At 64.7% G+C, this 56779-nt stretch carries 57 protein-coding genes, 2 tRNA genes and 1 pseudogene (1 of these 60 running past the window's edge); 35 read left to right on the top strand and 25 right to left on the bottom strand.

Annotated elements, in window-relative coordinates:
* Positions 1-338 precede the first annotated feature (338 nt).
* Both KY084_RS09610 and KY084_RS09605 read left to right on the top strand, forming a co-directional pair.
* Complete coding sequence (locus KY084_RS09610; protein ID WP_219238232.1) at positions 339-881, top strand: TetR/AcrR family transcriptional regulator; 543 nt, start codon at positions 339-341, stop codon at positions 879-881.
* Positions 878-2023 carry an MFS transporter gene (locus tag KY084_RS09605; RefSeq protein WP_219238231.1) on the top strand — a complete coding sequence of 382 codons (1146 nt, stop codon included), beginning with the start codon at positions 878-880 and terminating at the stop codon, positions 2021-2023. Before KY084_RS09610 ends, KY084_RS09605 begins: the two co-directional genes overlap by 4 nt.
* A 77-nt stretch (positions 2024-2100) precedes the next feature.
* Here KY084_RS09605 and KY084_RS09600 read toward each other — a convergent pair whose 3' ends face one another.
* Complete coding sequence (locus KY084_RS09600; protein ID WP_219238230.1) at positions 2101-2757, bottom strand: HAD family hydrolase; 657 nt, start codon at positions 2755-2757, stop codon at positions 2101-2103.
* A gap of 925 nt (positions 2758-3682) precedes the next feature.
* Between KY084_RS09600 and KY084_RS09595 the strand changes: the two genes are divergently transcribed.
* The 12 genes from KY084_RS09595 (at position 3683) to KY084_RS09540 (ending at position 15428) form a co-directional block, all read left to right on the top strand.
* Entirely contained in the window at positions 3683-5713 is a 2031-nt protein-coding gene (locus KY084_RS09595) for a conjugal transfer protein TraG (RefSeq protein WP_219238229.1), read from the top strand.
* Positions 5714-5721: 8 nt separating this feature from the next.
* Positions 5722-6120, top strand: a complete 399-nt coding sequence (locus tag KY084_RS09590) for a ribbon-helix-helix domain-containing protein (protein ID WP_219238228.1) — start codon at positions 5722-5724, stop codon at positions 6118-6120.
* Positions 6117-7082 carry a P-type conjugative transfer ATPase TrbB gene (gene trbB, locus KY084_RS09585; protein ID WP_219238227.1) on the top strand — a complete coding sequence of 322 codons (966 nt, stop codon included), beginning with the start codon at positions 6117-6119 and terminating at the stop codon, positions 7080-7082. Before KY084_RS09590 ends, trbB begins: the two co-directional genes overlap by 4 nt.
* A 14-nt stretch (positions 7083-7096) precedes the next feature.
* A complete protein-coding gene (locus KY084_RS09580) occupies positions 7097-7432 on the top strand; it encodes a TrbC/VirB2 family type IV secretion system protein (protein WP_219238226.1) in 336 nt (111 codons plus the stop codon).
* A complete protein-coding gene (locus KY084_RS09575; protein WP_219238225.1) occupies positions 7429-7698 on the top strand; it encodes a VirB3 family type IV secretion system protein in 270 nt (89 codons plus the stop codon). Before KY084_RS09580 ends, KY084_RS09575 begins: the two co-directional genes overlap by 4 nt.
* The gene (gene trbE, locus KY084_RS09570) at positions 7692-10124 is read left to right on the top strand and encodes a conjugal transfer protein TrbE (protein WP_219238224.1); all 2433 of its coding nucleotides are present in this window, start codon (positions 7692-7694) and stop codon (positions 10122-10124) included. The genes KY084_RS09575 and trbE overlap by 7 nt, the downstream gene beginning before the upstream one ends.
* A 7-nt stretch (positions 10125-10131) precedes the next feature.
* The gene (gene trbJ / locus KY084_RS09565) at positions 10132-10845 is read left to right on the top strand and encodes a P-type conjugative transfer protein TrbJ (protein WP_219238223.1); all 714 of its coding nucleotides are present in this window, start codon (positions 10132-10134) and stop codon (positions 10843-10845) included.
* 108 nt (positions 10846-10953) lie between these two features.
* Positions 10954-12249 carry a P-type conjugative transfer protein TrbL gene (gene trbL, locus KY084_RS09560; protein WP_219238222.1) on the top strand — a complete coding sequence of 432 codons (1296 nt, stop codon included), beginning with the start codon at positions 10954-10956 and terminating at the stop codon, positions 12247-12249.
* Positions 12246-13022 carry a conjugal transfer protein TrbF gene (trbF, locus tag KY084_RS09555; RefSeq protein WP_219238221.1) on the top strand — a complete coding sequence of 259 codons (777 nt, stop codon included), beginning with the start codon at positions 12246-12248 and terminating at the stop codon, positions 13020-13022. The genes trbL and trbF overlap by 4 nt, the downstream gene beginning before the upstream one ends.
* Entirely contained in the window at positions 13019-13945 is a 927-nt protein-coding gene (gene trbG / locus KY084_RS09550; RefSeq protein ID WP_425516729.1) for a P-type conjugative transfer protein TrbG, read from the top strand. Before trbF ends, trbG begins: the two co-directional genes overlap by 4 nt.
* Entirely contained in the window at positions 13942-15213 is a 1272-nt protein-coding gene (locus KY084_RS09545) for a TraB/TrbI/VirB10 family type IV secretion system protein (RefSeq protein ID WP_219238220.1), read from the top strand. The genes trbG and KY084_RS09545 overlap by 4 nt, the downstream gene beginning before the upstream one ends.
* A 2-nt stretch (positions 15214-15215) precedes the next feature.
* Positions 15216-15428, top strand: a complete 213-nt coding sequence (locus KY084_RS09540) for a DUF2274 domain-containing protein (protein ID WP_246587033.1) — start codon at positions 15216-15218, stop codon at positions 15426-15428.
* 500 nt (positions 15429-15928) lie between these two features.
* Here KY084_RS09540 and KY084_RS09535 read toward each other — a convergent pair whose 3' ends face one another.
* The 4 genes and pseudogenes from KY084_RS09535 to KY084_RS09520 form a co-directional block, all read right to left on the bottom strand.
* Complete coding sequence (locus KY084_RS09535; protein WP_219238218.1) at positions 15929-16141, bottom strand: helix-turn-helix transcriptional regulator; 213 nt, start codon at positions 16139-16141, stop codon at positions 15929-15931.
* A gap of 525 nt (positions 16142-16666) precedes the next feature.
* Positions 16667-17016: pseudogene (locus KY084_RS09530) on the bottom strand (transposase); the annotation flags it as partial.
* Positions 17017-17135: 119 nt separating this feature from the next.
* Positions 17136-18344, bottom strand: a complete 1209-nt coding sequence (locus tag KY084_RS09525; protein WP_219238217.1) for a tyrosine-type recombinase/integrase — start codon at positions 18342-18344, stop codon at positions 17136-17138.
* A gap of 154 nt (positions 18345-18498) precedes the next feature.
* Positions 18499-18574: transfer RNA gene (locus tag KY084_RS09520), tRNA-Thr, on the bottom strand.
* A 178-nt stretch (positions 18575-18752) separates the two neighbouring features.
* On the opposite strand from KY084_RS09520, the gene KY084_RS09515 reads away from it, so the two are divergent.
* Both KY084_RS09515 and KY084_RS09510 read left to right on the top strand, forming a co-directional pair.
* Positions 18753-20036 carry a PAS domain-containing protein gene (locus tag KY084_RS09515; RefSeq protein ID WP_219238216.1) on the top strand — a complete coding sequence of 428 codons (1284 nt, stop codon included), beginning with the start codon at positions 18753-18755 and terminating at the stop codon, positions 20034-20036.
* Between the two features lie 66 nt (positions 20037-20102).
* Complete coding sequence (locus KY084_RS09510; protein ID WP_219238215.1) at positions 20103-24728, top strand: NAD-glutamate dehydrogenase; 4626 nt, start codon at positions 20103-20105, stop codon at positions 24726-24728.
* 218 nt (positions 24729-24946) lie between these two features.
* Here KY084_RS09510 and KY084_RS09505 read toward each other — a convergent pair whose 3' ends face one another.
* The 4 genes from KY084_RS09505 to KY084_RS09490 form a co-directional block, all read right to left on the bottom strand.
* Positions 24947-25213, bottom strand: coding sequence for a ribbon-helix-helix domain-containing protein (locus tag KY084_RS09505; protein ID WP_219238214.1), 267 nt, complete (start codon positions 25211-25213; stop codon positions 24947-24949).
* Entirely contained in the window at positions 25210-27048 is a 1839-nt protein-coding gene (gene cobT / locus KY084_RS09500) for a cobaltochelatase subunit CobT (RefSeq protein WP_219238213.1), read from the bottom strand. Before cobT ends, KY084_RS09505 begins: the two co-directional genes overlap by 4 nt.
* Positions 27049-27056: 8 nt before the next feature.
* Positions 27057-28061 carry a cobaltochelatase subunit CobS gene (gene cobS, locus KY084_RS09495; RefSeq protein ID WP_219238212.1) on the bottom strand — a complete coding sequence of 335 codons (1005 nt, stop codon included), beginning with the start codon at positions 28059-28061 and terminating at the stop codon, positions 27057-27059.
* Between the two features lie 138 nt (positions 28062-28199).
* A complete protein-coding gene (locus KY084_RS09490) occupies positions 28200-28808 on the bottom strand; it encodes a J domain-containing protein (protein WP_219238211.1) in 609 nt (202 codons plus the stop codon).
* Positions 28809-28843: 35 nt separating this feature from the next.
* Here KY084_RS09490 and KY084_RS09485 point away from each other — a divergent pair, with 35 nt between their 5' ends.
* The 6 genes from KY084_RS09485 (at position 28844) to KY084_RS09460 (ending at position 33827) form a co-directional block, all read left to right on the top strand.
* Positions 28844-29140: a BolA family protein gene (locus tag KY084_RS09485; protein ID WP_219238210.1), complete on the top strand. Its 297-nt coding sequence runs from the start codon at positions 28844-28846 to the stop codon at positions 29138-29140.
* Positions 29141-29845, top strand: a complete 705-nt coding sequence (locus KY084_RS09480) for a glutathione S-transferase (protein ID WP_219238209.1) — start codon at positions 29141-29143, stop codon at positions 29843-29845. It abuts the gene before it with no gap.
* Between the two features lie 15 nt (positions 29846-29860).
* Positions 29861-30733, top strand: a complete 873-nt coding sequence (locus KY084_RS09475; protein ID WP_219238208.1) for an alpha/beta fold hydrolase — start codon at positions 29861-29863, stop codon at positions 30731-30733.
* Positions 30734-30775: 42 nt separating this feature from the next.
* Entirely contained in the window at positions 30776-31438 is a 663-nt protein-coding gene (hisG, locus tag KY084_RS09470; RefSeq protein WP_219238207.1) for an ATP phosphoribosyltransferase, read from the top strand.
* A complete protein-coding gene (gene hisD, locus KY084_RS09465) occupies positions 31435-32721 on the top strand; it encodes a histidinol dehydrogenase (RefSeq protein WP_219238206.1) in 1287 nt (428 codons plus the stop codon). The genes hisG and hisD overlap by 4 nt, the downstream gene beginning before the upstream one ends.
* 110 nt (positions 32722-32831) lie before the next feature.
* The gene (locus KY084_RS09460) at positions 32832-33827 is read left to right on the top strand and encodes an alpha/beta hydrolase (protein ID WP_246587020.1); all 996 of its coding nucleotides are present in this window, start codon (positions 32832-32834) and stop codon (positions 33825-33827) included.
* A gap of 154 nt (positions 33828-33981) precedes the next feature.
* Here KY084_RS09460 and KY084_RS09455 read toward each other — a convergent pair whose 3' ends face one another.
* Entirely contained in the window at positions 33982-34278 is a 297-nt protein-coding gene (locus KY084_RS09455; RefSeq protein WP_219238205.1) for a PspC domain-containing protein, read from the bottom strand.
* A gap of 302 nt (positions 34279-34580) precedes the next feature.
* Between KY084_RS09455 and nusB the strand changes: the two genes are divergently transcribed.
* The 8 genes from nusB (at position 34581) to KY084_RS09415 (ending at position 40487) form a co-directional block, all read left to right on the top strand.
* Entirely contained in the window at positions 34581-35042 is a 462-nt protein-coding gene (nusB, locus tag KY084_RS09450) for a transcription antitermination factor NusB (protein ID WP_219238204.1), read from the top strand.
* Between the two features lie 32 nt (positions 35043-35074).
* A complete protein-coding gene (thiL, locus tag KY084_RS09445) occupies positions 35075-35980 on the top strand; it encodes a thiamine-phosphate kinase (protein ID WP_219238203.1) in 906 nt (301 codons plus the stop codon).
* A 111-nt stretch (positions 35981-36091) separates the two neighbouring features.
* Entirely contained in the window at positions 36092-38287 is a 2196-nt protein-coding gene (locus KY084_RS09440) for a sodium-translocating pyrophosphatase (RefSeq protein WP_219238202.1), read from the top strand.
* 133 nt (positions 38288-38420) lie between these two features.
* On the top strand, positions 38421-38639 hold the full coding sequence (gene infA, locus KY084_RS09435; protein ID WP_003049127.1) for a translation initiation factor IF-1: 219 nt from the start codon (positions 38421-38423) through the stop codon (positions 38637-38639).
* A gap of 15 nt (positions 38640-38654) precedes the next feature.
* Positions 38655-39224, top strand: a complete 570-nt coding sequence (locus tag KY084_RS09430; protein ID WP_219238201.1) for a Maf family protein — start codon at positions 38655-38657, stop codon at positions 39222-39224.
* A complete protein-coding gene (locus KY084_RS09425) occupies positions 39217-40197 on the top strand; it encodes a ribonuclease (protein ID WP_219238200.1) in 981 nt (326 codons plus the stop codon). The genes KY084_RS09430 and KY084_RS09425 overlap by 8 nt, the downstream gene beginning before the upstream one ends.
* Positions 40175-40381 (top strand): DNA gyrase inhibitor YacG, encoded by a 207-nt coding sequence (locus KY084_RS09420; RefSeq protein WP_219238199.1) that lies wholly within the window; start codon positions 40175-40177, stop codon positions 40379-40381. The genes KY084_RS09425 and KY084_RS09420 overlap by 23 nt, the downstream gene beginning before the upstream one ends.
* Positions 40382-40411: 30 nt before the next feature.
* Positions 40412-40487: transfer RNA gene (locus tag KY084_RS09415), tRNA-Phe, on the top strand.
* 252 nt (positions 40488-40739) lie between these two features.
* Here the strand turns inward: KY084_RS09415 and KY084_RS09410 are convergent.
* The 3 genes from KY084_RS09410 to KY084_RS09400 form a co-directional block, all read right to left on the bottom strand.
* Complete coding sequence (locus KY084_RS09410; protein ID WP_219238198.1) at positions 40740-41906, bottom strand: L,D-transpeptidase family protein; 1167 nt, start codon at positions 41904-41906, stop codon at positions 40740-40742.
* A gap of 83 nt (positions 41907-41989) precedes the next feature.
* Positions 41990-43528, bottom strand: coding sequence for an ABC transporter permease/substrate-binding protein (locus KY084_RS09405; RefSeq protein ID WP_219238197.1), 1539 nt, complete (start codon positions 43526-43528; stop codon positions 41990-41992).
* On the bottom strand, positions 43525-44310 hold the full coding sequence (locus KY084_RS09400) for an ATP-binding cassette domain-containing protein (RefSeq protein WP_219238196.1): 786 nt from the start codon (positions 44308-44310) through the stop codon (positions 43525-43527). The genes KY084_RS09405 and KY084_RS09400 overlap by 4 nt, the downstream gene beginning before the upstream one ends.
* A gap of 54 nt (positions 44311-44364) precedes the next feature.
* Between KY084_RS09400 and KY084_RS09395 the strand changes: the two genes are divergently transcribed.
* Both KY084_RS09395 and KY084_RS09390 read left to right on the top strand, forming a co-directional pair.
* Positions 44365-45150 carry an SDR family oxidoreductase gene (locus tag KY084_RS09395; RefSeq protein ID WP_219238195.1) on the top strand — a complete coding sequence of 262 codons (786 nt, stop codon included), beginning with the start codon at positions 44365-44367 and terminating at the stop codon, positions 45148-45150.
* 68 nt (positions 45151-45218) lie between these two features.
* Positions 45219-45971 carry an energy transducer TonB gene (locus KY084_RS09390; RefSeq protein WP_219238194.1) on the top strand — a complete coding sequence of 251 codons (753 nt, stop codon included), beginning with the start codon at positions 45219-45221 and terminating at the stop codon, positions 45969-45971.
* Between the two features lie 228 nt (positions 45972-46199).
* Here KY084_RS09390 and KY084_RS09385 read toward each other — a convergent pair whose 3' ends face one another.
* Positions 46200-46727, bottom strand: a complete 528-nt coding sequence (locus KY084_RS09385; protein WP_219238193.1) for a GNAT family N-acetyltransferase — start codon at positions 46725-46727, stop codon at positions 46200-46202.
* A gap of 9 nt (positions 46728-46736) precedes the next feature.
* Positions 46737-47027, bottom strand: a complete 291-nt coding sequence (locus KY084_RS09380) for a 4a-hydroxytetrahydrobiopterin dehydratase (RefSeq protein ID WP_219238192.1) — start codon at positions 47025-47027, stop codon at positions 46737-46739.
* 48 nt (positions 47028-47075) lie between these two features.
* Between KY084_RS09380 and KY084_RS09375 the strand changes: the two genes are divergently transcribed.
* The 3 genes from KY084_RS09375 (at position 47076) to KY084_RS09365 (ending at position 48794) form a co-directional block, all read left to right on the top strand.
* Positions 47076-47492, top strand: coding sequence for a metallopeptidase family protein (locus KY084_RS09375; RefSeq protein WP_219238191.1), 417 nt, complete (start codon positions 47076-47078; stop codon positions 47490-47492).
* A complete protein-coding gene (ccmA, locus tag KY084_RS09370; RefSeq protein ID WP_219238190.1) occupies positions 47489-48085 on the top strand; it encodes a heme ABC exporter ATP-binding protein CcmA in 597 nt (198 codons plus the stop codon). The genes KY084_RS09375 and ccmA overlap by 4 nt, the downstream gene beginning before the upstream one ends.
* 64 nt (positions 48086-48149) lie before the next feature.
* A complete protein-coding gene (locus tag KY084_RS09365; protein ID WP_219238189.1) occupies positions 48150-48794 on the top strand; it encodes a heme exporter protein CcmB in 645 nt (214 codons plus the stop codon).
* A 387-nt stretch (positions 48795-49181) separates the two neighbouring features.
* Here KY084_RS09365 and KY084_RS09360 read toward each other — a convergent pair whose 3' ends face one another.
* The 10 genes from KY084_RS09360 to coxB form a co-directional block, all read right to left on the bottom strand.
* Entirely contained in the window at positions 49182-50051 is an 870-nt protein-coding gene (locus tag KY084_RS09360; RefSeq protein WP_219238188.1) for a class I SAM-dependent methyltransferase, read from the bottom strand.
* Positions 50048-51451, bottom strand: coding sequence for a threonine synthase (thrC, locus tag KY084_RS09355; RefSeq protein ID WP_219238187.1), 1404 nt, complete (start codon positions 51449-51451; stop codon positions 50048-50050). Before thrC ends, KY084_RS09360 begins: the two co-directional genes overlap by 4 nt.
* A gap of 44 nt (positions 51452-51495) precedes the next feature.
* A complete protein-coding gene (locus KY084_RS09350) occupies positions 51496-52101 on the bottom strand; it encodes an SURF1 family protein (protein ID WP_219238186.1) in 606 nt (201 codons plus the stop codon).
* Complete coding sequence (locus tag KY084_RS09345; protein ID WP_425516730.1) at positions 52098-52505, bottom strand: DUF983 domain-containing protein; 408 nt, start codon at positions 52503-52505, stop codon at positions 52098-52100. The genes KY084_RS09350 and KY084_RS09345 overlap by 4 nt, the downstream gene beginning before the upstream one ends.
* Complete coding sequence (locus KY084_RS09340) at positions 52502-53356, bottom strand: cytochrome c oxidase subunit 3 (protein WP_219238185.1); 855 nt, start codon at positions 53354-53356, stop codon at positions 52502-52504. Before KY084_RS09340 ends, KY084_RS09345 begins: the two co-directional genes overlap by 4 nt.
* A gap of 33 nt (positions 53357-53389) precedes the next feature.
* Positions 53390-53923 (bottom strand): cytochrome c oxidase assembly protein, encoded by a 534-nt coding sequence (locus KY084_RS09335; RefSeq protein ID WP_219238184.1) that lies wholly within the window; start codon positions 53921-53923, stop codon positions 53390-53392.
* Complete coding sequence (locus tag KY084_RS16590; RefSeq protein WP_281421898.1) at positions 53924-54055, bottom strand: hypothetical protein; 132 nt, start codon at positions 54053-54055, stop codon at positions 53924-53926.
* Positions 54055-54963 carry a heme o synthase gene (locus KY084_RS09330; protein WP_219238183.1) on the bottom strand — a complete coding sequence of 303 codons (909 nt, stop codon included), beginning with the start codon at positions 54961-54963 and terminating at the stop codon, positions 54055-54057. The genes KY084_RS16590 and KY084_RS09330 overlap by 1 nt, the downstream gene beginning before the upstream one ends.
* A 127-nt stretch (positions 54964-55090) precedes the next feature.
* Complete coding sequence (ctaD, locus tag KY084_RS09325) at positions 55091-56740, bottom strand: cytochrome c oxidase subunit I (protein ID WP_219238182.1); 1650 nt, start codon at positions 56738-56740, stop codon at positions 55091-55093.
* 3 nt (positions 56741-56743) lie between these two features.
* A protein-coding gene (gene coxB, locus KY084_RS09320; RefSeq protein ID WP_219238250.1) for a cytochrome c oxidase subunit II crosses the window boundary here: on the bottom strand, positions 56744-56779 show its 3' portion. The gene runs 1101 nt beyond the window's last position; only the last 36 of its 1137 coding nucleotides appear in the window; its start codon lies beyond the right edge, outside the window; its stop codon occupies positions 56744-56746.

Here is a 56779-nt window from a genome sequence, read left to right as displayed (position 1 = left end):
CGCAAAACCGTTACAAGTCCATTCTCGATCATAGCAATATCGAGAACAGCGTTCGCTATCTCGGCGTAGATGTCGATGATGCGCTGACGCTCCGAAAGGACCGAAATCTGATCTTGCCTCCGGCTCCTTGCGTTCCGGGGAGCCGGAAGCATCTGTTGAATAAACGGTGGGTATCGATGGCTCAAGATGAGCCGGCGAACGTCGGCTTTGTTGGCGAGACAAAACCGAAGTGCCGGAGCGGCGATGCGTGCATCATTGCTACGCCTTCGAGATCGCATGCGAATTCAAGCCGTCTAAAAAGCACTTGAAATGTACAACGACCGTTTTACATCTGTGGCATGGTTAGCCGTGCTGATATCATCGCATCTTCCGAACCCGTCCTCGATAAATATGGTTTTTCCGGCACCGGTATGGACAGCCTCATCAAAGCCGCGGAGGTCTCAAGCCGAACGCTTTACAAACATGTTGGCGGACGTGCCTCCCTTATTGCCGGCGTACTGGATGCGCGCGGCGAGCGGTTCTTCTCTTCGCTGCCGAACGGCGGCGTGACCGAGTTGTTCGCCGCGCTCGCCGACTGGGTGGATACAGAAGGTGCACGGGGATGCTTCTTCCTGCGCGCACTTAGCGAAGCCGGCCACGACGACCCTGCGATTGCGCAGCGGGTTATGGCGCATAAAGACGAGTTGGCGGAGCACATCGCGCAGTGTGTCGAGCATGACCTCGGCAAACCGGACCGCTTGCTTGGTCTGCAGGTGCTCGTGCTTTTCGAGGGCGCGACGCATGCCGCAGTCTATCGTGGCAAGGATGCTCTCGAAGCGGCTGGCGTCGCCGCGGCGGTACTGCTCCAAACTGCATGTCGGGAAGCGGCCGACCTCAAATGAGTCGGTCAACGCTGTTCATCGCCAGCGGGTTCGGCCTTGTCGCCACCTGTTATGGACTTGCGCGCTTTGCCTTCGGTCTATTCCTTCCGGCTATTGCGAGCGACCTTGCACTCACCGCATCCTTTAGCGGGCTTGTCTCGGGTGGCTCCTTCTTGGGCTACTGCATCGCGATCATTGCCTCTGCCGTGCTGACCGAGCGGTTCGGCCCGCGTGCTGTTGCCGCATTGGCGGGAACGATCGGCACCGCCGGGCTGGCTGGCATGGCCGCAGCGCAAACCGGCACGGCCATGGGACTCGCCGTCCTCATCGCGGGGCTGAGCACCGGGCTTGCTTCGCCTCCTCTGGCAGCATCCGTCGCCGCCAATCTGAACCGTCACCGGCAAGACCGTGCCAATACGGTAATCAACGCGGGAGCCGCCGGAGGCGTAGCACTCTCTGCGCCCGCCGCCTGGATATTCGGCGATGACTGGCGTTTCGCTTTCATGCTCTTTGCTGGGACTGCCGCCATGGCGACGCTGGCGATTGCTCTGGCCATGCCGCGCGCCGCCAGACCAGATATTGGCGCGGAAGGCGGCTTTCCGTCCTTTAGCCTGGAACTGAAGCGTTTGACCGCCTCGGCGCTTGTAATGGGTGTGGCGAGCACAGCAGTCTGGTCGTTCGGAGGCGAACTCACCCGCAAGGGCCTTGGCTGGGCGAGCGGCGATGTCGGCTGTCTCTGGCTCGTCATCGGCATCTTTGGACTTACAGGAGGGCTGTGCGGCGCTGCTGTGCAGCGCTTCGGCCTTGATCGGGTGCATGTCGTCTTCCTGACCGCAATGGCAAGCGCCATTCTCTCTATCGCGGTGGCGGCCAACTCGATCATCGCAATGGCAGGTGGTGCGGTCTTCGGCGGCGCTTACATGATGCTGACGGGAGTGTATCTGGTGTGGGGGGTGCGTGCCGTACCGGAGCGGCCAGCTGCAGGTATCATGATCGGCTTCCTGGCAATCGCGATCGGACAAACGGCAGGGGCTCCTCTCTTCGGCTTTCTTCTGGAGCAATCGGGCCGAATGATGGCTGGCGTGGCTTTTGCGCTGCTCGCGGTGGCTGCCGCAGCTTTCCCCCTGCAAAGGGCCCACCCGTTCTCTGCGACACAGCCGTAGATCACGATGGTGTATTCGCGGCTCCCCGACGTCGCCATCGGTTCTGCCCAGCGAGCGAGACAAGAGCCAGAATTGAATCACCCCCGGCCAACACCAAGCATTGACCGGTCGTATTCGCGCAGGAGCGTGGCAAGGTCGTCATGGATAGCGTCTGCGCCCGCCTCACGGAGAGTGCCATCAGAAAATCCGCCCGACCGCACTGCGATCCGGGCAATACCGCACCGCTTGGCCGCGCGCATGTCATAGGGCGTGTCGCCGATCACGACCGCGTCCCCGGCTCCCAGGTCCGGCAGTTCGGCGAGCGCCGCGGCGAATATGTCGGGGGCGGGCTTCGTACGGTCGACATCGTCCGACGCGGTCGCCGCCGTCATCAACGGCTTCAGGTCCATCAGGTCGACATAATGGTCGAGCTCGTCGCCGGAAGCCGAGGATGCCAGCACCACCTGCATTCCGTCATCATGCACCCGGGCGACGAGGTCGCGGGCGTGGGGGAAGGGCTCGACCTGGGCGATATATTCGCGCTTAAACAGGGCGCCGTGTCGATCACACAGCGCGTCCACGGCCTGTTCGTCGAGATCCGGCAGGAGTGCGGGGACGAGTTGGTCGCCCCCTTTGCCGATCTGACCATGGATGCGGTCGCGAGTGATATCGTGCCCAGCGTCTGCAAACACACATTGCCACGCCTCGACATGGAAATCGTTGCTGTCAACCAGGGTGCCGTCGATATCGAACAATACGGCGCGGATCGGACGAGAGGGCATTGATCGGGACATCGCTTGCTCCGCAAGGCTATAGTGGAGGGGCGGCGACTGCACACCCGACGACGTGCAACGTACCGAACCGCGCAATCGGTCCGCGTCGTACCCACCCTTTGCCATGTCAATCCAATCAGTGTCGTATTGGGAATGTGCTGATAGCGCCGATTGGCCACCCGCGAGCCTGACTTGTGCTTTCGCGGTACAATTAGCGTCCACTGTCCAGGTCGCGCTGCTTATGAGCTGTCATGCAACCACCGGCCCAACTGCTGTCTGGCCCATACCTGAACGAGCGGCAGCTCTTGGGGAACAACGTAACGCTCTACGAGAGCTATGTTCGCGGCGGCCATTCCTTCCATGCGCAGCGCGTCGGCTTTTAGTGTATCGCCGGTGGGGGGAACGATCGGATTTTGGGTGCGAATCAGAGGATCGCTAATCCACTCCGCCGCAGCAGGACCGGAAGGGATCACCCAGAACAATCCGTGAAAATCTGCCGATTCCCGACCACAGCTTTGCATTAAATTTGTGGCAAGTTGCAAATTCGTACAGATTATCAGGTGCTAAGTCTTTGAAATCGCTGGCGACCCTACAGGACTCAAACCCATGTTTTCGCCGTGAGGGTCTTATCTTCGAGCAGACTTCCCCTGCCTAAACCATCGATCGTGCCTTGGGTCGGTGCTCGAGCGGCAGATCGGGCGAGAGGTCTTCGGACTCGTTAGCCACAGCGCATCAACTGGACGATCAATGGGACTGGAGCGGTGCCGAGATCGGCTGACGTGGCCCGGTCGCCGCGCCTGCGGCCTTATCGTAGACCTGCGTAGACCAGCGCTCTGCCGCTTTTCGTCCGATCGCGGCACCTTTCACTCGAGCCGCTCATCCATTCTTGGCGGCTCGGGAGCCGCCCATGACACCCACCAAGCTATTGATCGGTCAAATCCTCCTGACCCTCGCGATCGTGCTTGCCGGTGTCTGGGCGGCGACCCAATGGGCTGCCGCAATGCTCAGCTATCAGCCCGAGCTCGGACCCGCCTGGTTTTATCTGCGGGGGCTGCCGGTCTATCGGCCCTGGGCGCTCTTCCCCTGGTGGTATCATTTCGACGCCTATGCCCCGCATGTTTTCGACCGGGCGGGCGCGCTCGCCGGCGCCAGCGGCTTTCTCGGCTGCGCGGCGGCGATCATCGGCTCGCTCTGGCGCGCCCGCCAGTCGCGGCATGTCACCACCTATGGCTCGGCGCGCTGGGCGAGCCTCCGCGAGATCGCGCGCGCCGGCCTGCATGCCGAAGCCGGCGTGTTTCTCGGCCAGACGGCCAGGCGCTATCTGCGCCATGACGGGCCCGAACATATCATGGCCTTTGCCCCGACGCGCTCGGGCAAGGGCGTCGGTCTCGTCGTGCCGACCTTGCTCGGCTGGACCGGCTCGGTTGTCGTTCACGACATCAAGGGCGAAAACTGGTCGCTGACCGCCGGCTGGCGTGCGCGCTTCTCGCATTGCCTCTACTTCAACCCGACCGACGCGCGTTCGGCGCGCTACAATCCGCTGCTCGAAGTGCGGCGCGGCGTCGATGAAGTGCGCGACGTCCAGAATATCGCCGACATATTGGTCGATCCCGAAGGCGCGCTCGACCGCCGCAGCCATTGGGAAAAGACCAGCCACTCGCTGCTCGTCGGCGCGATCCTCCACATTCTCTACGCCGAAGAGGACAAGACGCTCGCGCGGGTCGCGACCTTCCTCTCGGATCCCCAGCGCAGCTTTGCCGACACGCTGCGCCGGATGATGACGGCCAACCATCTCGGCGACGAGCACGCTCCGCAGACGCATCCGGTCGTCGCTTCGGCTGCGCGCGAACTGCTCAACAAGAGCGAGAATGAACGCTCGGGCGTGCTCTCGACCGCCATGTCGTTTCTCGCGCTCTACCGCGATCCGACCATCGCGGCGGTGACATCGGCATGCGACTGGCGGATCGCCGATCTCGTCGAGGGCGCGCGGCCAGTCTCGCTGTTTCTCGTCGTGCCGCCCTCGGACATCTCGCGCACCAAGCCGCTTGTCCGGCTCGTGCTCAACCAGATCGGTCGCCGCCTGACCGAACGGCTCGACGGTACGCGGCGGCACCAATTGCTGCTCATGCTCGACGAATTTCCCGCGCTCGGCCGGCTCGACTTCTTCGAGACCGCGCTCGCCTTCCTCGCGGGCTACGGCGTGCGCGCCTTTCTGATCGCTCAATCGCTGAACCAAATCGACAAGGCCTATGGCGAGCACAACGCCATTCTCGACAATTGCCATGTCCGCGTCGCCTTCGCGAGCAATGACGAGCGCACCGCCAAGCGCATCTCCGACGCGCTTGGTACCGCGACCGAACAGCGCGCGATGCGCAACTATGCGGGGCACCGGCTCGCGCCCTGGCTCGCCCATGTCATGGTTAGCCGCCAGGAAACCGCCCGCCCGCTGCTGACGCCGGGCGAGGTGATGCAGTTGCCGCCGCATGAGGAACTGGTGCTCGTATCGGGCATGGCGCCGATCCGCGCGCAGAAGCTGCGCCACTATGCCGACGCCAATTTCACGGCACGGCTGCTCCACGAGCCGGTGCTGCACCAAGACCGCTATGCCGACGCGCCTGCCTCACGGCCACATGATTGGTCGGAACCGCGTCGTCCCGACATGCCCGCCTTGTCCGCCCCTGCCGAGGTGGAAGCGACCGCTGCATCGGCCACGGCGAAGGAGGGCGGTCCGCAACAGCAGCGCAGCCCCGAGCTGCCCGAACAGCCGGCACGCTCACCCGAACAGGTCCGGCAGCTCGAACTGCTCGGTTTCGATGCCGAAGAGAGCGACCCGGCCGCCGAGGCCCAGGCGATGTCGCGCGCACGCGCCGACACCGTGCTTCGCGCGCATGCCCTCAACGAAGGCACGGCGCGTCAGCCGCTGCTGCCGAATTTCTGAGGTCGCCGATGAAACCCCGCCATCACCTCTATTTCGACGAGGCGCTGAGCGCCGAGCTCGAAGCGCTGGCTACCAGTCCCGGCACGACCAAATCGGCGATCGTCGCCGATGCGCTCCGCGCCTATCTCGCCCGGCGCGGCGCGCGCGAGGTCGACACGCTGCTGAAGCCACGGCTCGACCATATGTCGGCCGATCTTTCCCGGCTGCGCCGCGACCTCGACATCCTGCTTGAGACGCTCGCGCTGTTCGTCCGCTGGCAGCTCACCGTGCAGGCGCCGCTTCCCGAAGCCGACGCAGCCGCACGCGCGGTCGGGCGCGAACGCTTCGAAGCCTTCGTCACCCAGGTCGGACGCCGGCTCGGAACCGGACGTCGGACGTTCGGCGAGAACCAGGAGCGCCGGCCATGACCGGCGCGCTGTCGGCAGAGCGCCGCCGCTCGATGCTGCGCACCGCCATGGGGCCTGCGATCGCTGCAGCGCTCGGCGATCCGCGCGTGCTCGAAATCATGGTCAATCCCGACGGCGCGCTGCGGCTCGACCTGCTGGGTGAGGGGCGGGTCGACACCGATATCCGGCTCGCGCCCGGCGAGGCAGAGCGCATCATCCGCCTCGTCGCGAGCCATGCTCGCACCGAGGTCCATGGGATGGCGCCGATCGTCTCGGCCGAACTGCCACCGCATGGGCAAGGTGCCGGCGAACGCTTCGAAGGCGTGCTCCCGCCGGTCAGCACCGCCCCCTGTTTCTCTATCCGGCGTCCCGCCTCGCGAATCTACGCGCTGGGCGACTATGTCCGCGACGGCCTGTGCGATCCGCGCGCGGCCGACCTGTTGCGCAATGCCGTGCGCGACCGCGCCAATATCCTCGTCGCCGGCGGCACGAGTTCGGGCAAGACGACGCTCGCCAATGCGCTGCTCGCCGAAATGGCCGCGCTCGACGAACGCGTTATCCTGATTGAGGACACACGCGAGCTGCAATGTCCCGCGCCCGACACCGTCGCGCTGCGTACCCGCCCGGGCGTCGCCACCATGGCCGATCTCGTTCGCTCGACGCTGCGGCTGCGTCCCGACCGGATCATCGTCGGCGAAGTGCGCGGCCCCGAAGCGCTCGACATGCTCAAGGCATGGAACACCGGCCATCCGGGCGGCATCGCGACTGTCCATGCCAACAGCGCCGCAGCGGCGCTCGGCCGGATCGAACAGCTCGTCCAGGAGGCGGTCGTCACCGTCCCGCAGCGGCTCATCGCCGATGCGCTCGATCTCATCGTCTTCATCGCCGGACGCGGCCAGGCGCGCCGCATCGCCACGATCGCCCGGCTCGTCGGGATCGATTCCGACGGCAATTACGCGCTGCAAACGCTCACCACCCCCTAGCAAGGAGATCCCTCATGATCTTTTCTCATTCCATTTTCGCGCGGCGCCTCCCGCTGCTCCCCGTGGCTTTCGCCGCTTCGCTCCTGATCGCCGGCGCCGCCCGGGCGGCCGGATCGGGCATGCCCTGGGAGGAGCCGCTCCAGCAGGTGCTCGAATCGGTTCAGGGTCCGGTCGCCAAGATCGTCGCGGTGATCATCATCATCGTCACCGGACTTACGCTTGCCTTCGGCGAAACCGCAGGCGGGTTCCGCAAGCTCATCCAGATCATCTTCGGGCTGTCGATCGCCTTTGCCGCATCGAGCTTCTTCCTCTCCTTTTTCAGCTTCGGCGGCGGGGCGCTGGTCGCGTGAACGGCGCCACCCATATCGAGGGCTTTGAGGCTCCGGTCTATCGCTCGCTCGCCGAGCCGCTGCTGCTCGGCGGTGCGCCGCGCGGGATCGCGATCCTCAACGGCACGCTCGCCGCCGCGATCGGTCTCGGGCTCCAGCAATGGATCGCCGGGCTCGCGCTCTGGGCGGTCGGACACACGCTCGCCGCCTTTGCCGCAAAGCGCGACCCTGACTTCGCGCCGGTGCTGCTGCGGCACCTGCGCCAGCGGGGACGGCTCGCATGCTGAACCTGCGCGAATATCGCGACCGGTCCGACCGGCTCGCCGACCATCTCCCCTGGGCCGCACTGGTCGCTCCCGGAATCGTCCTCAACAAGGACGGGAGCTTCCAGCGCAGCTTCGCCTTTCGCGGCCCCGATCTGGAGAGCGCGACCGAAGCCGAGCTGGTCTCCACCTGCGCGCGCGCCAACAATGTACTGCGCCGCCTCGGTTCTGGCTGGGCGCTGTTCGTCGAGGCCGAACGGCGCGAAGCGCTTGGCTATCCGGGCGGCAGCTTTCCCGATCCCGCTTCCTGGCTTGTCGATGCCGAACGGCGCGCCGCTTTCGAGAGCGCCGGCGCGCATTTCGAAAGCCGCTATTTCTTGACGCTGAGCTTTCTGCCGCCAGAAGACCGTTCGGACGCCGTAGGGCGCGCGCTCGTCGAGCGCGCCGCAGAGCCGGGGCGCGACTGGCGGGCCGCGCTCGCGCGCTTCGCCGCCGATACCGACCGCACGCTCGACCTGTTTTCGAGCTTTCTCCCCGAAATCCGGCCGCTCGGCGACGACGAGACCCTGACCTATCTTCACGGCACGATTTCCGGGCGCCGCCACCGCGTCGCCGCGCCCGCCACGCCGATGTATCTCGATGGCCTGCTCGTCGATACCGAGGTGACCGGCGGGCTCGAGCCCATGCTCGGCGACCTGCACCTGCGCACGCTGACAGTGCTCGGTCTGCCCAATGTCAGCCGCCCGGGGATATTCGACGCGCTCAATCATGAGGGCTTCGCCTATCGCTGGGTCACGCGCTTCATCGCGCTCGACCGCAGCGAAGCGACACGCGTGCTCACCCGCATCCGCCGCCAATGGTTCAACAAGCGCAAGTCGGTCGCGCAGCTCCTGCGCGAAGTTCTGTCCAACGAACCCGTCGCGCTCACCGACAGCGACGCCGACAACAAGGTCGCCGACAGCGATCTCGCGCTCCAGGCATTGGGCGGCGACCATGTCGCCTTCGGCTATCTCACCACGACAATCACGCTCACCGATTGCGATCGCAGCGTGGTCGAAGCCCAGCAGCGCACCGTCGAGCGCATCGTCAACGGCCTCGGCTTCACGCTCATCCGCGAAAGCGTCAATGCGCTCGAAGCCTGGCTTTCGAGCCTGCCGGGCCATGTCTACGCCAATGTCCGGCAACCCCTCGTCCATACGCTCAACCTCGCGCATATGATGCCGCTGTCGAGCGTCTGGGCCGGTCCCGCGCGCAACGACCATCTCGGCGGACCGCCGCTGCTTTACGCCGATACCGCGGGCGCGACGCCGTTCCGCCTTTCGACCCATGTCGGTGATGTCGGCCATATGGTCGTGCTGGGTCCGACCGGCGCCGGCAAATCGGTGCTGCTCGCGCTGCTCGCACTCCAGTTCCGCCGCTATCCGGGCGCGCAAATCTATGTTTTCGACAAGGGGTTGTCGGCGCGCGCGGCGATGCTCGCCATGGGTGGTCGCCATCATGCGCTGGGGCTCGGCGGCGAGGCCGGCGGCACAATCGCCTTTCAGCCGCTGCGCGGTATCGACAGCGAGGCTGAGCGCGCCTGGGCGGCCGAATGGCTGGCGAGCCTGCTCGCGCATGAGCAGGTCGCGGTCACGCCCGATATCAAGGACGCGCTCTGGTCGGCGCTCGCCAGCCTCGCCGCCGCCCCAGTCGAACAGCGCACGCTCACCGGGCTCACTTTGGTGCTGCAATCGACAGCGCTGCGCACGGCGCTCGCACCTTATACGCTCGAAGGCCCTTATGGCCGGCTGCTCGACGCGGCCGAAGAGGATTTCGCGCTCGGCGATCTGCAATGTTTCGAAACCGAAGCGCTGATGGGACAGACAGGCGTCACCGCGCCGGTGCTGAGCTATCTCTTCCATCGCCTCGAAGCGCGCTTCACCGGCCGTCCGACCCTGCTGATCCTCGACGAGGCCTGGCTCTTCCTCGACCATCCGCTGTTCGCCGCGCGCATTCGCGAATGGCTCAAGGTGCTGCGCAAGAAGAACGTCGCGGTCGTATTCGCCACGCAGAGCCTCGCCGATGTCGCGCAAAGCAGCATCGCGCCCGCCATTCTCGAAAGCTGTCCGCAGCGCATCCTGCTCCCCAATGATCGCGCGATCGAGCCCCAGGGACGCGATCTCTATCGCCGCTTCGGCCTCAACGACCGGCAGATCGAACTGGTGAGCCGCGCGACGCCCAAGCGCGACTATTATCTCCAGTCCGCACGGGGCAATCGGCTGTTCGAGTTAGGCCTTGGTCCGATCGCGCTGGCGCTCTGCGGGGCGTCCGACCCTGCTGCCCAGGCGCAAATCGACGCGCTGCTCACCGACAATGGCGCTTCAGAATTCGCTGCCCGCTTCCTCGCTTCGGTCGGCCTCGACTGGGCAGCGCCACTGGTGGCCGACTTTCCCTCGCACCGTTCGGAGTAGCCCCCCCATGTCCCTACGCACGATCATCCCCGCCGCGCTGCTGTTTACCGGCACCGTGATGCTGGCGCCGCCCGCTGCGGCACAGATCACCGTGTTCGATCCCAGCAACTATTCGCAGAACCTGCTGACCGCGGCGCGCACGCTCCAGCAGATCAATAACCAGATCCAGTCGCTCCAGAATGAAGCCGCCATGCTTCAGAACATGGCGAAAAATCTGAAGCCGACCGATTTTCCGCAGCTCGCCGAACTTAACCGGCGGCTCGAGGCGATCAACGCGCTGATGGACGAGGCACAGGCGATCGACTTTCGCATCGACGGCCTCGACGAACAGTTTCGCAGCCTGTTTCCCGATTTCGATGCGCAGGTCCGCGCCGATGCGCGCGCCAGCGAGGCCCGCGCCCGGCTCGACGCCGCAATGGCGGGTTTTCGTCAGACGATGGGCGTGCAGGCGCAGGTGGTCGAGAATGTCGCGGACGACGCGCGCACGCTCGCCGAAATCAGCGCGCGCAGCCAGGGCGCCGAAGGGGCGATGCAACTCGGCCAGACGACCAATCAGCTGCTCGCGCTCGCCACCAAGCAGCAGCTCCAGATCCAGAATCTGCTCGCCGCGCAATTCCGCGCCGAAGCATTCGAGGCCGCGCGCCGCGCCCAGGCCGAAGCCGATGCGCGCGCGGCGACCAAAAAGTTTCTCGGCACCGGCAGCGCGTACACCCCGCGCTAGTGCCGATCCCGGCGGCGGGTTCGCCTCCCCGCCGTCGGACGCCGCGGGGCGTTCCGTCCGCTCCCCTCCGGAGCGTCCCGCGGCCCCCTTTTTACCGGAGCGACACGCGTGAACGACCTCAATGTCATCGATCGATTTCTCGCTGACTTCATCCGTTACATCGACAGCGGATTCGGCCTCTTGGGCGGCGATGTCGCATTCCTCACGAGCACGCTGGTCGGCATCGACATCACGCTCGCCGGTCTTTTTTGGGCGCTGGGCGGCGAGAACGATGTCCTCGGTCGGTTCCTCAAGAAGATCCTTTATGTCGGTGCTTTCGCGCTCATCCTGAACAGCTTCGCGACGCTCGCCGAGCTCATTTTCCGGTCCTTCGCGCAGGCGGGTCTGACCGCGGGTGGCGGCACGATCGCGTCCGACCAACTGCTTCAGCCCGGGCGCCTAGCGGGTGCGGGCTTCGAGGCAGCCTGGCCGCTGCTCGATCAGGCGTCGGACATGATGGGCTTCACCAGCTTCTTCGATAATTTCCTGACGATCATGGTGCTGCTGATCGCCTGGGTGATCGTGATCTGCGCTTTCTTCATCCTCGCGGTCCAGCTCTTCGTCACCATCCTCGAATTCAAGCTGACGACGCTTGCCGGCTTCATCCTCGTTCCCTTCGCTTTGTGGAATCGCACGAGCTTCCTTGCCGAACGCGTTCTCGGATCCGTGGTGAGCGAGGGCATCAAGGTCATGGTGCTCGGCGTGATCGTCGGGATCGGCTCGGGATTCTTCAGCGAATTCACTGCCGCGCTGCAAGGACAGGAGCCCGATATCGGCGCGGCCATGAGCCTCGTGCTCGCCAGCCTTGCTCTGTTCGGTCTCGGTATTTTCGGTCCCGGGATCGCCACCGGCCTCGTTTCGGGCGCGCCGCAACTCGGCGCGGGCGCCGCGATCGGAACCACGATCGCCGTCGCCGGCAGCGCGGCGCTAGGTGCCGGCGCCACGGCCGGTGCGATGCGTCTGGCGGGCGGCGCGGGACTGGGCGCATTGCGCGCCGGAACGTCGCTGGGCTCGGCGACCTCGACCGCCTGGAAACTCGGTCAGGAAACGTCGGGTCGCGCGACGGTCGGCGCAGGTCTTGGCGGCGTCGCCAGCGCCGCGCGGGGCGCGGCGGGACAGAAGCTCGGTTTGGCTACCGCTGCTGCTCGTGGCCGGAACGCAGCCTGGGCGAGCGGGACGACGCATGGCAGCGCATCTGCCCCCGGCGAACCCAATGCGGCGGGGACCGCCGCGCCCGATTGGGCGCGGCGCATGCGCGCCGAGCAAAGCGCCCGGCATCACCGCCATCTGGCCCTCCAAACCCTACGCGAAGGCCGCTCGGGCGGTGCCGGCGCAACCCCGGATATCAAGGAGAAAGATGGATGAAATTCCGGCGAACCATGCAGCGCTACGGGCGCACCCCCGAACCCGAAACCCCCTATCAGCGCGCCGGCCAACTCTGGGACGAGCGCATCGGATCGACGCGCGTCCAGGCGAGAAACTGGCGGCTGACGGCGATTGGCTCCTTGCTTCTCTCGGGCGGACTGTCGGCGGCACTCGTCTGGCAGTCGATGCAGAGCCGCGTCCTTCCCTATGTCGTCGAAGTCGACGCCCTGGGAAAGGCGCAGGCCGTTGCGCCCGCCGAGGCCGAGTATCGCCCGACCGACCCGCAGATTGCCTGGTTCCTCGGCCGCTTCGTCACCGATGTCCGCTCAGTCTCGCTCGATCCGGTCCTGATGCGCCGCAACTGGCTGGAAGCCTATGACTTCGTCACGCGCCGCGGCAATGTCGCGCTCAGCGGCTATGCGCGTAGTGCCGACCCTTTTTCGCATGTCGGCGACGAGACGGTCTCGGTGCAGGTGACCAGTGTCGTACGCGCCTCGCCGAGCTCCTTTCAGGTCAAATGGACCGAGAGCCGCTACGCGCGGGGCAGCCTTGCGGGCACCGAACGCTGGACCGGGATCCTGACCGTCGTTCTGCGGCCGCCACGATCAGCCGATGTGCTCCGCCGCAATCCGCTGGGCCTTTATGTCGATGCGATCGACTGGAGCCGCGAGCTCGACGTTGAAGCGCCGCCTGTCCCGCCGGCGTCGCGCCTGCCGACGGCACCGGGCCAGCGACTTTCCCTATCAGCCCCTGTCGAGGAGAACCGCCAGTGATCCGTTTTCTTTCGCCTGGCCTTGCCGCCCTGCTGCTCGCTATTCCCGCGCACGCGCAGGAAGCTCCGCAGCCGTCTCTGCGCATTGTACCGATGCCGGTGCCGCTGCCGCTTCCCGGACAACTTCAGCCCGCACCCGATCGCGAGCCTCGGCGGGCCGACGACACGCCGCCGCAAGCACGGGTCGATGCGGCGATCCATGCCGCGCTTCGCGAACCCAGCAGCGCTGGCTTCGTCAACGCCATCCAGGTCTATCCCTTTGCCCAAGGCGCGCTCTACCGGCTCTTCGCCGCGCCCGAGCGCGTCACCGACCTCGCGCTTCAACCGGGCGAGCAGCTGATCGCGATCGCCGCGGGCGACACCGCGCGCTGGACGATCGGCGATACCGAAAGCGGTTCGGGAACGAGCAGGCGCACGCATATCCTCGTCAAGCCCTTTGCCGCCGGGCTCAGCACCAATCTGGTCATTACCACCGATCGCCGCAGCTACCATCTCCTGCTCGACAGCACCGCCGAAACGGCGATGACGGCAATCTCATGGACCTATCCCGCCGACGACCTGATCGCGCTGCGCCGTACGGCCGGGGCAGCGGCGGCGGCAGAACCTGTCGCGGCGGGGCTGGCGCCGGAAAATCTCCGGTTCGACTATCGGATCGATGGCGACCGTCCCGCCTGGCGTCCGCTGCGCGCATTCGACGATGGGCATCAGGTCTTCATTGAGTTTCCGGCCGATCTTGCGACCGGCGAGGCACCGCCGCTGTTCCTTATCGGGCCCAACGGCGAAGCGGAGCTCGTCAATTACCGGCTGCGCGGCCGCTTCTACATCGTCGACCGGCTGTTTGACGCCGCCGAACTTCGGCTGGGAGAGCGCAGACAACAGATTGTCCGAATCACCCGCGATTCGCGTCGTGGAGGCCGCCGGTGACCGAGCAAGAAGAAACACCGCCGCCGCAGGCGGACAGCGAAACGCCCGGCACGCAGCCGCCACCGCTTACGAGCGCCAAGGTCGCGCCGCAGACCCTCAGCCTGCGCGGAAAGCCGCGGCCGGTGGCGCGCTTCCGGCGCGGCGTCGTCATTGCCGGGGTGGGCGTTGTCGCGGCGGTGATCGCAGGCGTCGCCGGTTTTGCTCTTCGTACGGCGGATTTTTCCCCCGTCGCGCTCGACCGCGATCCTCCGGAACTTGCCAGCGACCGTGTTCCCGAAAGCCTGGCCGGCGCTCCGGACAGCTATGCGCAAGTCCCCGAACTCGGTCCGCCGCTTCCCGGCGATCTCGGCGGCCCCGTTCTCGAACGGCAGCGCGAATTGGGCGTGGCACCACCACAGACCGCACCGGACCCGGCTGCGCAGGCTGCCGAGCAGGCACGCCAACGTGCCGAAGCCGAGCGGATCGCGGCGCGTCAGTCGGCGCTGCTTGTCGACACGCGAAGCGCAGCCCCAATGCCTGCTCAGCCGGTCAGCTCCGCGCCGCTCGCTCCGGCGGCGACGCCCGCACCAGCATCGTCCGACACCGGATCTCGCCTTGTGCTCGACCCCGAGCGTGACCCGGGCGCGCAGCAGCGCAAGCTTGATGTTCTGAGCGAGGCGCCTTCGCACGCCTTCGTCAGTGCCGATCGCCTTCAGCCGCCCGCTTCGCCCAATCTTCTGAGCGCGGGCAGCGTGATTTCGGCAAGTCTCATCACCGGCATCAATTCGGACCTGCCGGGTATCGTCACCGCGCAGGTCACCCGGCCGGCGTTCGACAGCCTGACCGGTCGGACCTTGCTCATCCCGCAAGGCAGCCGTCTTATCGGCAGCTATGACAGCGTCGTGGCCTTTGGCCAGCAGCGGGCCCTGGTCATCTGGCAAAGGCTGATCCTGCCTGATGGCAGTTCGATCGCGATCGACAACTGGCCAGCGAGCGACACCCAGGGCTACGCCGGACTCGCGGATCGGCTCGACCTTCATAGCTGGCAGTTGCTCAAAGGCGTCGGCCTTTCGACGCTGCTTGGCGTCGGCACGCAGCTCAGCTTTTCCGACGAAAGCGACCTTGTCGAAGCGCTGCGCGATTCCGCCCAGCAAAGCGGCGCGCGCGCCGGCGACCGGCTGGTCGAGCGCAACCTCAACGTACAGCCGACGATCCGCATCCGTCCCGGCTGGCCGCTCCGCGTCGTGGTGAACAAGGATCTTGTGCTCAGGCCATGGAAAGGAATGTGACAATGGATATCAAGCTCGACCGTCTGCCCGATCGCAGCCCCGTCCGGCTGACGATCAGTCTGGCCCCCGACCTGCATCAGGCGCTTGCCGACTATGCAGCGCTCTACGCCGAGACCTATGGCGAGACTGAACGCGTCGCGGATCTCGTGCCGTTCATGCTGCGCGGTTTTCTCGACAGCGACCGCGCCTTCGCCCGCGCGCAACGCGAACGCTGAGGAGGCGGGCTTGACCTATCCCGCCCTTGGCACCGCCGTCGCCGATCACCGTGCGTATTTCGACCTCGCTCGCCATACTCGGCGTCGGCCGATCGGAAGTAAATGCCTGCCCACTACCGTTGTCGCAGGTCCACGGCAGCCCAGTTGCGGACTCTGTGGGTTTGTGTGACCATGCCCTGATGCGGTTGACCGGGCGCCCATCCGCGATGCGGGTGAGCACATCGCGCAGTCAGGCTTCGGGGGTCAGAAGGAGACCACCACAGATTTGAACTTCGGCAGCTATGCCGAACAGGACAGCACGTGGCTCACCGGCCGGTTACGAGGGAAATTCTCGAATTGATTGAGGAAGGCGAGATCGAGACGATCAAGGTGGGCTGTTCGACGCTCATGCTAAAGAGCCGTCCGGAGTTTCGAACATTGCTTCCGTTACTGACGGCTTCAACATCGCTTGCTTTCATGAAGGGGAAAAGGGCGACAAATCGAAATCTTGGAGAAGTCGGTCAGCTAGACCTTTCTTCGCTTGCTTCGTAAAACATCGGATTGCGAAGCCAATTTTCGATGGCTGACTCGCGCCATCCGGCACAGCGGACGCTGATTTGGATGTTTTGGGGAAAGGTCCCATCATGCATCTTTCGGTATAGCGTTGAACGGCTAAGACCAGTGCGATTGAGTACCGCGTTCAGTCGGAGGATACGTTCGGGCTGTTCGGACATGACTTGCTCCTGTTCGTGTTGCGGTGGGTGCCTGCGAACAGGATTGAGCACCAGTGAGCCAGCTGCAAGGCACGCGGAGGCGCATTGCGGCAATATGCAGTATTGGCGTTCCAGCGCGTAGTTTTCGCAGAAACTGCCCAAGGCCCACACCGTACCACGCTCCCGCTTCCGAACTCTACGGCGCTTGCGCGGGGCCGAATCTATTGTCTCGGACCTTATGAGTTGCCATCTCTGACGCTGTGGCCGGCGCTTGTCGTTCCGGCATGCGATCGCCAGTATGCGCGGCCGGCGTCGGATTCTTCGGGCGCCGATAGGGTGGGGGTGGGCCGTTGCTGCCCGGCGATCCCGTCACGGCGTGTCGCAACCCCGGCTCTGCCGCGGCCGTCTCTTCGTTTCGGCTCTTCGGGGGCTCCTTGCCTATGCGGGTGGGATTGTCGTTTCGCTACTGCCGCCCACGCTTACCTTTCTCGGCTCGGTCGCGGTAATTTTGAGTGCTCAATGTCGAGCCGTGCAAGGGAGTGCCTGGATCGGCAAATCCCATCGTAGCTGATCCATGCAACGCCGCCGGGCGGGGCTCAAAAGTTTAGCTGCGCTTGCCCTGGGGGTTTCTTCGCGGCTTCCTGCAGATCAATTTGTCCAGCGTCAGGTCCGAGATCGCCCGGCGCGGCCGCTGGTTCTCCTTCTCCAATTTCCTCATCCGCCACGTCTGGTCGGTCTTCAGTCCGCCATATTCCTTGCGCCAGCGATAATAGGTCTGTTCGCTGACCGCGATCCGTCGGCATGCCGCGGTGGTGGATGCTCCCTGCGCCAGCACAATCTCCAACCTCACGCAGCTTGCCGATAATCTCTTGCGGCATGTGCTTCTTGCTCGACATTCATTGTCTCTTTCGTGGTCCAGACTATCATAATCTCTGGGCCACTTAGCGGAGGAGGCAGGGCAGACAGGCAAGCTGGCCCATCAGGGCCACTCCGAAGTTAGACGTAGTTAACAACGCTAGCCGAATTTGCCCTTCAATACTTTTCCGCCAATTCTCAGTTGGTCGAGGTAATCGGACCACCATTGCGCCATTCTGACGCGCTCCGCCCAATGTGCGCCCCGATGGTATGCAGCTCGGACCTTGTTGTGATCACCATGAGCCAAGGCACGCTCAATCGCGTCGGGGTGCCAGAGACCAGACTCGTTCAGCAAGGTGCTCGCCATCGCTCGAAAACCGTGACTTGTCATCTCATCGCGCTGGTAGCCCAGGCGTCGTAAAGCGACATTGAGCGTGTTGTCAGAAATCGGCCGAAGCGTGGTGTGCAGGGCCGGGAATAAGAATTCACTCGACCGCGCAAGCGATCGCAATTCCTTGAGCAGGTAGAGCGATTGGCGCGAGAGCGGCACCGCGTGCGGTTGCTTCATCTTCATGCGCTCGGCTGGCAGTCGCCAGACCTTTTCGGCGAAATCGATCTCGCTCCATTTACCCTGGCGCAACTCGCCGGGTCGCAGATAGACGTGTGGGGCCAGTTGCAACGCATATCGGGTCTCGGGCCGGCCCTCATACTCGTCGATTGCTCGAAGCAACTCACCAACCCGTGCTGGTTCGACGAGGGCTGCGTGATGCTTCACCCGAGGAACAACCAATGCGCCGCGCAGAATGTCCGCTGGGTTGTGATCGGTTCGCAGCGTTGCAAAGCCGTAGCGAAACACGCGCCCAGCAAATGAGCGAAGCCTTAAGGCTGTTTCGTGATGCCCACGGCGCTCGACGCGCTTGAGCACGTCGAGCAGTTCATGGGGGCTTACCGATGCGATCGGGCGTTTGGCGATGCCGTTCAGCAGCTCGAGAAACCAGCGTGCCTTCTTGATGGTGGCTGGTGATCGACCCTCCATCTCCATCTTCTGAATATATTCCTCAGCCACCAGCTTGAACGTCGTCTTCGCTGCCAACTCAGCCTCGATACGCCGCTGTCGCTTCTCTTCGACTGGGTCGATCCCGTCGATGACCTGAGCGCGCGCCTCATCCCGTTTAAGACGCGCTTCCTTGAGTGACACGTCCGGGTAGCTGCCGAGTGAAAGCTTTCGCTCGACTCCGAGGATCTTGAAGCGAAATCGCCAAAGCAGCGCGCCAGTCGGTTGGACCAGGAGGAACAGGCCATCGCGGTCCGGAACCTTATAAGGCTGCGCGGCCGGCTTGAGAGCACGAATCTGTGTGTTGGTGAGCATGGTGGACCACGACTCCTGCAGTTGCTCGTGGTCCACCGATTCGTGGTCCACTTTGGGTGGACCACGGTGGAACAAAGTGAGAAACCGTGGGACCCGACAGAGGTCATTTTACCGCAGAATTCTGCGGTTTTCTAGCCATGTTCTGGTTATGTCGTGGTGCCGCTTACAGGACTCGAACCTGTGACCCCCGCATTACGAATGCGATGCTCTACCAACTGAGCTAAAGCGGCTCGCGGGGGAGGCCTTGGCCGTCGCCCGAGGGAGGGGCGCTTACCAGCTACCTGCGCCACTTTCAAGCGCCCGATTGACCGGTAACCGCAATGGGCCGGATTTACGCATCGTTTACCACATGGGTGCACAACGGGGGGCGTATTCGGCGGGATTTCCGCCGCACGTTGGGGAATAGTTATGGACACCGCCCGCGGCATCGACGGACGCAAGGACTATGGGAACGACGCCACCGACGGCGCGCTTTCCGATACGCCGCTGAACGTGGGCAGCGACGAACGCCGCATGCACGTACGTGCCTATAATCATTGGGTTTCGCTGCTGCACGGGCGGCCCTATCCGATGATCGGCGACCTTGATCCGGGCAGTATCGCCGATTTCGGATCGAACAGCGTGCTGCTTGATTTCACCGCCGGGCTGGAAAACCCCGCAATCCGCTTTCTGGGCGACCGGCTGCGCGGGGAATGCGGAGTCGATTCGTCCATCACCCATGTCGATCAGGTGCCCAGCAGGTCGCTGCTTTCCCGCCTGACCGACCATTATCTTCAAATTATCGCGAATCGCGCGCCGATCGGGTTCGAAGCCGAGTTCGTCGGCCAGCGCGGCCATAATACGTTGTATCGCGGTATATTGATGCCTTTTTCTTCAACCGCCGAGTCAATCGACTTCATCTATGGCGTGATCAACTGGAAGGAATTGGTCGACGCTGAAACCCAGGCGAAGCTGGACGAGGAACTGGAAAAGGCGCGCAGCACGCCGCGGCCAAAGCCGCTTGCCGCGCCGGTATGGGCCGACGGGCCGGGAAGCGGTAGCGCCAGCGCCGATTTGCCGGTTGCGCCGCGTCACGAACCCGAAGTGCCGCGTCAAATGCCGGCCAATGCCGCACTGGGCGATCACCTGATGCTCGCGCGCGAAACCGCCGCGTCGGTGCGTGCCGCTGATACGCGCTCGCGCTCGGCGCTGTATCGCGCGCTCGCCCGCGCCTATGACTTTGCCTGCGCGGCGCAGCAGGACGGCGAAGGCTATGCCCGGCTGATCGCCGAGGCCGGATTGAAGGTGCAGAAGCGCGCGCCGATGACGCCGGTGGTAAAGCTGGTTTTCGGCGCTGATTACGACAAGGCGCGGGTCACCGAATTCGCCGCCGCGCTCGACCATGCCAAGCGTCATGGGGTCGCGCCGGGCGGTTTCGGGGCGTTCATCGACGCTGCCGAAGGCGGGCTGAAAGGGCTGGTAAAGGCCGAACGCGCCGCTCGCCGTCCCGCCGGCCCTGCCGACCGCTATGAACAGGCCGCCGGCCAACTGCGCACCCGCGCGGCGATCGCCAGCGTGCCGATGGGGGCGGGCGATGCAGAATTCGTGGTGCTGGTCGCCCGGCGCGGCGAGGCCGGGATGCTCGACGTCGTGGCGAAACTCGACGATGATGCGGCATTGACCCGCCGCGCGGTGAGCCGGTCGATCGATTGAGACGCTGACCGATGATCCGTCGCACAAGCCTTGAGCCAGGCGCGCCGGAGGCGCATATCGCGCACCATGACAAAACAGAGCAAGAAGTCGCTTTCGCAGGCGTTTGAGGCAAGGCTCGTCGAAGGAGCGTTGCCGGGAGAGACCGAAGGGTTCGGAAAAACCGAGCGGGCGGAGGCTGCGCGATTCGTCGCCGAAGCCGCGATCCGGCGCGAACCGGGCAAACCCAGCCTGAAACTCGATACCTTTTCGCGCGGTGACCGCCGCCGGATGCGGCTTGCGGTCGTCAATGACGACATGCCGTTCCTGGTCGATTCGATTTCGGGAACGATCGGTGCGCATGACATCGCGGTCGACCGGATCATCCACCCGGTGCTGCGCGTCAGCCGCGATGCTGAAGGCAGGCTGGTCGAAATCGGCGACACCGGCGAGCCGGAATCGATGATCTATATCGAAATGGATCGCGCCGATGCGAAGCCGCGCCGCGAACTCGTCGCCGAACTGGAGCGCGTGCTCGACCATGTCCGCGATGCGGTGGCCGACTGGCGAAAGCTGGAAGCGGCGATGCGCGCCGATGCCGACACGCTGGGCGATGACGAAGGCGCGGCGCTGCTGCGCTGGTTCATCGACCGCAATATGACGCTGCTCGGACATGAACGCTGGTTCGAGGATGGCCGGACAGAGGATCGGCTGGGGCTTGGGCGCGAAACCCTCGACGTGCCGTTGCTTGCCGATTCATCACGCGAACGGGGGCTCAAATGGTTTCGCGACGGGCGTCCTTCGCCGCTGCTGCTCAAATCCAACTGCATCTCCACCGTGCACCGCCGGGTGCCGCTCGATCTGGTCCTTGCACCGATTCGCGACGGCGATGCGGTTGTCGGGCTGTCGATCCATGCCGGGCTGTGGACCAGCGCGGCGCTGCACACGCCGCCGCATGACGTGCCGGTGTTGCGCGCGCATATCGCCGCGCTGGAACAACGCTTCGGCTTCGACCCGAAGGGGCATACCGGAAAGGCGATGTCGCATTCGCTCGCTGCGCTGCCGCATGACCTGACGACCGCTTTTTCCGAAAACGATCTGGGCACGCTGGTGATGACGTCGATGTCAATCGCCGACCGGCCGCGCTCGCGGCTGATCCTGATCCGCAGCGCACTGGGACGTCATCTGTTCGGTTTCGTCTGGTTGCCGCGCGACGAGGTGTCGACCGGACGGCGGCTCGCCATCGGCGATATGCTGTCCCGGGCGGCGAACGCAAACCTGCTGAGCTGGTCGATCTCGATGGAGGACGGCGTGGTGGCGCTGATGCGCTATACGCTTGATCTGCGTGGCGACGGGAGGATGCCCGATGCCAACGAACTTGATGCGCGGATCGAACGGATGGCGCGCGGATGGCGGCCGGGGGTGGAAGCGGCGCTTGCCGAACAGGGCGCGCCGCGCGCGACTCGGCTCGCCATGCGCTACGCCAATTGCTTCCCGACCAACTATCGCAATTCGAACACGCCCGACGAAGCGGCGCGCGACATCGTGCGCATCGCCGAACTGGACGATGACCATGCGCGCGCGGTGCGGATCATCCCGCAGGACGGGATGAAGGATCGCATCCGGGTGAAGCTGTACCGGCTGGGCGGCGCGTTGCCGCTTTCCGACGCGGTGCCGGTGTTCGAAAATTTCGGCTTTCGCGTGGTGGAAGAAGTGCCGACCGCGCTGGAAGGCGATGCCCGCGCCTTCATCCACGACTTCGAAGTGTCGATCGAGGACGAATATGATCCGGACCGACCGTTCGACCGCGAAACGGTGCAGGGCGCGATTGCCGCCGTGCTCGAAAACCGGGCGGAGAATGATGCGTTCAACCGGTTGATCGTCGAAACCGGGATGACGCCCGATTCGGTCGTGCTGCTACGCGCCTGGTTCCGCTATCTGCGCCAGACGGGCATGTCCTACGGTCTGTCCACGGTAGTCGATGCGTTGCGCGGTGCGCCTGCCGTCGCCAACGCGCTGATAGACCGGTTTGCCGCCGCGCACGATCCGGCACGCGACAAGGATCGCGATGCGGCGATGGCGGCGGCCGATGCGGCGATTGATGCCGGACTGGTCGATGTTTCGGCGATCGACGACGACCGCATCCTGCGCGCCTATCGCGGGGTGGTTCGGGCGACGCTGCGCACCAACGCCTATGCCCCGGCGGCGCAGGAGGCGCTTGCCTTCAAGCTGGATTCGAACATGGTTCCCGGCCTGCCGCAGCCGCTGCCCTGGCGTGAAATCTTCGTTTATTCGCCGCGGGTGGAAGGGATTCACCTGCGTGCCGGCCCGGTCGCGCGCGGCGGGCTTCGCTGGTCCGACCGGCGTGACGATTTCCGCACCGAAATCCTTGGCCTGATGAAGGCGCAGCGGGTGAAGAACGCCGTTATCGTGCCGACCGGCGCGAAGGGCGGCTTCTATGCCAAGCAACTTCCGTCCCCCGCCACCGACCGCGAAGCGTGGTTCGAAGAGGGCAAGGAAAGCTATCGCATCTTCATCCGCTCGCTATTGTCGATCACCGACAATATCGTCGGCCCCGATGTCGTTCATCCCGACAGCGTTGTTGTGCATGACGGCGATGATCCCTATTTCGTCGTCGCCGCGGACAAGGGAACGGCAACCTTTTCCGACATTGCCAACGCCATCGCGATAGACCGCGATTTCTGGCTGGGCGACGCGTTCGCCAGCGGCGGCAGCCACGGTTACGACCATAAGGCGATGGGCATCACCGCCAAGGGCGGCTGGGTATCGGTTCAGCGGCATTTCCTGGAAATGGGTGTCGATGTGCAAACCGATCCCATCGATGTCGTCGGATGCGGCGACATGTCGGGCGATGTGTTCGGCAACGGCATGCTGTTGTCGAAAGCGATCCGCCTGCGCGCCGCGTTCGATCATCGGCATATCTTCTTCGATCCCGATCCCGACCCGGCAACGAGCTGGGAAGAGCGCAAGCGTATGTTCGACCTGCCGCGATCAAGCTGGGCCGATTACGACAAGAAGCTGATTTCAAAGGGCGGCGGCGTCTTTTCGCGTACCGAAAAGACGATCAGATTGTCGAAACAGATGCGTGAGATGCTGGCCATTGATGCCGACGAACTCGATCCCGCCAGCCTGATTTCCGCGATCCTGAAAAGTCCGGTCGACCTTGTCTGGTTCGGCGGCATCGGCACCTATATCAAGGCAGCGGCCGAAAATAATGCAGAGGTCGGCGATCCCGCCAATGACCGGCTTCGCGTCAACGCCGAAAGTCTGCGCGCCAAGGTGATCGGGGAGGGGGCCAATCTGGGCGTCACCCAGGCGGGGCGCATCGCGTTCGCCATGAAGGGCGGCCGCGTGAACACCGACTTTATCGACAATTCGGCGGGCGTCGATTGTTCGGATAACGAGGTGAACATCAAGATCGCGCTCAACCGCGAAGTCATGGAAGGCCGGCTCGACTTCGACAAGCGCAACAAGCTGCTGGCCCGGATGACCGACGATGTCGGCGCGCTGGTGCTTGAGGATAACCGGCTGCAGACACTGGCGCTGTCGTTCATGGAACAGGACGGCGCGGTCGCGGTGCCCAGCTATGTCCGCGTCATCGAAATCCTCGAAAGCGCCGGACGGCTCGATCGCGCGGTCGAAGGGCTTGCCCCCAATGACGATCTGCTGCGCCGGTCCCAGGAGGGGGCGGGGCTTACCCGGCCCGAACTGGCCGTGCTGCTCGCCACGGCAAAGCTGGCGTTGCAGGACGCGGTCGAAAATCGCGGCCTTGGCGATGATGAGGAACTTCGCGCCGATCTGCACCAGTCTTTCCCGACCGCGATGCGCAAAAAATATGCCGATGCGATCGATGCGCACAGGCTGCGCGGGCAGATCGTGGCGACGATCCTCGCCAACCGCATTGTCAACCGGCTGGGCGTGCTGCATCCCTTCGAACTGGCCGAGGAGGAAGGCGCGGCGATGGGCGATATCGCGGCGATGTTCGTCGTGGTCGAACGCCTGTTCAACCTTCCCGCGCTGTGGAAGGAGATCGAGGAAGCCGAAATGTCGGAAAGCGCGCGCATCGCGCTGTTCGACGAAGTCGCGGTGGCGACGCGTTCGCAGATCGCCGACCTGCTTCGCGTGTGCAAACCCGGTGATTCGCCGCGCGCGGTCATCGAATCGCTCAAACCGGGCATCGGTAATCTCGACAAGCAGGCGAAGCATCTGCTGCTCGAAGAGGTGAAGGCGCAAAGCGGCCGGCTGGCATCGCGGCTGGAAGAAGCGGGTGCGCCGCGCGCTCTGGTGAAGAAGGTCGTTCGCATCTTCGAACTGGACGGTGCGGTCGGGCTTGCCGATCTGGGCGAACGGCGCGGGATCGACGAAACCACGCTCACCCGCGCCTTCACCCGGCTGGGTCAGGCGCTTGGCCTTGACTGGGCGCAGGCGGTTGCTGCGCGCATCGATACGGGCGATCCGTGGGAACGGCTGCTCGTCGCCGGACTCGCGCGCGATTTTCAACAGCTTCGGCTCGACTTTCTGGGCCGTGTCGACGGCGCGGACCCGAAGGAGCGGGTCGAACAATGGCTGGTGGACAACGCCGCGCGGGTCGATCAGTTCGTCGAACTGGTCGCGCGCGCGCGCCGCGCCCCCGCGGTCAACGCCGCTATGCTGGCGCAGATCGCAAGCCAGGCAAGGGTGCTGCTGGCACGATAGCGTTGGCGGAGAAGGACCCTGGCGTGACGACATCCGCAAAGCGCCGTCGCGCGTTTGCGAGGATTGCTAAGAACGGGCCTTCGACGTTGCTCAGGACAAACGGCAAGGAGGCAGGGTAAAGACCCTTTACCTCCGTTCGTCCTGAGCGGCTGCCGCAGGACAGCCAGTCGAAGGACGGTTCTTTTCTGTCGTAAACGCGAACCCCGTGCGCACCGGCATCACGCGCCCCCCGCCGCTCGCAGCGCTTCGGCCATCAGCCAGCTTCTAAGCGTGCTGGCAAGGTTGGGCGGGTCGTCGCTTTGAATACGCGCCAGATCCAGTTTTGCGATCAGCGCGTTGAGCGGTAGGTCCCGCACCGACGCCGCCCGCTCAAGCGCTTGCCAGAATAGTGGTTCCAGGCTGATCGAGGTTTCATGCCCCGCGATCGTCACCGATCGCTTGACCGGCCCGGCGAACCCGCCCGGCGGGGCTGCGATATCGGTCATTCCTCGTCGAACAGGCCGGCAAGCTGGTCGATCATCGTTCCGGCAAGCTGTTCGGCATCCATGATCGTCACCGCCCGGGCATAATAGCGCGTGACGTCATGGCCAATCCCGATCGCCGACAATTCGACCGGCGATCGTGCCTCGATCCAGCCGATCACCTGCCGCAAATGGCGTTCCAGATAGGCGCCGGAATTGACGCTCAGGGTCGAATCATCGACCGGCGCGCCGTCAGAAATGACCATCAGCACCTTGCGCTCTTCGGGCCGCGCGATCAGCCGGTTATGCGCCCAGAGCAGCGCCTCGCCGTCGATATTCTCTTTCAGCAGCCCTTCACGCATCATCAGGCCCAGCGATTTCTTCGCGCGTCGCCACGGTTCGTCGGCCTGTTTGTAGATGATGTGGCGAATATCGTTCAGCCGCCCCGGCTTGTGCGGGCGACCGTCCGCCAGCCATTGTTCGCGCGACTGGCCGCCCTTCCATGCGCGCGTGGTGAAGCCGAGGATTTCGACCTTTACGCCGACGCGTTCCAGCGTGCGGGCAAGGATGTCGGCACTGATCGCCGCGATCGAAATCGGCCGCCCGCGCATCGACCCCGAATTGTCGATAAGCAGCGTGACGACGGTGTCGCGAAATTCGGTGTCGCGCTCGATCTTGTAACTGAGCGACTGGCCGGGATTGACCACCACGCGCGCCAGCCGTGCAGCGTCGAGCAGCCCTTCCTCCTGATCGAACGCCCAGCTTCGCGATTGCTGCGCCATCAACCGGCGCTGCAACCGGTTGGCAAGCTTCGTGACCACGCCCTGCAAATGCGTCAATTGCTGGTCAAGATAGGCGCGCAACCGTTCCAGTTCGTCAGCGTCGCACAGGTCGGTCGCCGCGACGATCTCGTCATATTTCTCGGTATAGGTTTTGTATTCGAGCGCGGGGGGCAGGTCGGACCAAGGACGGTTGGGGCGCACCGGCATCATGCCTTCCTCGCCCTCGTCGCCGTCCATCCCCTCGGCATCCTCGCTGCCCTCGGTGGTCGATCCGCTATCGTCCTCCTCGCCGGGGTTCAGCTCATCCTGGCGCTGCTCACCGCGGGCATCGACATCGCCTTCGCCCTGCGAGCCCTGCTCCTCCTGGCCTTCATCCTCTTCCTGGTCGGGCTGGTCCTCGGTGCCCTCGTCATCGCTGCCGCCTTCGTCGCTGTCGTCGGGCATCATCTCGCCCTCGGTCAGTTCCAGCCCCTCCAACATCCGCGCGACCTGCCGCGCATAGGCGTCCTGATCGTCGAGCGTCAGGCCGAGCGAATCGAGCGTGTCTCCGGCCTTTTCCTCGATCCAGTCACGCACCAGTTCGAGGCCTTTTTGCGCGGACTGCGGCGGCGTCTTTCCGGTCAGCCTTTCGCGTACCATCAGCTGGATCGCGGTCGATAGCGGCACCTCGTCACGCGAATTGGCGCGCGCGATCGGGTCCGACTTCATCCGCATTTCGAGCGACCGGTCGAGGTTGCGCGATATGCCCTCATACCCGCGAGATCCCAGCGCCTCTACCCGCGCGGTTTCCACCGCGTCGAATACCGCGCGTGCCGTCGCTTCACGCGGCGCACTGCGCACATGCTTCTTGGCGTCGTGATATTTCAGCCGGAGCGAAAAGCCGTCGGCAAAGCCGCGGGCTTCGGCGACCTGTTCGGGCGGCAGGTTGCGGCCGGGCATCGGCACGCGGATATTGCGCCCCGACAGCGTCGGGCTTTCGGCTGAAAAGGCAAGCTCGACACCCTCCTTGCCCGAAACCGCGCGAGCGGTGCCGGCAAGGACCTGTTTGAAATCGTCGAGGCGGGTACGGTCGGCCATAAGCGGCGTTACGCCTTGCTCACCACGCTTTCGGGCAGGTCGTCGCCGAACACGCGCTGATAATATTCGGCGACCAGTCCGCGCTCCGCCTCGTCGCACTTGTTGAGGAACGACAGGCGGAAGGCGAAGCCGGTATTGCCGAAGATCAGGGCATTCTGCGCCCAGCTGATGACCGTGCGCGGGCTCATCACCGTGGAGATATCGCCGTTGACGAAGCCCTGCCGCGTCAGGTCGGCGACACGGATCATCTTCTCGACGATCTCCTTGCCCTCCGGCTTGTCATATTCGCCTGACTTGGCGAGCACGATTTGCGCTTCGGTCGCCGCCGGAAGATAGTTCAGCGTGACGACGATGTTCCACCGGTCCATCTGCCCCTGGTTGATCTGCTGCGTGCCGTGATACAGGCCGCTGGTATCGCCCAGCCCGACGGTGTTCGACGTGGCGAACAGGCGGAACCACGGATTGGGGCGGATCACCCGGTTCTGGTCGAGCAGCGTCAGCTTGCCCTCGGTTTCCAGCACGCGCTGGATCACGAACATCACATCCGGGCGACCGGCATCATATTCGTCGAAGACGAGCGCGGTTGGCGTCTGCAACGCCCAAGGGAGCAGTCCTTCACGAAATTCGGTGACCTGCTGCCCGTCCTTCAGCACGATCGCGTCGCGCCCGATCAGGTCGATCCGGCTGATATGCGCGTCGAGGTTGATGCGCACCAACGGCCAGTTCAGCCGCGCGGCGACCTGTTCGATATGCGTCGATTTGCCGGTGCCGTGATAGCCCTGCACCATTACCCGGCGATTATGCGCGAACCCCGCCAGCACCGCCATCGTCGTGTCGGGATCGAAGACATAGGCGGGGTCCGAATCGGGCACGCGTTCATCGGCTTCGCTGAACGCGGGGCATTCCATGTCGCTGTCGATGCCGAAGACATCGCGCACCTTGACCATCTTGTCCGGCGCGTCGAGCACGGTCGTCTCCCGGCTGTCGGGCTGGGTGTTGGAGATGTCTGCCATCAAGATCGGTCCTGTTCGTGACTGGTTCGCATGTGCAGTTAGTCGCTCGCGCCGCCCCCCGCAACGCTTCGCCCGGCGCGAACGGTTCAGGTGTGCGGGGGCAAGGGTTCAGGCGTGCGGGGGCAGGGGGCGATGCGTTCACGCGAAGGCGGGGGAGGCTTTCAGTTGCTGATACGCTTCGATCACGCGTTGAAGCGCTTTTTCATGGCTCCGGTCGCCGCCATTGCGGTCGGGGTGGTATTCGCGCACCAGCGCCGAATATCGCTGGCGAAGCGCCTTGCGGTCGGCATCGGTACCAAGGCCCAGCACCTGCAGCGCGGCGCGGTCGCTGCCCGAAAGCGGCTTTCCGTCGCGGCGTTCTCGCGCCACCTTTTCGCGAAAGCGCGCGCCGATCGCGTCCAGCGGATCGGTGAATTCGCGCCAGCGAGGCGGCCGGTCCGCACCGGTATGGGAAAAGGCGCGGGTTTCGCGCTCCCATCCCGAATAGGGACGCTGGGCATGGTGGATTTCCTCGGCATTCATGCCTTCGAAGAAATTGTAGCTCGCGTTGAATTCGCGGATATGGTCGAGGCAGAACCAGCGCCATCCGCCCGGCCCGTCGCCATTCGCCGCTCCATCCAGCGGGGGCGCGCGGAATTCGCCGGGTTCGCGGCAACCGGGGTAATGGCATTCGCGGCCATTGGCCTCCACGCGGCCATGGAAGCGGGTTCTCGGTCGGTCTTTTCGATTACTGCTTTCGCGCGCCACGCGACTCCCCGGGCAAAACCGTTTATATAGGCGTCATGACCGATACCGCCACCGGCCCGATGGCCAGCCAGATCCGTTCCCGCCTCGAAACCGCGCTCGCCCCCGACCGGCTGGAGGTGATCAACGACAGCCACCATCATGCCGGCCATATGGGCGATGACGGGTCGGGCGAAAGCCATTTCACCGTTATCATCGAAAGCGGACACTTTTCGGGCAAGTCGCGCGTTGAGCGGCAACGCATGGTGAATCGCGCGCTCGCCGATCTGCTCGCGCGGCGCATTCACGCGCTGTCGATCCGCGCAAGCGCGCCGGAAGAGTCCGAAAGGAAATGAATGGCGTATAATCTCTGGTACTGGCCCGGGCTTCAGGGGCGTGGCGAATTCGTCCGCCTTTCGCTTGAGGCTGCCGGCATCGAGTATCGCGATTGCGCGCGCGCGGAAGGTGCGGACGCACTGGTCAGCAACATGGCGCAATATGACCGTAAGCCCTTTGCCCCGCCCTATATCGAGCTCGACGGCATGGTAATCGCGCATGTCGCCAATATCCTGATGTTTCTGGGCGAACGGCACCACCTTGCGCCGTCGAACATGGCCGACCGGCTATGGCTGCATCAGGTGGAACTGACCATCGCCGACATGGTGGCGGAAGTGCACAATGTGCATCACCCGATCGGCGGCGGTGCCTATTACGAAGATCAGAAGGAAGCGGCCGCGCGCGCCGCGCAGCAATTTCGCGAAGAGCGCATTCCCAAATTCCTGACCCATTTCGAACAGGTCGCCAGCGCCAATGAAGGCGACTGGCTGATCGATCATCGCTGGTGCTACACCGATTGTTCGCTGTTTCAGTTGATCGAGGGGCTTCGCTACATGTTCCCGGTGCGGCTTCGCAATTTCGCCGACGACTACCCCGTGCTGATGCGCATCCATGATCAGGTGGCGGAGCTTCCGGGCGTTCGATCCTATCTGAAAAGCGATAGGCGCATCGCCTTCAACGAAGACGGCATTTTCCGCCACTATCCCGAACTCGACGCCGAATAAGCGGGCCGACCCACCATGGACCGCATCGAATTGCCGACCGGCGTCGCGCTTGACGTGGCAACCGCGGGCGATCGCGAAGCGCCCGCAATGCTGTTCCTCCACGGCTTTCCCGAATCGCACCGCACCTGGCGGCATCAGATTGACGAATTCGCGCGCGATCATTTCGTCGTCGCGCCCGATCAGCGCGGTTTCGCCCGGTCGGACAAGCCGCAGGGGGTCGAGCAATACGCACCCGAAAAACCGGTGGGCGATGCGCTGGCGCTGATGCGCCATTTCGGCAGGGAGCGCTTCACGCTGGTCGGCCACGACTGGGGCGGCGCGATCGCATGGATGCTTGCGCTGACCCGGCCCGACCTGGTCGACCGGCTGGTGATCCTCAACGCGCCGCACCCCTATATCTTTCAGCAAACGCTGATCGACGATCCCGCCCAGCGCGCGGCGAGCCAGTATATCCGCGCCTTTCGCATGCCGGGGCTGGAACAGCAGATCGAGGCGATGGGGCTGGATCGCTTCTTCGACACCACCTTTGCGCCGCATGCCGATCCTGCGTTGCTGGCGGGGGAAAAGGCGAACTATCTCGATGAATGGTCGCAGCCCGGAGCGCTGACCGCGATGCTCAACTGGTATCGCGCCAGTGCGATCACCGTCCCGGCCATCGATGAGGAAGCGGTGCAGCCAGATTTCCTGAACCAGCCATTCCCGCAAACCCGAATGCTGGTACTCGTCATCTGGGGAATGAAGGACGCGGCGCTGTTGCCCTGCCAGATAGAGGGGCTGGATCGCTTCGTTCCCGATCTTGCGCTGCGCCGGATCGATGCCGGGCATTTCATTCCGTGGGAAGCGCCCGACGCGGTCAATCGCGCGATCCGCGACTGGTTGCCCGCCTGACTTGTTGCACCGCCGCGCAGCGCCCGGTAGAGCGCTTCGCGCATGTCCGAACCCGTGATCCTTGCCGTTCCGAAGGGACGCATCCTCGAAGAGGCGCTGCCGCTGCTCGCGCGGGTCGGCATCGTGCCCGAACCGGCCTTTGTCGATGAATCGAGCCGGGCGCTACGTTTTTCGACCAACCGGCCCGATATCGACCTTATCCGCGTGCGCGCCTTCGACGTAGCGACCTTTGTCGCGCATGGCGCGGCGCAGCTTGGCATTGTCGGCTCCGACGTGCTGATGGAATTCGATTATTCGGAACTCTATGCGCCGGTCGATCTGGGCATTGGCGGGTGCCGCATATCGGTCGCCGAACCTGTAGACATGGCTGCGAAGGACGATCCGCGCGGATGGAGCCATGTCCGCATCGCGACCAAATATCCGCACATCACGCAAAAGCATTTCGCCGCGCGCGGCGTGCAGGCCGAATGCGTGAAGCTGAACGGCGCGATGGAGCTTGCCCCCAAGCTGGACCTCGCCCCGCGCATCGTCGACCTTGTCTCGTCGGGGCGCACGTTGAAGGAAAACGGGCTGGTCGAGGTGGAGGTGATTGCCGAGGTCACCAGCCGCCTGATCGTCAACCGCGCAGCGTTCAAGACGCGGGTGGGCGAAGTCGTGCCGCTGGTCGACGCGTTCCGCCGCGCGGTGGAGGATCAGGCGGCATGATCCGGCTGAACAGTTCCGAACCCGGTTTCGCGGCGGCGTTCGATGATCTGGTCAACGCCCGGCGCGAAGCCGATGCCGATGTTGCGCGCGACGTTCGGGTGATCGTCGCCGCCGTGCGTGACGAAGGCGATTCGGCGATCCGCGCCTTTACGCAGAAATTCGACGGCCACGACCTTGACGATACCGGCTGGCGGATCGAGGCATCCGATCTTGCCGCCGCCTATGACGGGCTCGACGCCGATCTTCGCGCCGCGCTCGAACTCGCGCGAGACCGGATCACCGCCTATCACGAAAAACAGCGCCCGGCGGACAGCGACGAAACCGACGCGCAGGGCATTCGCCTCGGCGCGCGCTGGCGCGGTGTCGATGCGGCCGGCGTCTATGTCCCCGGCGGGCGCGCGGCTTATCCTTCCTCGGTGCTGATGAACGCGATCCCTGCCAAGGTCGCGGGCGTTGAGCGGCTGGTCATGGTGACGCCGACGCCGAAGGGAGAGGTGAACCCGCTCGTCCTTGCCGCCGCGCATATCACCGGCGTCGATGAAGTCTGGCGCATCGGCGGGGCGCAGGGAATCGCCGCGCTCGCTTACGGGACTCAACGGATTGCGCCGGTCGATGTCGTCACCGGCCCCGGCAACGCATGGGTGGCGGAGGCGAAGCGTCAGCTATACGGCATGGTCGGCATCGACATGGTCGCCGGGCCGAGCGAGATCGTCGTGGTGGCGGACCGCAACAATGATCCCGAATGGACCGCCGCCGACCTGCTCAGCCAGTCCGAGCACGATCCGTCCAGCCAGTCGATCCTGTTCACCGACGACGCCGTTTTCGCCGACGCGGTGGCAAAGGCGGTCGACCGGCAAATCGGCGAACTGGCGACAAAGGATGTCGCGCGGCAAAGCTGGGACGCGAACGGCGCGATCATCCTGGTGCGGGATTTGATGGCCGCATGCCCGCTGGTTGACCGGCTCGCGCCCGAGCATCTCGAACTTGCCGTGGAAGACCCCGATGCCTTGTTCGCGCAGGTGCGCCACGCAGGATCGGTGTTCCTCGGCCGCCATACGCCCGAAGCCGTCGGCGATTATGTCGCGGGGCCGAACCACGTTCTGCCCACCGGCCGCCGCGCACGCTTTTCCAGCGGCCTGTCGGTGCTCGACTTCATGAAGCGCACCAGCTTCCTGTCGCTCGGTGAAGCGGGGATCGCGGCGATCGGTCCCGCCGCCGTCATCCTCGCCGAAACAGAAGGCCTGCCGGCCCATGCGAAATCGGTGGCGCTGCGCCTGAAATAGGCGATTTCGGGCAAGGCGCCTGCGGTGTCCGACTTCCCGATAAGGCAAGAGTTCGATAGTCTGTCTGCGGGCGGCCGGGTCGGCGCGCAACACCCATCGGGAGTACGGATTTGCGGATATTGCGGCGCATCGCGCTTGTCGTCCTCGCCATCGGCATTGCCGGAACCGCCAGCGGCCAGACGGGCCGGCGCAACAGCCCGCCTGAGCGGGCCTCGGTTCCTAAGGTCGAGCATGAGGGCGTTTGGCAGCCGACGCCCGGCGGCACGCAAATCCCGCTCTGGGCCGCAAATGTCCCGCTCGCCAAACCGGACACCGGCGATCATCCCGAAGCGACCGGCAACGGCTCGCCGCTCGTCGCGGGCCGGAAATGGCATTGGGCGAGCTATATCACCCGGCCGACCATGACGATCTATCGCCCGAAGGGGCATAATAGCGGCGCTGCGATGCTGGTCATTCCGGGCGGCGGCTTCTACGCCGTGGCGACCGATCTGGAAGGCACCGAGATCTGCGACTGGGTGACCCGGAACGGGATGACCTGCGCCATGCTGAAATACCGCACGCCGCAGGTCTGGCAAAAGCATCAGCGGCCAAAGGTGCTGCTGGGGCTGGAAGATGCCCAGCGCGCGATGGGCCTGTTGCGCGAACACGCCGCCACCTATGGCATCGATTCGCACAAGGTCGGCGCGATCGGGTTTTCCGCCGGTGCCTATCTCGTCATCGATATGAGCAATACCGAAGAGCGGACCTATCCGTTGGCCGATGCGGCCGACCGGCAATCGCCGCGCCCCGATTTCGCCATCATCGCCTATACCGCCCGCGTGCTCGACAACAGCGCGGGGAAAAACAATCTCGACCTGCAACCCTGGGTGAAGATCAGCCCGGACGCGCCGCAGACGCTCATCATCCAGGCGATGAACGACCCGACCGATAATATCCGCAACCCGATGGCCTATGCTCTGGCGCTGAACGATGCGGGCGTCCCTGTTGATATGCGCCTCTACGCCAATGGCGGCCATGCCTTCGGGATGCGGCCGACCGACGATCCGGTGACAAGGGAATGGCCGGACGAGGCGATGCAATGGCTGCACGATATCGGTATCCTGTAACCGGCGAAGCTCTTGCGTTTTTGCGGAACCCGCAATGACGCTATTGTCATTGGTTCAGATCAATGCAGTTCGGTATCAGTCGTGATGCCGTAGGCCCGGACAAAAAGGGCCGGCACCCTTTCGGATACCGGCCCTCCTCCTGTGATGACGAACTTCAGGCCGCCGCAGCTGCAGCCATATGCGAGTCGTCATTTTCGCCGTGCCGGGCCGTGGCATTCGCCTCGGTCGGTACGGACCTCCTGGCGCGCGGCGGAACGATCAGCCGCGCTGCATAGACCGCGATGCCCATCACCAAATAGGCGGCGAGCACCACTTCCGGGTTCCAGATCATCGCCACCGCAAGCGCGATGCGAAGCCAGTTGGCGTTGAAGCCGAATTCCTGGCCGATCCCCTCGCACACGCCGAAAAGCGTGTCGGGGCGTCTGAAAAGCGCGGTTGTCCGGGTTTGCATTTCAATCTCCCTGAGCGCCGGCATTGCTGCCGTTTGCGTACAGGTTGATATCAGCAAGGCCCGTGCCAACCCCCGAATAGTATTTTTTATCAAGCGCTTAAAAACAAGCTGTGGCGAAAGGACGTTTCGCCGCACCGCAAAATATGCCGAATGTTGGTGGATTGCACCACAAACGACCGCCTTTGCCGCGAAACGCCCGGCCGCAGAATGTTGCGCAGTTCAGCAACATAATTTCGCAATTTACGCAAGCATTTTGATACCGGGTCTTTGCTTTGTACGTCGCTGCGCCTATCTCGCCCGCCATGCCCAGTCCGAAAGCCAAGACCCGATCGCAGGCCCGCGCGGCTGCCCGCCTCGCTGCGGTGCAGGCGCTGTATCAGCATGAGATGGAGGGGACGGCCATCCCCGCGCTGCTGCACGAGTTCCACAACCATCGGCTTGGGCAGGTGATCGAGGATGTCGAATATGCTGACGCCGATGTCGCCTTTTTCGACGATATCGTCACTGGCGTAGATGCCCGGCGTGACGAAGTCGATCGCGCGATTTCGGCGAAGCTGGCGGCGCAATGGTCGATCGATCGGCTCGACAAGCCGATGCGCCAGATTTTGCGCGCTGGGACGTATGAACTGCTCGCGCGTTCCGATGTGCCCACGGCTGCGGTGATCAGCGAATATCTCGACGTCACCCACGCTTTTTACGATCGGCGCGAAGCGGGGTTCGTCAACGGGCTGCTCGACGCGGTGGCGAAGGAACTGCGCGGCTAGCCTTCATGCCCTGCCCGCGATAGGTCACCAGCGTGACCGAAGGCGAATTCATCGAAGCGTTGCGACGGCTGCCGCTCCATCCCGGCGCGTGCGGGCTTGCCGACGATGCCGCATGGCTCGACGCGCATGAACGGCTGGTCCTGACCAAGGACCTGATCGTTGAGGGCGTACACTATCTCGCCACCGATCCGCCGGACGACGTTGCGTGGAAACTTGTCGCGGTGAACCTGTCCGATCTTGCCGCGAAGGGGGCAACGCCGGTTGGGTTGATGCTCGGCTATCCGCTGGGCGGCGATGCCTGGGACCATGCTTTCCTTGCCGGGCTGGAAGCGGCGCTGCGCGCATTCGACGTGCCGTTGCTGGGCGGCGACACGGTCCATGCCGCCGCTGGGCCGCGCACCCTTTCGCTCACCGCGATCGGATCGGGCGACACCGCTCGGCGGCGTTCGGCCGCGCGCCTTGGCGATGCGCTGTGGGTCACCGGTACGATCGGCGATGCGGGGGCGGGCCTTGCGATCGCGCGCGGCGCGCCCGGTCGCGATGCGCTGCTCGCGCGCTATCGCCGCCCGGTGCCGCGGCTGGAGGAGGGCGCTGCGCTCGCCGCTGTCGCCGATGCGATGATGGACGTTTCTGACGGCCTGTTGATCGATGCGGCGCGCATGGCGGCGGCCAGCCGGCTTGCCTGCACGATTGATTTGGGCGCGGTGCCGCTGTCGGACGCGCTGCGCGAATATGCGGGCGACGGGCGATCGGCGCGGATGGCGGCGGTCACCGCCGGAGACGATTACGAACTGCTCGCCGCGCTGCCGCCCGACGACATCCCGCCGGTTCCCGCGACTCGGATCGGCATATTGACCGCTGGCAGCGGGCTGACGTTGATGCATGACGGCGAAGCGGTGCCGCTGCCCCCGCGTCTGGGATTCGAACATGGCGGCTGAACCGCGCTTGCCGGAGGCGGTTCCGCGCGATAGCGTCGGCAAATAGCGGGACAGGAGAGCGGCAGAAGATTCGCCCCACCGCCAAGCAAAGCGCAAAGAGGATGCCGTTTCATGACCATCATCTATAGTGCGATCGTCTGCGCCCTTATCGCAGTCGTCTATGGCGTTATTACATCATTCCAGGTGCTCCGCCGCTCGCCCGGCGAAGAGCGGATGCGCGACATCGCCGCCGCGATTCAGGAAGGGGCGGCCGCCTATCTGGGGCGGCAATATCGCACCATCGCGATCGTCGGCGTCGTCGTCGCGGCGGTGCTGCTGCTCACGCTCGGCTGGCTGTCGATGATCGGCTTTGCATTGGGCGCAATCCTGTCGGGCGTTGCCGGCTATGTCGGCATGAACATTTCGGTTCGCGCCAATGTGCGCACCGCGCAGGCGGCGCGGGATTCGCTTCAGGGCGGGCTGACGGTCGCGTTCCGGTCGGGCGCGGTGACCGGGATGCTCGTCGCAGGGCTTGGGCTGCTCTCGATCGCGGTATTCTTCTGGTATCTCACCGGCCCTGCGGGGCACGCACCCAATGACCGGGAGATTATCGAGGCGCTGACCGCGCTTGCCTTTGGCGCGTCGCTCATTTCGATCTTCGCGCGGCTGGGCGGCGGCATCTTCACCAAGGCGGCGGATGTCGGCGCCGATCTGGTGGGCAAGGTGGAGGCGGGCATTCCGGAGGATGATCCGCGCAACCCCGCGACCATCGCCGACAATGTGGGCGATAATGTCGGCGATTGCGCCGGGATGGCGGCCGATCTGTTCGAAACCTATGTCGTGACGCTCGGCCTTACCATGGTGTCGATCGCGTTGCTGGTTCAGGCGTCGGAGGCGGAGCTGCTGACCCTGATGGGATTGCCGCTGATCGTCGGCGGGGTGTGCATCCTCACCTCGATCCTCGGCACCTATATGGTCCGGCTGGGTGCGAAACAGTCGATCATGGGCGCGCTGTACAAAGGGTTCTGGACCGCCGCGATCGTCGCGGTGCCCGCCATCTGGTTCGTCACCCGCTGGGCGCTGGGGGACATGGATGCGGTGATCGGCGGGGCGGGGTTCCTCGATGGATCGGACCCGATGACGATCGATTCGCTGCGCGGTGCGGCGACGACGGCGACGACGGCGACGACGGCGGCGGCGGGCTTTACCGGCATGGACCTGTTCTGGTGCATGATGATCGGGCTTGGCGTTACCGGCGCGCTGGTCTGGATCACCGAATATTATACCGGCACTCAGTACCGCCCCGTCCGGTCGATCGCCAGATCGTCCGAAACCGGCCACGGCACCAATGTCATTCAGGGACTGGCGGTCAGCCTCGAATCGACCGCGCTGCCGACCATCGTGATCGTGGTCGCGGTGATCGCCGCCTATCAGCTCGCCGGGATCATCGGCATCGCCTTTGCCGCCACCGCGATGCTCGCGCTTGCCGGGATGGTGATCGCGCTCGACGCCTATGGCCCGGTCACCGACAATGCGGGCGGCATAGCGGAAATGGCGGGGCTGCCCGACGATGTGCGCGCGCGAACAGATGCGCTCGATGCGGTGGGCAACACGACAAAGGCGGTGACGAAGGGCTATGCGATCGGATCGGCGGCGCTCGCCGCGCTGGTATTGTTCGGTGCGTATACCACCGATCTCGACCGCTATTCGAACGCGCTGGGGCTGACGGGGGCGGTCGATTTCTCGCTCTCCAACCCCTATATCATCGTCGGTCTGCTGCTCGGCGCGCTGCTCCCCTATCTGTTCGGCGCGTTCGGCATGACGGCGGTGGGACGCGCGGCGGGCAGCGTGGTGGAGGATGTCCGCGCCCAGTTTTCGGGCGATGCCGGCATCATGGCGGGCACCAGCCGCCCCGATTATGCGCGCACCGTCGATATCGTCACCCGCGCGGCGATCCGGGAGATGATCGTTCCCTCGCTGCTCCCGGTATTGAGCCCGCTGGTCGTCTTCTTCCTCATCGCCGCCGTCGCGGGGCGTGCGAACGGGTTCGCGACGCTGGGCGCGATGCTTCTGGGCGTGATCGTGTCGGGCCTGTTCGTCGCGATTTCGATGACGTCAGGTGGCGGCGCATGGGACAATGCGAAGAAATATATCGAGGACGGTAATTACGGCGGCAAGGGGTCCGAAGCGCACAAGGCGGCGGTCACCGGCGATACGGTGGGTGACCCGTACAAGGATACTGCCGGCCCGGCGGTCAATCCGATGATAAAGATCACCAACATCGTCGCGCTGCTTCTGCTTGCCGCGCTGGCGGGCGGGACGGTGTAGCGCGCACCAACCGACATATTTGAGAACGGGCGTGCATCTTCCTATTTTAAGGGGGAACCGCGCCTTTTCTTTTCATGGCATTGGGAGTAAGGGCGCTTGTCCGATTTTCCATGCCGATTTTAAAGAGGGTTGTTTGGCCAAGGAAGAACTACTTGAAATGCGTGGGCAGGTTGTTGAGCTGCTGCCCAACGCCATGTTCCGCGTCCGGTTGGAGAATGATCACGAAATTCTCGGCCATACCGCGGGCAAGATGCGCAAGAACCGCATCCGCGTGCTCGTCGGCGACGAAGTGCTCGTCGAACTGACGCCCTACGACCTTACCAAGGGTCGCATCACCTACCGCTTCAAATAAGCGGATCGGGGGCCGATGCGGCTCGTCCTGGCATCGACCAGCCCGCGTCGGTGCGATCTGCTCGCCTCGATCGGCGCGGTGCCCGACCGATTGGCCGCGCCCGATATCGATGAAAGCGTCGCACGTGGGGAAACCCCGCGCGCCTATGTCGAACGCGTCGCGCGCGAAAAGGCGCGTGCGGTACCGCGCGATGCGGACGAAATCGTGCTTGCCGGTGACACCACCATTGCGCTCGGCCGCCGGATTCTGGGCAAGCCGGAGGATGAGGCCGATCTGCGCCGGATGCTCGGCCTGCTCTCCGGTCGCCGTCACCGCTGCCTGTCGGGCGTGTGCGTGATCGATGGCGCGGGGAAGGAGCGCCTGCGCGTCTCCGAAACGGTCGTCGCGTTCAAACGTCTCTCGTCAGCCGATATCGACTGGTACGTCGCCAGCGGCGAAGGGATGGGGAAGGCGGGCGGCTATGCCGTGCAGGGGCGCGCCGCTGTGTTCGTCCGCTTCCTGTCGGGCAGCCCGTCGGGCGTGGTCGGCCTGCCGGTGTTCGAAACCCGCGCGCTGCTTGAATCGAGCGGATATCGCCTTGGCTGAATGGCTGGTCGAGCGCGGCATCGGGGAGACCCGCGCCGCGCTGGTCGATGGCGACTCGGTTCTCGAAGCACGCATCCTTCCCGATGCTGCGCTGGTGGCGGGGACGGTGGCGGCGGCGCGGCTCGCGCGGCGAATCCCTGCGCGTAATCAGGGGATTGCGATATGGGAAGATGGCGAAGCGTTGGTAACGCCGCTGCCGCGCGACGTTACCGAAGGCGCTCGCTTCAATATCGAAATCACGCGCCCGCCGATTCCTGAACCGGGCAAACCCAAACGCGCGCTTGCTCGGCCGACCGATGCTCCGCCGGGCGCGGCCCCGCCGCTCGAACAGGCGCTCGACGGCCCGGTTCGCCAATGCGACTGGCGCGACACCGACAGGCTGGAACGCGCGGGCTGGTCCGAATTGCTGGAAGAGGCGGAAAGCGGGATTTTCCGCTTTCCCGGCGGCGAAGGCCGGATCGCGCTTACCACGGCCATGACGCTGATCGATATTGATGGCGATCTCGCCCCCGCCGATCTCGCGCTGGCCGGTGCGCGCGCGGCCGCGATGGCGGTCCGGCGGCTCGATATCGGCGGCTCGATCGGTATCGACCTGCCAACCCTTGCCGACAAGGCCACGCGCCACGCATGCGCTGCGGCGATCGACGCTGTCCTGCCGCAACCGTTCGAACGCACTGCGGTCAACGGCTTCGGCTTTGTCCAGATCGTGCGCCGCCGCGCCCGGCTGTCGCTGCCCGAACTCTATGCCCAGGATGCCGTCCTCGCACATGCCCGCGCACTGATTCGCCGTGCGGAACGCAGCACCGGGGCGGGGGAGCGCACACTGCATGCCCATCCGAATGTCATCTACGCAATCGATTCGCGCGAAGACTGGGCGGTTCGCCTGTCCGAACGGCTTGGCGCGCCGGTCGCCTTGCGCGCCGACCCCGCGCTCGCCATATCTGCGGGCCATGTCCAGGCACGCTTCCCCTGAAAAATGCCCGCTATGCGGTGCTGCCGTCGATTCGCGCTACGCCCCCTTCTGTTCGCGCGGATGCCGGGATCGCGACCTTTTGAACTGGCTGGGCGAAAGCTATCGCGTGGCCGGCCGCCCGGTCGATCCCGAAGCATTCGCTTTTGACGAAACCGGGCTGGACACAGGGCGCGACCCTGATTAAGAGCCTGCCCTTCCGGCGGATCGCTGGAGTGCCCAAGTAGCTCAGTTGGTAGAGCATGCGACTGAAAATCGCAGTGTCGGTGGTTCGATTCCGCCCTTGGGCACCATTTTCCCCACATCGCTGAAGCGTGACCGAGGGCGGCAGGAAACGGCCGCGCGGCTCCCGGCCCGACGCCCGGTACTATCAGGGTGCATCGACCTGAGCCCGACGCAACATTGTCATGGCGAGCCCCAGAGGGGTGCGACAATCCAGATGGACGCGACATAAATCGATGGTTGCTTGATCGCCGCGTCGCTGCGCTCCTCGCGATGACGATCTGGTTAGGGAGCCACTCTGACCGTACCCCCTGACATATGTCCTATGCCTCGGCCTTGTCCCAGCCATAGACGTCGTCAAGCACGCGAACCCCGTCGGGTGCGTCCGGATCGGGCTGGGCAGTCAGATAGACGATATAGACGCGTACCGGCGGATGCGCATCGATGGTGCGCGTTTCGCCGCTTTTCAACGCCTCGGCCACGCTCGGCCGATCGATCGCGGGGAGCAGCGCCTCGGCCAACTTTTGCGGGTCCTGCACGCGAATGCATCCGTGTGAAAATGCACGCTTATCCTTGTCGAACAGGCTGCGCGCGGGTGTATCGTGCAGATAGATCGCATAGTCGTTCGGCATTTCGATCTTTATCCGGCCCAGCGAATTTTGCGGGCCCGGCTTTTGCCGCACGCGAAATCCGCCGTCCGCGGTTTCGACGCCGACATATCCCTTGGCCGCTTCGCCCTTCGGATTGGCACGCACCCGCGCTGCAAGCCCGTCCTTCGCGATGCTGCTCGGCACATTCCACCATGGGTTCACCGTCACCCCGGTAATGGTGGAGGCGAAGGCGGGCGATTCGGTCGCCGTCTTTCCAATGATCGCGCGATGCGATTCCTCGACCGCGCGATTTTCGATCAGGTCGACCCGATATGAGGGCAGGTTCACCCAGACATAGCGGGTGCCCAGATCGCGCGGCAGCCGCCGCCACCGGTTCATGTTGATCTTCAGCGTGCGGCAGCGGGCGGCCGCTGTGCATTTGGAAAGCGCCGAACGCAGCTTCGCGTAATCGGGATGGCGCGGCAGCAGATCGTCCAGCGCTTCGCCGATGCGATGATCGGCCAGCGCCTTGTTCAGCCAGTCGCGATAATCGGGATTGCCGCGATCGAAATGCCAGCGTTTCGAATCGGGCGTGCCTGCGCCTTCATAATAATCATGCGCCAGCTTCATCGCGATGCGCGTGGCGAGAGCGTCGCGCCCCGGACCTGCCGCATTGGCGGTGCGCTCCAACGCGTCGGCGTCGTAATCCGCCGGGTCCAGCCCTTCCAGCTTCGCCATCTTCACTGCCTGCGCCAGTGCGGCGATATCGCTGTCGGTCCAGCTTGGCTGCACGGCTTCGTCGACGGCGGGAGCGGGGGAGGGCACCTGCTGCGCCATGGCGGGCGCGGCGATGAGGGCGAGCGGCGGCAGCGCCGCCCGGAATAGGAATGCTATCGTCATGGTCTCTGAATAAACGCCGCTTGGCGCATCCGTATCCTATCGGGAAGTAACCGGACTTGACGTGCCGCGACGCATCGCGGGGCCTACGGCGAAAGGCCGGTCTGTTTTTCCAGCCAGCGCGCGGCGGTATCGGCGCTTTTCTTTTGCGCATCGTCGCGATCGACCATGTAATTGGCGCGACGCATCGCATCGACCGGAATATGCCCGACCAGCGGGCGAAGCGCCGCCACGAAGCGCGTATCGTCGGCGCGGCGCGGCGATACCATCAGGATTGCGTCATAGCCGGGAATGGCGTGCCTCGGATCGCCCAGCACGGTCAGCCCCAGTTTTGAAATCCGCCCGTCGGAGGAAAAGGCGCTGATGACATCGGCCTTCCCGCTTTCGATCGCGTGATACATAAAGCTGGGAGCATAGGCCTGCGCGCTTTTGAAATTGAGCGGATAGGCGCGTTTCACCGCGGCCCATTCGGGGCGTTCGAGAAATTCCAGATCGCTCGCCAAATTCATCTGCCGCGATTGCGGCGCCAGATCGGCCAGCGTCGTGATGCCGCGCCGCTTCGCATCCGCGCCGCGCATCGCGAAGGCATAGCTGTTTTCGAACCCCAGCGCGCCGATCAGGCGGACGCCGTGGCGCGCCATCGCCCATTGGCCGACGCCCTTTACGATCGTTTCGCGCGGCGGCGTTTCGGTGCGTCCCATCTGATTGGTCCAGATCGTGCCCGAATAATCGACATATACGTCGATATCGTCGCTCGCCAGCGCGCCGAACACCACCGCCGAACCCAGCCCCTCGCGATAGGCGACGGTGTATCCCGCCTTTTCCAGCCGGTGGCCGATCATCCGGGCGAGGATATATTGTTCGCCGAACCCCTTCGCGCCCACCACAACGCGCTTGTCGGCGCCGCTGGTGGGCAGCACCGGCCACAGCGCGACCGCAATGCCCAGCGCGAGCAGTGCCAGCGCGGCGCGGACCTGCCCCTTGCGCCGGTGGCGAAGCCCCCGCTCGGCCAGCCCCAGCAGCGCATCGACGATCAGCGCGAGTGCCGCCGATGCGACGCATCCTGCGATGACGAGCGTCCAGTTCTGCGTCTGCAACCCCGCGAAGATCAGGTCGCCCAGGCACGGCTGCCCCACCGTCGTCGCCAGCGTCGCCGCGCCGATCGTCCACACTGCGGCGGTGCGTATCCCCGCCATCAGCACCGGCACGACCAGCGGCGCTTCGACCATCCACAGCCTTTGCCGCGCGGTCATGCCCACGCCGTCGGCCGCCTCGATCACCGCAGGGTCGATATGGGTCAGGCCGGTCACCCCGTTGCGCAGGATCGGCAGTAGCGCATACAGCGCCAGCGCCAGCAGCGAGGGCAGAAACCCCAGCGCCGGTATCCCGCCGCCCATCAGCCCCGACAGCAACAGCAGCAGTGGATAGAACAGCGCGAGCAGCGCCAGCGCGGGGATCGTCTGGATCAGGCTGGCGAACCCCAGCGTCAGCCGCGCCACCGCCGGACGCCGCGCCGACCAGATAGTCAGCGGCAACGCGATGGCCAGCCCCAGCAGCAGCGCCGCCGCCGATAACAGGATGTGCTGGGCGAGCAGATCCGGGACGCGCGCGAACGCCTGGTTCATTCGCCGCGCTCCAGCCGCGAAAGCAGGTGCGCCTGTTCGCGCGGCACCGCCACCAGCGTGTCCGCCACCGCGCCGCCCTTGCCGGTCAGCATGTCGTGCGGACTGGCGTCGGCGACGATTTCGCCCGCCGCCATCACCAGGATGCGGTCGGCGAGCAGCAGCGCTTCGGCCATGTCGTGAGTCACCATGATCGTGGTGAGGCCCAGCCGGTCGTGCAGCTTGCGCACCGCGCGGCCCAGCGTGTCGCGGGTGAGCGGGTCTAGCGCGCCGAACGGTTCGTCCATCAGTATCAATTTCGGTTCGGCCGCCAGCGCGCGCGCCACGCCGACGCGCTGGCGCTGCCCGCCCGACAATGCATCGGGCATTCGCGCCGCCAGCGCACGCGGCAGTTCGACCAGATCGAGAAGTTCGGCGACCCGCGCCTCGTCATACCGCTCGCCCCTCAGCCGCAGCGGAAGCGCGACATTCTCCCCCACCGGCATATGCGGGAACAGCCCGATATTCTGAAAGACATAACCGATCCGTCGGCGGAGCAGGTGCACCGGCACCGAATCCACCGGTTCGCCATCGATCGAAACGCGGCCCTCGCCCGGTTTGTGCAGCCGGTTGACCATTTTCAGCAGCGTCGATTTGCCCGATCCCGACGCCCCGACCAGCGCGACGAATTCGCCCCCGGCGATGGTGAGCGTCACCCCGTCGACCGCGCGCACGTCGCCGGCATAGCGTTTGCCGACGCCGTCGAAGGCGACCGAAGGGCCACGCGGGTGCGATTGCGCTGGCATCGCCCGCAATTGTGCGGGAAGGAGGGGCAAAGGTAAAGCGATTGGAAAGGATGTATGGCGAGCGAAAAGGCGATCTTCATCACCGGCGGCGCATCGGGAATCGGCCGCGCGGTGGCGCAGCGTTTCGCGCGGGAGGGCTGGATCGTGGGCCTTGCCGATGTCGATGCGAAGGGCCTTGCCGAAACCGCCGCGCTGCTTCCCGCCGGGTGCGCGTCGACCCATGTCATGGACGTGCGCGATCCCGATGGCTGGGTGGAGGAACTGACCGCCTTCACCGATCGCGCGGGCGACCGGCTTGACGTGTTGTTCAACAATGCCGGGGTCGCACTGGGCGGGGCCTTCGGCGAAACCAGCCTTGACGATATCGAACGGATCATCGCGATCAATCTGACCGGCGTCGCGCTGGGCGCGCGCATCGGCTATCTGTTCCTGAAGAAGACGCCGGGATCGTGCCTGCTCAACACATCCTCGGCCGCGGGAATATACGGCACCGGCGGCGCGGCGATCTATTCGGCGACCAAATTCGGCGTGCGCGGACTTACCGAGGCGCTGGACGGCGAATGGCATCGCGAAAATATCCGGGTGCGCAGCATCATGCCCGGCTTCATCGATACGCCGCTGCTCGACAAGGGGGTCGAGGGATCGGACGAGACGGTGCGCGACAAGGTGCGCCGCGCGGGCCTCGAATTCACGCCGGTCGAAGACGGGGCGGAGCAGGCATGGCGCGCGGTTCATGGCGATACGCTCCACACCGTCATCGGCAAGACCGCGAAACGGATGCACTTCGCCGCACGCTGGCTGCCCGGCCGGCTTCGCAAGCAGATGCGCGGGCGCGGCTAAGCCCGGAGCAAAGCGCCCCGCCCGCTGGTTGATGTGGGCATGACGAACCCGCCCGCCCGGTCCCACCGATGAGCTATGCCGCCGCCTCGCGCCGGACGCGCCTTGCCGGGGCTGCGGGGGCGTTCGGCGCGGTGGCGCTGATCGGCGCCGCGCTGCTGTCCGGCCTCATCGTGCGGCTGCCGGGGGCCGGGGTGGAGCAAGCGCTAGAAACCTTTCGCGTTGCGCTCCCCGACCCGCCGCCGCCGCCCGAAACCGAACCGCCGCGCGAACGAACAAAGCGCGAGGAAGGCGCGTCCGCTCCCCCCAACATCACCTCACGCGCAACCGAGGTGCAGGCCGCGCCACCCGTCCTGAAACCCGATCCGCCACCCGTCCCCGCTGCGATACAGGCGGCGACCGGCGCTGATTCGACCAGCGGCAATGCCGATGTCGCCGGCCCCGGAACCGGCGCGGGCGGTGAGGGGCAGGGGACGGGAAGCGGCCGATCAGGCAACGGGCCGGGCGGCGGCGGGGCCGATTCGCCGCCACGCCGCATCGGCGGGCGGCTCAGCATCCGCGATCTGCCGCCCGATATCGTCGCCTCAGTGCGGCAGGGCGAATTGACAGTCGGCGTGCTCTATCGCGTGCGTTCCGATGGCCGTGTCGATGATTGCCGGATCGAAAGGTCCAGCGGCAATCGCGCGATCGACGCCATCACCTGCCGCCTGATTGAAGCGCGTTTCCGCTACGACCCTTCGCGCAGGCCGTCGGGAGAGCCGGTCGAATCCTATATCGAGGAAAATCACAGCTGGGTGATCGAAAACCTTCCGCCTCGGCGCTGACCGGCCCGCACAGACCATAGGTGGCCGTCTGCCCCGCCCACATTACACCGAAATGTGGTAAGCGCGACCAGTTATCAGATCGTCCTCGCGAGGAGCGTAGCGACGCGGCGATCCAGCAACCCACCGTTATGAAGTGCGCAACTGGATTGCCGTGCCCCTGCGGGCCTCGCCATGGCGGAGTTGCGATGGTGGCGGTCGATTGCGGCCTGATCGGCACGGCGCATACCGCTACAAGGGCATCGCCATCACATGGTCGTCGCAAATCTGGTTCCCGACCGTGAAGCGCCGCGTTCCCACCGGTTCGAAGCCGTGCTTTCGGTAAAAGGCGATGGCGCGCGCATTGCCGACATAAACGCCAAGCATCAGCCGCGTTGCCCCGCGATCGCGCGCCGCCCGGATCGCCCGGTCCATCAACGCCATGCCGATCCCGCTGCCGTGAAAGCGCGACAGCGAATAGATGCGTTTCACTTCCACATCGCCTGTCCCCGCATCGGGAAGGTCGGGCGCGGTCAGCACGCAATATCCCACCGGCGCGCCGCCGGGCATGACTTCGGCAAGCCATGCCTCGCTATCCGAACGTTCCAGCAGCGCGCGATAGCTGTCAGCGCCATGTGCGTTCCGGCAATGCGCGATCATCGCATCGCCTTCGATAACGGTCGCGAACCCGTCCAGAAACGTCGCCGCGCCGACCAGCGCCAGCCGATCGGCATCGCCCGCACCCGCCGTGCGGATCGCCCATTCGTCCGATTGCGTCACGTCCGTATATTATTCGACCAGCGCGTCGATCGCCTGCGCCATGTCGATGTCGCGTCCCGAAAGCCCGCCTGCGTCATGCGTTGTCAGCAAAATCTCAACACGATTATAGACGTTCGACCATTCGGGGTGATGGTCCGCCTTTTCGGCGAGCAGAGCGACTCGCGTCATGAAGGCGAAGGCTTCGGAAAAATCGGCAAAGGTGAAATTGCGCGTGATCGCATCGCGCCCCTCGTCATGATCCCAGTCGGGCAGGCCGTCCAGCGCATCCTCGCGCTCGGCCTGGTTCAGTTGCTCCACCATATCCGCGCTCCTTGCCCTATGCTCGCGGCTCGGCCTATGAATTTTCCGATGGCGGCACAAGAACCCTGCGACAGTGTACCCGATGCGCGCGTGATCGAACGCATGGCGCAGGCCGCGCTGGCGCAAATCCCCGCGCCCTTTGCTGATCACCTCGCCAATGTGGTGCTGCGGGTGGAGGAACTGGCCGACGCCGAAACGCTCGCCGCGGTGGGGCTTACCCATCCCATGCAATTGTCTGGCGTTTATCACGGCCGCCCGATCGGCGAAAAATCGGCCTGGGACGTGGCGAGCTATCCCGACCAGATTCGCCTGTACCGCAAACCGATCCTTGCCGAATGGCGCGAAACCGGCGTCGATCTGCAACGCCTCGTCACCCATGTCGTGGTGCATGAGGTGGGGCATCATTTCGGCCTGTCGGACGCGGATATGCACGCGCTGGAGGATTCGGCCGGGGAGGGCGGGTGACCCCCGGCGGCGCGCTCGCCTTTCGCGACGTCACCTGTGTTCGCGGACGCCGTACCGTGTTCAGCGATCTCTCCTTCGCGGTCGAACGCGGTGGTGCCGCGCTGGTGCGCGGGCCGAATGGTGCGGGCAAATCCAGCCTGATCCGGATCGCCGCCGGATTGCTCGAACCGTTCGAAGGGACGGTCGCCTACACCCCGCCGCGCGCACTGATTACCGAAGATTCGGCGCTTGATTCCGAATTGCCGGTCGCGCGCGCACTCGGCTTCTGGGCATCGCTCGACGATTCGGATCGCGACCGGCATCGGGCGGTCGCCGACGCGCTTGCTGCATTCGGCCTGTCCGATCTTGCCCATGTTCCCGTCCGCCTGCTTTCGACCGGCCAGCGCCGCCGTGCATGCCTTGCCCGCGTGGTGGCCGCCGATGCGCCGACCTGGCTGCTCGACGAACCCGCCAACGGCCTGGATTCGGCTTCGCTCGCCACGCTCGAAACGCTGATCGCGCGGCATCGCAAGGCGGGCGGCGCGGTCGTCATCGCGACTCACCTGCCGCTCGATCTGCCCCGGGCGCAGCAAATCGCGCTGGGGGAGGGGTGATGGATAACCGCGCGTGGTTTCGTCCGAACGATTCGGTGCGCCGTGCAGCTGACCGTTCGCCATTATGAGCGGGTTTGTCACGCTGGTGCGCCGGGAATTGCGCCGCGCCTGGATACAGGGGGGAATGGCGACGCCGATCGCCTTCTTCCTGCTCGTCGCGATACTCTTCCCCTTTGGTATCGGCCCCGACGGCGCACTGCTCTTGCGCGTCGGTGGCGCGGTTGTATGGACCGCTGCGCTGCTTGCCGCGCTGCTCCCGGTCGAACGGCTCATCGCGCCCGATATCGAAAACGGCACCATCGACCAACTTGTCGTTCGCGGCATGGCGGACGCCACGATCGCCGCGGCGAAGATGGTCGGGCACTGGCTTGGCTTCGCGCCGCTGCTGATGCTGGCCAGCGTGATTGCTGGCGCATTGCTGGGAACCAGCGGCGACATGCTGGTGCGGATCGAAATCGGGCTGCTGATCGGTAGTCCGGGGCTTGCCGCGCTCGGCGTTGCGACGGCGGCGCTTACCGCCGGGCTTCGCGGGGCGGGCGCGCTTGCCGGGCTGGTGATGCTGCCGCTCGCGGTGCCGCTCCTCATTTTCGGGGCGGGATCGATCGACGGCGGTCCCGGCGCGCTGAAGCTGCTCGGTGCGGTCAGCCTGCTTTTCGTCGCGGGCGCACCCTTTGTCGCGGCGGCTGCGATGAAGCTCGCACGCGCCTGAGGCGCCTTGCGGCTTTTTCGCAAAAGGGAAAGTGCGGAGCGGTCGAACCGTTAGGGAGCATCGGACGACCGCCCCGAAGGGGGGGTAGGCGGAACCGGGCATGGCAGATACGCAACACGGAAAAAGCCAGCCGCGGAGCAAGGGGAAACTGCAAACTGGTCTTCCAAAACGTCCAGTACCCGGTTCCGCCCCCCGAGAGGGTAGCCTGTTTCAACCACGAAACCGGCCTTGTTCGCTATTCGGTAATTCTACAAGGTTCGCGCTGTCCTACACATGAACGTCGCTTTATCGTCGCGCACCCACTCTTTTTGAACGTCAAAAAAAACACCGTCGATCGATTCGGTATGTGCCGCGCAACTCGATCCGCAATTGTCGTGCGGCTTCGCCCTAACGCGACCAGCGCGCGAAAATGGCGGTGGGCAGCGAAAGGCCGCGCGCCTCTTCGCGCACGCCAAGCTCGCCCGCCTCGACCGTGCCGCCCAGATCGGCAAACGCCTGATGCACCAGTTCGCCGATCGCCAGCGCCGACATGCGAACCGCGTAGACGGTGAGGAACAGGAAGCGCGAATCGCCGTCGAGCAGGCGGCGGCAGTCGGCGATCAGCCCCGGCAGGCTCTGCTCCAGTTGCCACACTTCCTTGCCCGGCCCGCGCCCATATTTGGGCGGATCGAGCAATATGCCGTCATAGCGCCGCCCGCGCCGCACTTCGCGCGCGGCGAATTTGGCCGCGTCCTCGACCAGCCAGCGTATCGGCGCATCGGAAAGGCCCGACAGCGCGGCATTGCCCCGCGCCGCCTCAACCGACTTTTTCGATGCGTCGACATGCACCATTTTCGCATGCTTTGCCGCCATCGCCAGCGTGCCGACGCCGGTATAGCCGAACAGGTTCATCACTTCAGGCTCAGACAAGTCGCTCACCTGCTCGCGCATCCAGCGCCATACCGGCGCCATGTCTGGAAAGAATCCCAAATGGCGAAATGGCGTCGTCTGTGCGGTGAAGCGCACCTCTTCCCAGCGCAGCGGCCACCCGGTTTCCGGCACGTCGCGCGAAAATTGCCAGCGTCCGCCGCCATCCTCGTCCGATGCGGGCACGAATTCGCCATGCGCGTCCCAGTCCTGCCGGGCGGGTTGCCACATCGCCTGCGGTTCGGGACGAATGAAGCGATAGTCGCCATAGCGCTCCAGCTTGCGCCCGCCGCCGCTGTCGATCAGGCCGTAATCGCCCCAGGGTTCGCCGATTAGCTGGACCAGTTTCATCGTGACGGCGTGGCGAGGTCCGCGATATGCGTGGTGACGTCTTCGAATGTCGCGTGCACCACCTCATAGCGTTCCTGCCGCTCGAACAGGTCGCCGACGCGCGAGGGAAGCTGCGGGCGCACGCCGGTGGCACGCTCCACCGCGTCGCGGAACTTGGCGGGATGCGCGGTGGCCAGTGTCACGACCGGAATCGCCGGGTCCAGCTTCGCCGCGCGTGCGGCAGCAAGCCCGATTCCGGTGTGCGGATCGATCATCTGCCCCGCTTCGCGCCAGGCCCAGCGCATGGCGAGCGACATGTCGTCGGGGTCGATCCGCGCGCTGGTGAACAGTTCGGCCGCGCCCTCGCGCTGGCTGTTGGTAAGCTGGATCGCGCGGGTCTTTTCGAACTGCGCCATCTGCGCCGCCATCGCCTTGCCGTCGCGCCCGCCAAGGTCGAACTTCAGCCGTTCGAAGTTCGAACTGACCTGAATGTCCATCGACGGGGCGGCGGTCGGGGTTACTTCTCCTGCCGAATAATCGCCGCTGGTCAGCGCGCGGTGCAGGATGTCGTTCACGTTCGTCGCGACGATCAGCTTCGCGACCGGCAGGCCCATCCGCGCTGCGACATAGCCGGCGAAGACATCGCCGAAATTGCCGGTGGGCACCGAAAAGGCGACCGGCTTTCCCGGCGCGTCCAGCCGCACCGCGGCGTAGAAATAATACACAACCTGCGCCATTAGCCGCGCCCAGTTGATCGAATTCACCGCCGACAGGTGATAGCGGCCCGAAAAGGCGGGATCGTTGAACATCGCCTTCACCAGCGCCTGAGCGGTGTCGAAATTACCGTCGATCGCGATATTGTGGACATTGGGCGCAAGCACGGTCGTCATCTGCCGCCGCTGCACATCGCTCACCCGCCCGCGCGGATGCAGCATGAAGATGTCCAGCCCTTCGCGCCCGGCCAGCGCGTCGATCGCCGCCGATCCGGTGTCGCCCGATGTCGCGCCGATGATGGTCAGGTGCTCATCGCGTCCTTCCATGAATTTTTCGAAGAACAGGCCGAGCAGCTGAAGCGCGACGTCCTTGAAGGCAAGGGTGGGGCCGTGGAACAGTTCGAGCAGCCAGTGGCGATGGTCGAGCTGGATCAGCGGGGTCACCGCGGCATGCGAGAATCGGCCGCAATATGCCTGTTCGCACAAACGGCGCAGCGTAGCTTCGTCCAGGCTCCCCCCGACGAACGGCATCATCACGCGAACCGCCGTTTCGACATAGGACAGGCCCGCCAGAGCGGCGATATCTTCCGGGCTGAACCGCGGCCAGCTCTCGGGCACGTACAGCCCGCCGTCCGAAGCCAGCCCCGCCAGCGTCACCGCCTCGAAATCGAGCGTCGGTGCGCTCCCCCTGGTGCTTGTATAGCGCATAATGTCGTCCCGGTTAGCCGCGCCTTGGCCGGGCGGCAAGCGGCTCAGCCACCGCTTCGCCAGCGACGGCGCAGCGCCAGCGCATAGATGACCAGCGCGATCGCGGCGAACAAGAACCATTGCACCGCATAGGAGAGATGGTTGTTGGGTACGGCGGAAAGGTCCGGCGCACCATTGGGCGCCAGACCCTCTGCCGGAGTATCGGCGACCAGCAGCAGCGGCTGCGGCGCGGGGGAGAATATTTCGCCGATCAGCGATTGGTGGGTCGGGGCGTGGCTGATGAAGCCGCGCACCATGCCGCCGCGCCATTCTGGATCGAACGCCGGGTCGCGCGTGGTGCCGAGCTGCACGAGCATTCCCGGTCCCTCCGCCCCGGTGCGGCAATGCGCGATTACGCGATAGCCGGCCTTGCCCGCCCCTTCCAGATCGAACGCCACCGGCTCAAGGCAAAAGCCGCTTGCCTGCCGGAACAGCACGGCATCGTCGGGAAAGCGGGGAAAGGCGATTTCGGGTTCATGGATATTCGCGGCATAGCGTTGCAGCAGCGCTTCCTTCCACGCCTTGCGATGCAACTGCCATATGCCGAGCGCGATCATCGCGGCGACGCACAACGTCACCACCAGCGTCGGCACTAACGGAACGCGCTTCAAGGAAGCGTATCGGTGTCGGGTGGTGCGATCCGCCCCTCGCGCGCGGCGTTGCGATATTCCAGCGCGAGCAGCATCCCCTTGGCAATGCGCAGCGAAACCACGGTGCCCGTGATCACCAGCGGCAGCCAAAGCAGGACATGGACCCACCAGGGCGGGTTCGCCGCCAGTTCCAGCCAGACCGCGAGGATAACCACCACCGTTCCCCAGATCAGCGTGAGGAATGCCGCCGGGCCGTCACCGACATTGAATGCGGCGAAGTCGAGCCCGCAGGCGCGGCAGGCAGGGGCGAAGGAAACCGCGCCGTCAAACAGCGTATGTGCGCCGCAGCGCGGACACAGCCCCTTCGCGGCAACCTCGATCGGCGCGGGCGGACTGGTATCGCCGTCTCCCCCGGCGATGTTCAGCCTCCATGGACCGGCGCGCCCCAGCCGCCCCAGACATAGATGGAGACGAACAGGAACAACCACACCACATCCACGAAATGCCAGTACCAGGCAGCGGCTTCGAATCCGAAATGCTGACGCGGGGTGAAATCGCCACGATACACGCGGATCAGGTTCACGATCAGAAATATCGTGCCGATCATCACGTGCAGACCATGAAATCCGGTCGCCATGAAGAAGGACGCGCCATAGTTGATGCCGGAAAAGGCAAAGGGCGCATGGGCATATTCAAACGCCTGAATGCTGGAAAACAGCAGGCCGAGCAGGATGGTGATCCACAGCCCCTTTTTCACCGAATCGCGATCGCCATGGATCAGCGCATGATGCGCCCAGGTGATCGTTGTGCCCGACAAAAGCAGGATGAAGGTGTTGAGCAGGGGCAGTTCGAAGGCGTTTATGACCTCCACCCCTTCGGGCGGCCAACTGCCGCTGGTGACGTTCTGCAACACTGTCGCCGCGCCGTCCGACCATTCGATCGGCGCGGGAAACAGCGCGAAATCGAAATAGGCCCAGAACCACCCGACGAAGAACATCACTTCCGACGCGATGAACAGGATCATGCCGTAGCGCAGGTGAAGCTGCACCACCGGCGTGTGGTCCCCCGCCTTCGCTTCGCGAATTACATCGGCCCACCACGAAAACATCGTGAACAAAATGCCCGTAAGTCCGGCCAGAAACACCCAGACGCCGCCGACCACGCCATGCATCCACATGACCCCGCCCGACGTCGTCATCAGCGCTGCGATCGAACCGATCAGCGGCCAGGCGCTTGGCGGCAGGATATGGTAATCGTGGTTCTTGGTTCCGGCCATGGCGTTTCCCCGTCCTTGCTTATTCTTATTGGTTTAGCTTGGCGTGTTCCCGGAATCCACCGGGTAAAAGGTATAGGATAGCGTGATCTGTTCGACATCATTCGTGTCGGGATCGTCCAGCATCTTCGGATCGATATAGAAAATCACCGGCATGCGCGCGGTTTCGCCCGGTTGCAGCGTCTGTTGCGTGAAGCAGAAGCATTGGATCTTGGTGAAATACTTGCCCACTCGCGCCGGGGTGACGTTGAACGTCGCGGTTCCCGTTACCGGACGATCCGAATGATTGGTGGCGGTGAAAAACGCCATGTCGCGCGCGCCGACATCGACCCGGTCCGACCGGCGTTCGGGTTTAAAAGCCCAGGCGAGCTTCGGGCTGACATTGCTGTCGAACGCGACCGTGACGCTGCGGCCCGTCGCGCCGGGGGCTTCGCTTCCTGTGCCGGTGGTACCGTTCAGGCCGGTTACCTGACAGAAAACGCGGTAAAGCGGAACGCTGGCAAAGCCCAGTCCCACCATGGCGCCGACAATGGCGGTGGCGAACAGGGCGGTGCGCAGGTTTCGCGTCATCTATCCCGCCAATTGCATCTTCGCGATCGAGATGGCGAAAACCAGGATGACAAACGCGCCGAGCAGCCAAGCCATGACCTTTGCCCGCGCATGCTGGCGTTCGCGGACGATTTTTTCGTCTTGCGGATCCATCAGCCGAGCACCCAGTGATCGACGACAAGCGCGCCAAGCAGCAAGAACAGATAGAGGATCGAAAAGGCGAACAGGCGCTTTTCAGGCTTCATTGCGTCGCCAGGAGCCGTTTGTCGCAGCGCCACCCGCGCGGCGAGCAGGGCGAACATGCCGTTCAGCGCGATCGCCGCCACGCCGTACAGCCATCCGGTCAACCCCAGCGGCCAGGGCGCGAGGGCCGCCGCCGCCATGGGTAGCGTGTACAAGCCGATCTGCTGGCGCGTAACGCGTTCCCCCGCCACCACCGGCAGCATGGGAACGCCCGCATTGGCGTAATCGGTCTTTACGAACAGCGACAATGCCCAGAAGTGCGGCGGCGTCCACAGGAAGATGATCGCGAACAGCAGTACGGGCAGCAGCGATATGTTGCCGGTCGCCGCCGCCCAGCCGATGACCGGGGGGAACGCGCCCGCCGCGCCGCCGATCACGATATTCTGCGGCGTGCGACGTTTTAGCCAGACCGTGTAAATGAAGACATAGAACAGGATGGACAGGGCAAGCACGCCGGCCGCCACCATGTTCGTCGCAAGCTCCATCAGGATGACCGAGAAGAAGGCGAGGCCGACGCCGAAATGCAGCGCCGATTGCCGGTCCATCCGTCCGGCGGGAAGCGGTCGGGCGGCGGTGCGCTTCATCTTCGCATCCAGATCGGCCTCATACCACTGGTTCAGCGCCCCTGCCGCCCCTGCGCCCAGCGCGATGCACAGGATCGCGGTGAAGCCGAGCACCGGATTGATCGGTTCGGGCGCGACCAGCATTCCGGCAAGCCCCGCGAACACGACCAGGCGCATCACCTTCGGCTTGGTCAGTGCCAGAAAGTCGCGCCATTCGGCGGGCAGGGGGACGGAAGAGGTGGTCATCGTGGTCATGATTCTGGTCCAGCGGCGCGCGTGTTATGCTCGCACCCTATTTGCGCGGTCCCCGCATATGCCGCAAGAGCCGCGCGATTTTGCATGTGGACGCGCCAGCACGGTAGCGGTGACGCGTCCCGACGCCTCAGTCGATTTTGGGCAGCGTTTCGAACTGGTGGAAGGGCGGGGGGCTGGACAACGTCCATTCCAGCGTCGTCGCGCCTTCGCCCCACGGATTCGCCGCCGCTTTCTTGCCCGCCGCCAGCGACCAGATCATGTTGACGAAGAAGATCGCCATGCCCGCCAGCATCACTTCATAGCCATGGCTGGCGATCGAATTCCAGGTGGCGAATGCGTCCGGATAATCGGGATAGCGGCGCGGCATGCCCTGCAATCCCAGGAAATGCATCGGGAAGAACAGCAGGTTCACGCCGACGAAGAATACCCAGAAATGCAACTGGCCGAGGAATTCATTGTACATCTTCCCCGTCATTTTGGGGAACCAGTAATACAGGCCGGCGAACAACGAGAAGACCGCGCCGAGGCTGAGCACATAATGGAAATGCGCGACGACGTAATAGGTGTCCTGCATATAATCGTCGACGCCGCCATTGGCGAGCACCACGCCGGTCACGCCGCCGACCGTGAACATGAAGATGAACCCGATCGCCCAGACCATCGGCGTCTTGAAGCTGATCGAACCGCCCCACATCGTCGCGATCCAGCTGAAAATCTTGATGCCGGTCGGCACCGCGATGATCATCGTCGCCGCGGTGAAATACATCTTCACATCGACCGGAAGCCCGGTGGTGAACATGTGATGCGCCCATACGACGAAGCCGACCACGCCGATCGCGACCATGGCATATGCCATGCCCAGATAGCCGAACACCGGTTTGCGGCTGAACGTCGCGACGATCTGGCTCACCATGCCGAAACCGGGCAGGATCATGATGTACACTTCGGGATGGCCGAAGAACCAGAACAGATGCTGGTACAGGATCGGATCGCCGCCGCCCGCCGGATCGAAGAAGGTCGTGCCGAAATTACGGTCGGTCAGCAGCATCGTGATCGCCGCCGCCAGCACCGGCAGCGCGAGCAGCAGCAGGAACGCGGTGATCAGCACCGACCATACGAACAGCGGCATCTTGTGCAGCGTCATGCCCGGCGCGCGCATGTTGAAGATGGTGGTGATGAAATTGATCGCGCCAAGGATCGACGCGGCGCCGGCAAGGTGCAGCGCGAAGATCGCGAAATCGACCGACATGCCCGGTTCGCCATAGGTAGATAGCGGGGCATACACCGTCCAGCCCGTGCCTGCACCCGGTCCGACGAACAGTGAAAGAATCAGCGAGCAGAAGCCCGATACGGTCAGCCAGAAGCTGATATTGTTCATTCGCGGGAACGCCATGTCGGGCGCGCCGATCATGATCGGTACGAACCAGTTGCCGAACCCGCCGATCATTGCGGGCATGACCATGAAGAACACCATGATCAGGCCGTGCGCGGTGACCATCACGTTCCAGAAATGAAGCGCGGCATCGCCTTCCTCACCCGATAGCATCGGCAGCCACTGAATACCGGGTTCGGCGAGTTCGAGTCTCATCGCCCCCGAAATCGCGCCGCCCACAATGCCGGCGATGATCGCGAAGATCAGGTAGAGCGTACCGATATCCTTGTGATTGGTCGACATGAACCAGCGCGAGAAGAAAGCGGGCGTGTGCGCCGCTTCATGCGCGTGATGATCGCTATGGGCTGCGTCGAAAGCGTGCGGCGTGGCTGTGGTATCGGTCATGGCTCAGTTCCCCGTCGCGGGCTGGGTGGTCACGGCGGC

Source organism: Stakelama flava, from assembly GCF_019351405.1.
Classification (GTDB): Bacteria; Pseudomonadota; Alphaproteobacteria; order Sphingomonadales; family Sphingomonadaceae; genus Sphingomonas; species Sphingomonas flava_A.
This window is presented reverse-complemented; position numbering and strand designations above follow the sequence as displayed.

Coding starts and splice junctions, on each gene's coding strand:
- KY084_RS09535 (WP_219238218.1), bottom strand. CDS start 16,141: ATGTCCGAACAGCCCGAACGTATCCTCCGACTGAACGCGGTACTCAAT.
- KY084_RS09505 (WP_219238214.1), bottom strand. CDS start 25,213: ATGACCGATATCGCAGCCCCGCCGGGCGGGTTCGCCGGGCCGGTCAAG.
- KY084_RS09475 (WP_219238208.1), top strand. CDS start 29,861: ATGGACCGCATCGAATTGCCGACCGGCGTCGCGCTTGACGTGGCAACC.
- KY084_RS09485 (WP_219238210.1), top strand. CDS start 28,844: ATGACCGATACCGCCACCGGCCCGATGGCCAGCCAGATCCGTTCCCGC.
- KY084_RS09595 (WP_219238229.1), top strand. CDS start 3,683: ATGACACCCACCAAGCTATTGATCGGTCAAATCCTCCTGACCCTCGCG.
- KY084_RS09380 (WP_219238192.1), bottom strand. CDS start 47,027: ATGGTGGAGCAACTGAACCAGGCCGAGCGCGAGGATGCGCTGGACGGC.
- KY084_RS09590 (WP_219238228.1), top strand. CDS start 5,722: ATGAAACCCCGCCATCACCTCTATTTCGACGAGGCGCTGAGCGCCGAG.
- KY084_RS09365 (WP_219238189.1), top strand. CDS start 48,150: ATGAGCGGGTTTGTCACGCTGGTGCGCCGGGAATTGCGCCGCGCCTGG.
- ctaD (WP_219238182.1), bottom strand. CDS start 56,740: ATGACCGATACCACAGCCACGCCGCACGCTTTCGACGCAGCCCATAGC.
- KY084_RS09580 (WP_219238226.1), top strand. CDS start 7,097: ATGATCTTTTCTCATTCCATTTTCGCGCGGCGCCTCCCGCTGCTCCCC.
- KY084_RS09405 (WP_219238197.1), bottom strand. CDS start 43,528: ATGAACCAGGCGTTCGCGCGCGTCCCGGATCTGCTCGCCCAGCACATC.
- KY084_RS09430 (WP_219238201.1), top strand. CDS start 38,655: ATGCGGCTCGTCCTGGCATCGACCAGCCCGCGTCGGTGCGATCTGCTC.
- KY084_RS09525 (WP_219238217.1), bottom strand. CDS start 18,344: ATGCTCACCAACACACAGATTCGTGCTCTCAAGCCGGCCGCGCAGCCT.
- KY084_RS16590 (WP_281421898.1), bottom strand. CDS start 54,055: ATGGATCCGCAAGACGAAAAAATCGTCCGCGAACGCCAGCATGCGCGG.
- KY084_RS09455 (WP_219238205.1), bottom strand. CDS start 34,278: ATGCAAACCCGGACAACCGCGCTTTTCAGACGCCCCGACACGCTTTTC.
- KY084_RS09395 (WP_219238195.1), top strand. CDS start 44,365: ATGGCGAGCGAAAAGGCGATCTTCATCACCGGCGGCGCATCGGGAATC.
- KY084_RS09605 (WP_219238231.1), top strand. CDS start 878: ATGAGTCGGTCAACGCTGTTCATCGCCAGCGGGTTCGGCCTTGTCGCC.
- trbJ (WP_219238223.1), top strand. CDS start 10,132: ATGTCCCTACGCACGATCATCCCCGCCGCGCTGCTGTTTACCGGCACC.
- thrC (WP_219238187.1), bottom strand. CDS start 51,451: ATGCGCTATACAAGCACCAGGGGGAGCGCACCGACGCTCGATTTCGAG.
- KY084_RS09410 (WP_219238198.1), bottom strand. CDS start 41,906: ATGACGATAGCATTCCTATTCCGGGCGGCGCTGCCGCCGCTCGCCCTC.
- KY084_RS09330 (WP_219238183.1), bottom strand. CDS start 54,963: ATGACCACGATGACCACCTCTTCCGTCCCCCTGCCCGCCGAATGGCGC.
- KY084_RS09420 (WP_219238199.1), top strand. CDS start 40,175: ATGTCCAGGCACGCTTCCCCTGAAAAATGCCCGCTATGCGGTGCTGCC.
- trbB (WP_219238227.1), top strand. CDS start 6,117: ATGACCGGCGCGCTGTCGGCAGAGCGCCGCCGCTCGATGCTGCGCACC.
- hisD (WP_219238206.1), top strand. CDS start 31,435: ATGATCCGGCTGAACAGTTCCGAACCCGGTTTCGCGGCGGCGTTCGAT.
- cobT (WP_219238213.1), bottom strand. CDS start 27,048: ATGGCCGACCGTACCCGCCTCGACGATTTCAAACAGGTCCTTGCCGGC.
- KY084_RS09340 (WP_219238185.1), bottom strand. CDS start 53,356: ATGGCCGGAACCAAGAACCACGATTACCATATCCTGCCGCCAAGCGCC.
- KY084_RS09440 (WP_219238202.1), top strand. CDS start 36,092: ATGACCATCATCTATAGTGCGATCGTCTGCGCCCTTATCGCAGTCGTC.
- KY084_RS09335 (WP_219238184.1), bottom strand. CDS start 53,923: ATGACGCGAAACCTGCGCACCGCCCTGTTCGCCACCGCCATTGTCGGC.
- KY084_RS09390 (WP_219238194.1), top strand. CDS start 45,219: ATGAGCTATGCCGCCGCCTCGCGCCGGACGCGCCTTGCCGGGGCTGCG.
- trbE (WP_219238224.1), top strand. CDS start 7,692: ATGCTGAACCTGCGCGAATATCGCGACCGGTCCGACCGGCTCGCCGAC.
- KY084_RS09610 (WP_219238232.1), top strand. CDS start 339: ATGGTTAGCCGTGCTGATATCATCGCATCTTCCGAACCCGTCCTCGAT.
- cobS (WP_219238212.1), bottom strand. CDS start 28,061: ATGGCAGACATCTCCAACACCCAGCCCGACAGCCGGGAGACGACCGTG.
- KY084_RS09375 (WP_219238191.1), top strand. CDS start 47,076: ATGGCGGCACAAGAACCCTGCGACAGTGTACCCGATGCGCGCGTGATC.
- nusB (WP_219238204.1), top strand. CDS start 34,581: ATGCCCAGTCCGAAAGCCAAGACCCGATCGCAGGCCCGCGCGGCTGCC.
- KY084_RS09400 (WP_219238196.1), bottom strand. CDS start 44,310: ATGCCAGCGCAATCGCACCCGCGTGGCCCTTCGGTCGCCTTCGACGGC.
- KY084_RS09540 (WP_246587033.1), top strand. CDS start 15,216: ATGGATATCAAGCTCGACCGTCTGCCCGATCGCAGCCCCGTCCGGCTG.
- KY084_RS09480 (WP_219238209.1), top strand. CDS start 29,141: ATGGCGTATAATCTCTGGTACTGGCCCGGGCTTCAGGGGCGTGGCGAA.
- hisG (WP_219238207.1), top strand. CDS start 30,776: ATGTCCGAACCCGTGATCCTTGCCGTTCCGAAGGGACGCATCCTCGAA.
- trbF (WP_219238221.1), top strand. CDS start 12,246: ATGAAATTCCGGCGAACCATGCAGCGCTACGGGCGCACCCCCGAACCC.
- KY084_RS09515 (WP_219238216.1), top strand. CDS start 18,753: ATGGACACCGCCCGCGGCATCGACGGACGCAAGGACTATGGGAACGAC.
- KY084_RS09510 (WP_219238215.1), top strand. CDS start 20,103: ATGACAAAACAGAGCAAGAAGTCGCTTTCGCAGGCGTTTGAGGCAAGG.
- KY084_RS09360 (WP_219238188.1), bottom strand. CDS start 50,051: ATGAAACTGGTCCAGCTAATCGGCGAACCCTGGGGCGATTACGGCCTG.